At 57.9% G+C, this 57087-nt stretch carries 54 protein-coding genes and 1 pseudogene (1 of these 55 only partly in view); 25 read left to right on the top strand and 30 right to left on the bottom strand.

All coding sequences use genetic code 11. From position 1 onward, the window contains the following. Positions 1 to 16: 16 nt before the first annotated feature. Together GR212_RS25540 and GR212_RS25535 are read right to left on the bottom strand one after the other, a co-directional pair. Complete coding sequence (locus GR212_RS25540) at positions 17 to 418, bottom strand: response regulator (protein WP_163990790.1); 402 nt, start codon at positions 416 to 418, stop codon at positions 17 to 19. Positions 419 to 684: 266 nt separating this feature from the next. Beyond that, positions 685 to 1080 carry a PRC-barrel domain-containing protein gene (locus tag GR212_RS25535; protein ID WP_163990788.1) on the bottom strand — a complete coding sequence of 132 codons (396 nt, stop codon included), beginning with the start codon at positions 1078 to 1080 and terminating at the stop codon, positions 685 to 687. A 534-nt stretch (positions 1081 to 1614) separates the two neighbouring features. Between GR212_RS25535 and GR212_RS25530 the strand changes: the two genes are divergently transcribed. Then, complete coding sequence (locus GR212_RS25530) at positions 1615 to 5943, top strand: chemotaxis protein CheB (protein ID WP_246725953.1); 4329 nt, start codon at positions 1615 to 1617, stop codon at positions 5941 to 5943. 252 nt (positions 5944 to 6195) lie between these two features. Here the strand turns inward: GR212_RS25530 and GR212_RS25525 are convergent, their stop codons facing one another. Further along, on the bottom strand, positions 6196 to 7500 hold the full coding sequence (locus GR212_RS25525) for an Nramp family divalent metal transporter (protein ID WP_163990786.1): 1305 nt from the start codon (positions 7498 to 7500) through the stop codon (positions 6196 to 6198). Positions 7501 to 7977: 477 nt separating this feature from the next. On the opposite strand from GR212_RS25525, the gene GR212_RS25520 reads away from it, so the two are divergent. The 5 genes from GR212_RS25520 to GR212_RS25500 all read left to right on the top strand — a co-directional run bounded on the left by GR212_RS25520 (position 7978) and on the right by GR212_RS25500 (position 10934). Continuing rightward, entirely contained in the window at positions 7978 to 8151 is a 174-nt protein-coding gene (locus tag GR212_RS25520) for a DUF3309 family protein (protein ID WP_246725951.1), read from the top strand. Between the two features lie 185 nt (positions 8152 to 8336). Further along, positions 8337 to 8603, top strand: coding sequence for a DUF1488 domain-containing protein (locus GR212_RS25515; protein WP_163990783.1), 267 nt, complete (start codon positions 8337 to 8339; stop codon positions 8601 to 8603). A 176-nt stretch (positions 8604 to 8779) separates the two neighbouring features. Beyond that, positions 8780 to 9301: a DUF992 domain-containing protein gene (locus GR212_RS25510; RefSeq protein WP_163990781.1), complete on the top strand. Its 522-nt coding sequence runs from the start codon at positions 8780 to 8782 to the stop codon at positions 9299 to 9301. A gap of 799 nt (positions 9302 to 10100) precedes the next feature. Continuing rightward, positions 10101 to 10547 (top strand): pyridoxamine 5'-phosphate oxidase family protein, encoded by a 447-nt coding sequence (locus GR212_RS25505; protein ID WP_163990779.1) that lies wholly within the window; start codon positions 10101 to 10103, stop codon positions 10545 to 10547. 57 nt (positions 10548 to 10604) lie between these two features. Further along, entirely contained in the window at positions 10605 to 10934 is a 330-nt protein-coding gene (locus GR212_RS25500) for a hypothetical protein (protein WP_163990777.1), read from the top strand. A gap of 480 nt (positions 10935 to 11414) precedes the next feature. Here the strand turns inward: GR212_RS25500 and GR212_RS25495 are convergent, their stop codons facing one another. After that, positions 11415 to 14516 carry an efflux RND transporter permease subunit gene (locus GR212_RS25495; protein ID WP_163990776.1) on the bottom strand — a complete coding sequence of 1034 codons (3102 nt, stop codon included), beginning with the start codon at positions 14514 to 14516 and terminating at the stop codon, positions 11415 to 11417. Positions 14517 to 14518: 2 nt separating this feature from the next. Next, positions 14519 to 15643, bottom strand: a complete 1125-nt coding sequence (locus GR212_RS25490) for an efflux RND transporter periplasmic adaptor subunit (protein WP_348643533.1) — start codon at positions 15641 to 15643, stop codon at positions 14519 to 14521. Between the two features lie 500 nt (positions 15644 to 16143). Between GR212_RS25490 and GR212_RS25485 the strand changes: the two genes are divergently transcribed. Both GR212_RS25485 and GR212_RS25480 read left to right on the top strand, forming a co-directional pair. Further along, a complete protein-coding gene (locus tag GR212_RS25485) occupies positions 16144 to 16989 on the top strand; it encodes a slipin family protein (protein WP_163990774.1) in 846 nt (281 codons plus the stop codon). A gap of 377 nt (positions 16990 to 17366) precedes the next feature. Beyond that, positions 17367 to 17567 (top strand): hypothetical protein, encoded by a 201-nt coding sequence (locus GR212_RS25480; protein ID WP_163990772.1) that lies wholly within the window; start codon positions 17367 to 17369, stop codon positions 17565 to 17567. A gap of 423 nt (positions 17568 to 17990) precedes the next feature. Here the strand turns inward: GR212_RS25480 and GR212_RS25475 are convergent, their stop codons facing one another. Together GR212_RS25475 and GR212_RS25470 are read right to left on the bottom strand one after the other, a co-directional pair. Beyond that, the gene (locus tag GR212_RS25475) at positions 17991 to 18200 is read right to left on the bottom strand and encodes a DUF2934 domain-containing protein (protein WP_163990770.1); all 210 of its coding nucleotides are present in this window, start codon (positions 18198 to 18200) and stop codon (positions 17991 to 17993) included. A gap of 73 nt (positions 18201 to 18273) precedes the next feature. Then, on the bottom strand, positions 18274 to 18489 hold the full coding sequence (locus tag GR212_RS25470) for a hypothetical protein (RefSeq protein WP_163990768.1): 216 nt from the start codon (positions 18487 to 18489) through the stop codon (positions 18274 to 18276). Between the two features lie 494 nt (positions 18490 to 18983). Between GR212_RS25470 and GR212_RS25465 the strand changes: the two genes are divergently transcribed. Then, the gene (locus GR212_RS25465; RefSeq protein WP_163990766.1) at positions 18984 to 20105 is read left to right on the top strand and encodes an AI-2E family transporter; all 1122 of its coding nucleotides are present in this window, start codon (positions 18984 to 18986) and stop codon (positions 20103 to 20105) included. A gap of 15 nt (positions 20106 to 20120) precedes the next feature. Here GR212_RS25465 and GR212_RS25460 read toward each other — a convergent pair whose 3' ends face one another. The 4 genes from GR212_RS25460 to catE all read right to left on the bottom strand — a co-directional run bounded on the left by GR212_RS25460 (position 20121) and on the right by catE (position 25936). Further along, positions 20121 to 21404 (bottom strand): extracellular catalytic domain type 1 short-chain-length polyhydroxyalkanoate depolymerase, encoded by a 1284-nt coding sequence (locus tag GR212_RS25460; protein WP_163990764.1) that lies wholly within the window; start codon positions 21402 to 21404, stop codon positions 20121 to 20123. Between the two features lie 30 nt (positions 21405 to 21434). Continuing rightward, positions 21435 to 21854 carry a CopG family transcriptional regulator gene (locus GR212_RS25455; RefSeq protein ID WP_163990762.1) on the bottom strand — a complete coding sequence of 140 codons (420 nt, stop codon included), beginning with the start codon at positions 21852 to 21854 and terminating at the stop codon, positions 21435 to 21437. A 379-nt stretch (positions 21855 to 22233) separates the two neighbouring features. Beyond that, complete coding sequence (amyA, locus tag GR212_RS25450) at positions 22234 to 23718, bottom strand: alpha-amylase (protein WP_163990760.1); 1485 nt, start codon at positions 23716 to 23718, stop codon at positions 22234 to 22236. A 73-nt stretch (positions 23719 to 23791) separates the two neighbouring features. Then, positions 23792 to 25936 carry a catalase C gene (catE, locus tag GR212_RS25445; RefSeq protein WP_163990758.1) on the bottom strand — a complete coding sequence of 715 codons (2145 nt, stop codon included), beginning with the start codon at positions 25934 to 25936 and terminating at the stop codon, positions 23792 to 23794. 383 nt (positions 25937 to 26319) lie between these two features. On the opposite strand from catE, the gene GR212_RS25440 reads away from it, so the two are divergent. Both GR212_RS25440 and GR212_RS25435 read left to right on the top strand, forming a co-directional pair. Next, on the top strand, positions 26320 to 27183 hold the full coding sequence (locus tag GR212_RS25440) for an alpha/beta fold hydrolase (protein ID WP_163990756.1): 864 nt from the start codon (positions 26320 to 26322) through the stop codon (positions 27181 to 27183). 226 nt (positions 27184 to 27409) lie between these two features. Continuing rightward, entirely contained in the window at positions 27410 to 28216 is an 807-nt protein-coding gene (locus tag GR212_RS25435; protein ID WP_163990837.1) for a Ku protein, read from the top strand. Between the two features lie 38 nt (positions 28217 to 28254). Here GR212_RS25435 and ligD read toward each other — a convergent pair whose 3' ends face one another. The 5 genes from ligD to GR212_RS25410 form a co-directional block, all read right to left on the bottom strand. Continuing rightward, a complete protein-coding gene (ligD, locus tag GR212_RS25430) occupies positions 28255 to 30807 on the bottom strand; it encodes a DNA ligase D (RefSeq protein ID WP_163990754.1) in 2553 nt (850 codons plus the stop codon). A 2-nt stretch (positions 30808 to 30809) separates the two neighbouring features. Then, on the bottom strand, positions 30810 to 31691 hold the full coding sequence (locus tag GR212_RS25425) for a Ku protein (RefSeq protein WP_163990752.1): 882 nt from the start codon (positions 31689 to 31691) through the stop codon (positions 30810 to 30812). A gap of 103 nt (positions 31692 to 31794) precedes the next feature. After that, positions 31795 to 32082, bottom strand: coding sequence for a PCC domain-containing protein (locus GR212_RS25420; protein ID WP_163990750.1), 288 nt, complete (start codon positions 32080 to 32082; stop codon positions 31795 to 31797). A 114-nt stretch (positions 32083 to 32196) separates the two neighbouring features. Continuing rightward, complete coding sequence (locus tag GR212_RS25415; protein WP_163990748.1) at positions 32197 to 32454, bottom strand: hypothetical protein; 258 nt, start codon at positions 32452 to 32454, stop codon at positions 32197 to 32199. A gap of 33 nt (positions 32455 to 32487) precedes the next feature. Then, positions 32488 to 32649, bottom strand: a complete 162-nt coding sequence (locus GR212_RS25410) for a DUF1328 domain-containing protein (RefSeq protein ID WP_068396316.1) — start codon at positions 32647 to 32649, stop codon at positions 32488 to 32490. A 275-nt stretch (positions 32650 to 32924) separates the two neighbouring features. On the opposite strand from GR212_RS25410, the gene GR212_RS25405 reads away from it, so the two are divergent. Further along, the gene (locus GR212_RS25405) at positions 32925 to 33203 is read left to right on the top strand and encodes a DUF2934 domain-containing protein (protein ID WP_163990746.1); all 279 of its coding nucleotides are present in this window, start codon (positions 32925 to 32927) and stop codon (positions 33201 to 33203) included. Positions 33204 to 33277: 74 nt separating this feature from the next. On the opposite strand, the gene GR212_RS25400 is transcribed toward GR212_RS25405, so the two are convergent. After that, the gene (locus tag GR212_RS25400; RefSeq protein WP_348643532.1) at positions 33278 to 33490 is read right to left on the bottom strand and encodes a hypothetical protein; all 213 of its coding nucleotides are present in this window, start codon (positions 33488 to 33490) and stop codon (positions 33278 to 33280) included. Between the two features lie 111 nt (positions 33491 to 33601). After that, positions 33602 to 33904: a hypothetical protein gene (locus GR212_RS25395; RefSeq protein ID WP_163990744.1), complete on the bottom strand. Its 303-nt coding sequence runs from the start codon at positions 33902 to 33904 to the stop codon at positions 33602 to 33604. Positions 33905 to 34089: 185 nt separating this feature from the next. On the opposite strand from GR212_RS25395, the gene GR212_RS25390 reads away from it, so the two are divergent. Next, complete coding sequence (locus tag GR212_RS25390; protein WP_246725949.1) at positions 34090 to 35283, top strand: NAD(P)/FAD-dependent oxidoreductase; 1194 nt, start codon at positions 34090 to 34092, stop codon at positions 35281 to 35283. 110 nt (positions 35284 to 35393) lie between these two features. Continuing rightward, on the top strand, positions 35394 to 35627 hold the full coding sequence (locus GR212_RS25385) for a DUF2171 domain-containing protein (RefSeq protein WP_163990740.1): 234 nt from the start codon (positions 35394 to 35396) through the stop codon (positions 35625 to 35627). Positions 35628 to 35751: 124 nt separating this feature from the next. On the opposite strand, the gene GR212_RS25380 is transcribed toward GR212_RS25385, so the two are convergent. Continuing rightward, positions 35752 to 35970, bottom strand: a complete 219-nt coding sequence (locus GR212_RS25380; protein WP_163990738.1) for a hypothetical protein — start codon at positions 35968 to 35970, stop codon at positions 35752 to 35754. A 289-nt stretch (positions 35971 to 36259) separates the two neighbouring features. Between GR212_RS25380 and GR212_RS25375 the strand changes: the two genes are divergently transcribed. Next, positions 36260 to 36577 carry a PepSY domain-containing protein gene (locus tag GR212_RS25375; RefSeq protein ID WP_163990736.1) on the top strand — a complete coding sequence of 106 codons (318 nt, stop codon included), beginning with the start codon at positions 36260 to 36262 and terminating at the stop codon, positions 36575 to 36577. A 46-nt stretch (positions 36578 to 36623) separates the two neighbouring features. Beyond that, positions 36624 to 37235 (top strand): general stress protein, encoded by a 612-nt coding sequence (locus GR212_RS25370; RefSeq protein WP_163990734.1) that lies wholly within the window; start codon positions 36624 to 36626, stop codon positions 37233 to 37235. Positions 37236 to 37624: 389 nt separating this feature from the next. Here the strand turns inward: GR212_RS25370 and GR212_RS25365 are convergent, their stop codons facing one another. Then, the gene (locus GR212_RS25365) at positions 37625 to 38497 is read right to left on the bottom strand and encodes an NmrA family NAD(P)-binding protein (protein WP_163990732.1); all 873 of its coding nucleotides are present in this window, start codon (positions 38495 to 38497) and stop codon (positions 37625 to 37627) included. A gap of 45 nt (positions 38498 to 38542) precedes the next feature. Then, positions 38543 to 38965, bottom strand: a complete 423-nt coding sequence (locus GR212_RS25360; protein WP_163990730.1) for a DoxX family protein — start codon at positions 38963 to 38965, stop codon at positions 38543 to 38545. Between the two features lie 120 nt (positions 38966 to 39085). Between GR212_RS25360 and GR212_RS25355 the strand changes: the two genes are divergently transcribed. The 3 genes from GR212_RS25355 (at position 39086) to GR212_RS25345 (ending at position 43032) form a co-directional block, all read left to right on the top strand. After that, the gene (locus tag GR212_RS25355) at positions 39086 to 39991 is read left to right on the top strand and encodes a LysR family transcriptional regulator (protein ID WP_163990728.1); all 906 of its coding nucleotides are present in this window, start codon (positions 39086 to 39088) and stop codon (positions 39989 to 39991) included. A gap of 426 nt (positions 39992 to 40417) precedes the next feature. Beyond that, positions 40418 to 41419: an IS30 family transposase gene (locus GR212_RS25350; RefSeq protein WP_163990726.1), complete on the top strand. Its 1002-nt coding sequence runs from the start codon at positions 40418 to 40420 to the stop codon at positions 41417 to 41419. 185 nt (positions 41420 to 41604) lie between these two features. Continuing rightward, entirely contained in the window at positions 41605 to 43032 is a 1428-nt protein-coding gene (locus GR212_RS25345; RefSeq protein ID WP_163990724.1) for an ISNCY family transposase, read from the top strand. 317 nt (positions 43033 to 43349) lie between these two features. On the opposite strand, the gene GR212_RS25340 is transcribed toward GR212_RS25345, so the two are convergent. Further along, positions 43350 to 44522 (bottom strand): IS110 family transposase, encoded by a 1173-nt coding sequence (locus GR212_RS25340; protein ID WP_163990722.1) that lies wholly within the window; start codon positions 44520 to 44522, stop codon positions 43350 to 43352. A 323-nt stretch (positions 44523 to 44845) separates the two neighbouring features. Here GR212_RS25340 and GR212_RS25335 point away from each other — a divergent pair, with 323 nt between their 5' ends. The 3 genes from GR212_RS25335 to GR212_RS25325 all read left to right on the top strand — a co-directional run bounded on the left by GR212_RS25335 (position 44846) and on the right by GR212_RS25325 (position 46784). Beyond that, positions 44846 to 45430: an NUDIX hydrolase gene (locus tag GR212_RS25335; protein WP_163990720.1), complete on the top strand. Its 585-nt coding sequence runs from the start codon at positions 44846 to 44848 to the stop codon at positions 45428 to 45430. 89 nt (positions 45431 to 45519) lie between these two features. Then, the gene (locus GR212_RS25330) at positions 45520 to 46128 is read left to right on the top strand and encodes a DUF2026 domain-containing protein (protein ID WP_163990718.1); all 609 of its coding nucleotides are present in this window, start codon (positions 45520 to 45522) and stop codon (positions 46126 to 46128) included. A 173-nt stretch (positions 46129 to 46301) separates the two neighbouring features. Further along, entirely contained in the window at positions 46302 to 46784 is a 483-nt protein-coding gene (locus tag GR212_RS25325) for a hypothetical protein (protein ID WP_163990716.1), read from the top strand. Here GR212_RS25325 and GR212_RS25320 read toward each other — a convergent pair. The 8 genes and pseudogenes from GR212_RS25320 to GR212_RS25285 form a co-directional block, all read right to left on the bottom strand. Next, positions 46781 to 46937: pseudogene (locus GR212_RS25320) on the bottom strand (Lrp/AsnC family transcriptional regulator); the annotation flags it as partial. The gene GR212_RS25325 and the pseudogene GR212_RS25320 overlap by 4 nt on opposite strands. Before the next feature lie 20 nt (positions 46938 to 46957). After that, positions 46958 to 47755, bottom strand: coding sequence for an SDR family oxidoreductase (locus GR212_RS25315; RefSeq protein ID WP_163990714.1), 798 nt, complete (start codon positions 47753 to 47755; stop codon positions 46958 to 46960). Next, positions 47752 to 48363, bottom strand: a complete 612-nt coding sequence (locus tag GR212_RS25310) for a cysteine hydrolase family protein (RefSeq protein ID WP_204326748.1) — start codon at positions 48361 to 48363, stop codon at positions 47752 to 47754. Before GR212_RS25310 ends, GR212_RS25315 begins: the two co-directional genes overlap by 4 nt. Then, positions 48360 to 48893: an aromatic-ring-hydroxylating dioxygenase subunit beta gene (locus tag GR212_RS25305; RefSeq protein WP_204326747.1), complete on the bottom strand. Its 534-nt coding sequence runs from the start codon at positions 48891 to 48893 to the stop codon at positions 48360 to 48362. The genes GR212_RS25310 and GR212_RS25305 overlap by 4 nt, the downstream gene beginning before the upstream one ends. Before the next feature lie 11 nt (positions 48894 to 48904). Then, positions 48905 to 50242: an aromatic ring-hydroxylating dioxygenase subunit alpha gene (locus GR212_RS25300; RefSeq protein ID WP_163990710.1), complete on the bottom strand. Its 1338-nt coding sequence runs from the start codon at positions 50240 to 50242 to the stop codon at positions 48905 to 48907. A gap of 129 nt (positions 50243 to 50371) precedes the next feature. Next, positions 50372 to 51628, bottom strand: a complete 1257-nt coding sequence (locus tag GR212_RS25295) for an NAD(P)/FAD-dependent oxidoreductase (RefSeq protein WP_163990708.1) — start codon at positions 51626 to 51628, stop codon at positions 50372 to 50374. Between the two features lie 3 nt (positions 51629 to 51631). Next, a complete protein-coding gene (locus GR212_RS25290; RefSeq protein ID WP_163990706.1) occupies positions 51632 to 51955 on the bottom strand; it encodes a 2Fe-2S iron-sulfur cluster-binding protein in 324 nt (107 codons plus the stop codon). A gap of 201 nt (positions 51956 to 52156) precedes the next feature. Then, positions 52157 to 53611, bottom strand: coding sequence for an aldehyde dehydrogenase family protein (locus tag GR212_RS25285; protein ID WP_163990704.1), 1455 nt, complete (start codon positions 53609 to 53611; stop codon positions 52157 to 52159). A gap of 278 nt (positions 53612 to 53889) precedes the next feature. Here GR212_RS25285 and GR212_RS25280 point away from each other — a divergent pair, with 278 nt between their 5' ends. The 3 genes from GR212_RS25280 to GR212_RS25270 all read left to right on the top strand — a co-directional run. Continuing rightward, positions 53890 to 54840, top strand: coding sequence for a helix-turn-helix domain-containing protein (locus tag GR212_RS25280; RefSeq protein ID WP_163990702.1), 951 nt, complete (start codon positions 53890 to 53892; stop codon positions 54838 to 54840). 131 nt (positions 54841 to 54971) lie between these two features. Beyond that, a complete protein-coding gene (locus GR212_RS25275; protein WP_204326746.1) occupies positions 54972 to 56357 on the top strand; it encodes an aminotransferase in 1386 nt (461 codons plus the stop codon). A gap of 144 nt (positions 56358 to 56501) precedes the next feature. Beyond that, a protein-coding gene (locus GR212_RS25270) for an APC family permease (protein ID WP_163990699.1) crosses the window boundary here: on the top strand, positions 56502 to 57087 show its 5' portion. The gene runs 875 nt beyond the window's last position; the window shows 586 of its 1461 coding nt (coding positions 1–586); its start codon is at positions 56502 to 56504; its stop codon lies beyond the right edge, outside the window.

The raw sequence follows: 57087 nt of genomic DNA, 5'->3' as shown, positions 1-57087 counted from the left end.
GCGAGCTTATCCATCCTTAACTGGCGGGAGTCGCATCGAGTGCGCTCTGTATGGCCAGCGCAAGATCCGGTTCGCGAAACGGCTTCTCCAAAATCACCGCATGTGGTCGTGACATTTGCACCGCTCTGGCATCACCGGTCACAAACAAATGAGGGACAAATCCGCTCTTTAGTATTTCACTGACCGCGGAGATGCCGCTACCCTTGCGCAGACCGCCATCCACCATCATCAAATCGGGCTTGCAGCGAGCCGCAGCCGCAATCGCGTCGGGTTCTGTCGATTCGATCGCGCAGACCACATGCCCCATGTCTGCCAGAAGCTCGGCATACAGCATCGCGAGGAGGGCGTCGTCTTCGACCAGGAGGATGCGGAGCGCTTTTGTTGAGGCGGATATTCCGCGAGAGCCATCTTCTGACATTTCCGCACCCTGCTTTCGACATCGCTCTCGTGGCCTCAGTTAGCCTCTGTCAAAGGCTGTCCGAGCGTCCAACGGAGCCAGATATTCTGTTCAAAGCTCGGCATATCGCTGGAGAGTTCAAATTTTGCCGATGCCACCAAAAAGCCAAAGCAAGAAGAGGACGGCAGCGAGCAAGCTGATAACACCTCCGCCGTACTGGCGATGCCCAAGAGTCCGTCCCGGCCGGGTTTCCATTCTCTAAGCGGGAGGTCGCTTCCTGGCTCCGATCAATTGCCGGTATTGTACTTGAACTCGGGAAGCGCACCCAACGAATCCTTGGTCGCACCGGCCAGCACTATTTTCTTGTCTTGCATCTGTATCGAATTGAACGGCACCACGACGTATTTCGAGCCCACCCCTAGAAACCCTCCAACTGAGAGTACTGCGAAAGGCACCTTGTCGGTGGGGGTAACAATCAGATCGTCGATCGTGCCAACGGTTTCATCGGCGTCATTGACGACGGTGCCGCCCACCACCTTCGATGTTCGATAGCCCGTGGCCAACGATGCCGGATCGACCTTCGTCAGCGTAACCGTTTGAGGAGAGCCTTGCGAGAAGGCAGGGTTGTCAAGCGGTACCGCAAAGAGGGTCGCTGCGGCCAAAAGTGTAAATGATCGATGCATCGGACGCTCCTGCAATTGAGTGATTACCTGCCGCCTGGTCAATGGGCGGCGGCAGTGCTGCTGACGCGATTCTACTTTTTAAGAATATTCGAGCCGCTTGCGGCATTTTCTGAACCTTGCCTTCGTCCGTCGGTTTCGCTTGGTCGAGGATTTTGCCAAACCACGCACGACACGTTCCACTTTATCGCAGAGGCCGCCTGCGCGAGACGGAGAGAGCGGCATTATTGAACCTAACCAAAATTCGTCAGTACGGGGAGCGTCGGAAACTACTCAAGCATCTGCCGCAACATGATATGGTGGTAATTCACGGCGATGTATGTCATAGTGGAACGGTCGACGGGTCCTCAGGCGACGTCGTTTCACTTCCCTCAAAAGTTGTGAATTTCCATCACCCGATCCTTGGCTGGATTGAGTGTTTCGGGCGAAAGCGAAGGCGAAATGCCGCGACGGCAAACAACTCGGAATAAGCCGGCTCGCGCTCATTCACAGGCAAAGGCTGCAGTTACGCTTGTGAGCGGACCATCGCGAGAACGATTGGAGAGTTTTCCCGTCGTCGGTATTGGCGCGTCGGCCGGCGGCCTGGAGGCCTGCACCAAGCTTCTTAGCGGGCTGGCGTCGGGCGCCGGCATGGCCTTCATCCTGGTGCAGCATCTCGATCCCAAGCACGAGAGCATGATGGCCGAGTTGCTGGCCCACCACACCGCGATGACCGTGGAGCAGGCCGTTGATGGCACGCAGCTCAAGAGTAATCACCTCTACATCATTCCGCCCGGAACCTATCTCGCCGTCAGCAACGGCATCCTGCGTCTTTCCGAGCCTGAGGCTCGCCACGGCGCGCGTCTGCCCTTCGATTTCCTGCTGCGCTCGCTCGCAGAGGAATATGGGGAGCGCGCCATCTGTGTGATCCTCTCGGGAACGGGCGCCGATGGCAGCCTCGGCCTCAAGGCCGTGAAGGAAAAGGGCGGCCTCGTCATCGCACAGGATCCGAATGAGGCTGCTTTCGACGGCATGCCGAAAAACGCGATCCAGACCGGCGCGGTCGATCTTATCCTCCCACTGACGAGCATTCCGGATGCACTTGTAAAATTCCATCGCCGAATGGCGCTCACGCGCGCGGCGGCGCCCGGCCAAAGCAACGTCGCCCCGAATTGGCTATCTGAGATTGTTGACCTCCTTCGGAAAAAGACTGCTTACGATTTTAGACTCTACAAGCAAGGCACACTGCGGCGTCGGATCGAGCGACGCATGGCGATGGCCTCGATCGAGACCGATGACATAGCGCGCTATCTCGATGTCCTGAGAAACGATGAGAAGGAGTTTGATCGCCTCGCAGCCGACCTGCTCATCAACGTGACCAGCTTCTTCCGTGATCCTGCGGTGTTCGATGTCCTGAGCGAAAAGATCATCCCGGATGTGGTTCGCAACCACTCCGTCGACCAGCCGCTACGTATCTGGATTGCCGGATGCAGCACCGGTGAGGAGACCTATTCGCTGGCTATGCTCTTTCGTGAGGAAATCACGGCTGCCAAGAAGGAGATTAAGCTTCAGATATTTGCCTCTGACGTCGACTCCGAAGTAGTCGCAACAGCCAGAGAGGGGCTCTATTCGGAAGCGATCTCAGCGGAAGTATCCCCTGCCAGACTTGCCCGTTTTTTCTCAAAGGACGACCACGGCTATCGAATTCTGCCCGAGCTGCGGGCGACGATCGTCTTCGCCGTGCAGGATGTCTTGGCCGATCCGCCCTTTTCCCGGCTCGACTTCATCTCCTGCCGCAATCTGTTGATCTATCTGCGCCCGGAGGCGCAGGAGAAGGTGATCTCGTTCTTTCATTTCGCTTTGCGCGAGGGTGGTATTCTCCTGCTCGGGAGTGCCGAGGCGATCAGCGGTTCCAAAGGCCGCTTCGAGGTCATCTCGAAGGCGGAGCGGATCTTTCGACACATCGGGCGCGCGTATCCCGGTGAGGTGGGCTTTTTGTTGGGGGGCGGGGAAGGAGCGCGGCTGCCGCCACGTATACCAGAGAGCCCGATACCCTCCCGGCAAGCCGCGCTCGCCGAGGGGTGCAGGCGCCTCATCATCGAGACCTATACGCCCGCGGCGGTGCTGATCAACCGCAAGCTTGAGTGGCTTTATTCGCTGGGACCGACAGAACGCTACCTGCGCGTGCCGCGAGGTCATGCAAGCTTCGATCTGCTGGCGATGGTGCGCCCGAACGTGCGGATCAAGCTCAGGGCCGCGATCCACCAAGCCATGGTGGAGAAGGCCCGCATCGTCATCCCAGGCGGGCATATGGACCATGAAGGGAAGCCTCATTCATTCGAGATCGGCGTACAGGCGACGGTGATCGACGGCGAAGATCTTCTGCTGGTCTGTTTCATAGAGGCGCCAGCGTCGAGCCATACAGCGGGCCGGAAGACGACGCCATCCGACAATGAACACGTCGCCGAGCTTGAGCAGCAATTGGAGGCGACACAGGCGGAGCTTCACGCCGCGATCCAAAGTCTCGAGACCTCGAACGAGGAGCAGAAGGCGATCAATGAGGAGGCGCTCTCGGTCAATGAGGAATACCAGTCGACCAACGAAGAACTGCTGACCTCCAAGGAAGAGCTGCAGTCGATGAATGAGGAGCTCACGGCCCTCAACAGCCAGCTTCAGGAAACGCTGGAGCGGCAGCGGACGACGGCCAGCGACCTGCAAAACATCCTCTATAGCACCGACGTCGCAACCATCTTCCTCGACCTCGATCTCAATATCCGTTTCTTCACGCCAGCAACCAAAGCGCTGTTCAGCATCATTGCGACCGATATCGGCCGGCCGCTGGCCGACCTCAACTCGCTTGCCGATGATGGCGTCCTCCTCACCGATGCGCGCACCGTGTTGCAAGGTTTGGCGCCGATCGAGCGCGAGATTCAGGCTCGGGACGGACGATGGTATATTCGCCGGATCTTGCCCTATCGCGCCCAGAATGACGGGATTGAGGGCGTCGTCATCACCTTTGTCGATACCACCGAACGCAAACTCGCCGCCGATGCGCTGGAGGCAGCCAAGCGCGACGCACAACAAGCCAATCTTGCCAAGTCGCGCTTTCTTGCCGCCGCGAGCCACGACCTTCGCCAACCGCTGCAAGCCCTCAGCCTGATGCGGGGCGTGCTGGCCCGGAAGATCCGAGACGACAAGAAGGAAGAAGCTTTAGCGCTTGTGAACCGTCTCGATGAAACGGCCGCCGCGATGTCGAGCATGCTCAACGTATTGCTCGATATCAACCAGCTGGAAGCTGGCACGGTCCACCCCGAGTTCGTCAGCTTCCCGATTGCCGACCTCCTGGAGCGGCTGCGCGATGAGTTCAGTTATCACGCTACGGCGCAGAATCTTGCTCTGCGAGTGGTTCCGTGCAGTCTGTCGGTCTACAGCGATCCGCGCCTGCTTGAGCAGATGATCCGCAATCTGCTGTCGAACGCCTTGAAATACACCAGGCGCGGCAAAGTGCTGCTCGGCTGCCGGCGTCGCTGCGGCATGCTCAGCATCGAAGTCTGTGATACCGGCGTCGGCATCGCCGATCAGGATCTCCAGGTGATCTTCGACGAATATCACCAACTCGACAACGCCGCACGTGAACGCAGTCGTGGTCTCGGCCTTGGACTGTCCATCGTGCAGCGTTTGGCGGTCTTGCTTGGCCACCCTGTCCACGTCCGCTCGCAGCCGGGCAGGGGCTCCGTCTTTTCCATCGATGTCATGCTGCCGCCGAGCATAGACGGGCAGCACGATGCTTATGCATCCCACATGCCATCAGTCCCGACGGACGACGGTTCCCGTCATACTGGAGCAATCCTGATCATCGAAGACGAGGCGGAACTGCGAGAACTGCTCGAGGTCGTACTGAAGGAGGAAGGTCATTTCCCGGTTTCGGCGCCTGATGGCGCGGCAGCGCTCGCGCTGCTGGACCACGGCGGCGTGGCGCCCGACCTGATTTTGGCCGATTACAATCTGCCGAACGGTATGGATGGACTGACCGTGGCCGCCAAGGTCAGGGAACGCCTTCATCGTCGGATACCGGTCATCGTTTTGACGGGCGATATTTCGACAGAAACGTTGCGGCGCATCGCAAGCCAGGACTGCGTACAGCTCAACAAGCCGGTCAAGGCCACAGACGTCACTCAGGCGATCCACCGGCTGCTACCGATCTCGCAACACACGTCGCATCCTCCGTTGGCCGGCCGGACAGGACCAGTTCGCGATGCCGAGACGTCGGTGATTTTCGTCATCGATGACGACAGCTACGTGCGCGAAGGAATTCGCGAGCTGCTCGAAGCCGACGGAAGGAGTGTCGAGGATTTCGCGAATGGTGAGGATTTCCTCAAAGCTTGTCGTCCCGGCCAGGAAGGGTGTCTTCTGATTGACGCATATTTACCCGGCATATCAGGCCTTGAATTGCTGCAGCGGCTCCATGACGAAGATTGGCGCCTGCCTGCAATCATGATCACCGGCAATAGCGACGTGTCGATGGCGGTTAAGGCGATGAAGGCCGGGGCATCGGATTTCATCGAAAAGCCGATTGGCCGCGAAGATCTCCTTGCCGGCGTGGCGCGCGCGCTCGAACAGGCCCATGACGCCGCTAAGCTGTCGAGCTGGCGAAGGGTCGCGACCGAGCACATGGCGAGTCTCACGCCGAGACAGCATCAGATCATGGGCATGGTGCTGGCGGGCCACCCCAGCAAGAACATTGCCGCCGACCTCAAGATCAGCCAACGCACCGTCGAAAATCATCGCGCGTCGATCATGAGAAAAACCGGGGTGAAATCTCTGCCCGCCCTGGCACGACTGGCGCTCGCCGCCACCTCGGGGCGGGAGGAGCCAGACCGCATATAGAGTGGATTATCCAGCCGTGATCGGCATCGCACCGGCAGAGATGTGGCGACATGATGGCGATCTTCTTGTCGTCGAACCAAGCCGCGGGCCACCGAGGCGCCGGTCGTTTCTATATTGCTTCGAATCAACGAGAGCCACTGGTATGACCGGAGGGTCTATACAGCCGTCGTCTTGGCGATTTCCGTTGGTGGCATGGCGAGTGCGCTGCTGGTGCTGTTTCCGGATCTGGCCGCGACGCGCTCCGAGGGGAGTTCACAAAAAAGACGTCCAGATCATGCCTGCGACCGCGGCGGTCATGACGACCGTCGCAACCCAGCCGATCCATTGCAGCGGACCTCCAATGGTGTTCGTACCCATGATGTCGGACCGTCTGGTCATCAGCATCATCGTCACCATCACTGGGCACGAGACGACGCCGTTGACCACGGCACTCCAGTAGAGCGCCTTGATCGGATCGATCGGCGAGAACTCCACAGCCGTTCCAACGATGGTTGCAAGCGCGATGGTGGCATAGAAGGCCTTTGCCTCCATCGGCTGGCGTGCAAGCCCGATCGGCCATCTGCGCGCTTCCCCTAAGGCATAGGCGGCGGAACCTGCGAGAACCGGGATCGCCAGTAGTCCCGTGCCGATGATTCCGAGCGCGAAGATGGTGAAGGCGAAGCGTCCGGCCACGGGTTTGAGAGCTTCCGCCGCCTGGCTCGAGGTCTGGATATCGACCTTGCCGGCGGCGTGCAGCGTGGCCGCCGTGGTGACCATGATCGCCAGGGCGACGAGGCTGGAAAACCCCATGCCGACATAGGTATCGATGCGAATGCGGGCAAACGCCCGTTTGCTTTGTTCGGGCGCGTCGATGAGCGCCTTTCGCCTGGGCATCGCATTCTCGTCTTCGACTTCCTGTGACGCTTGCCAGAAGAACAGGTAGGGGCTGATCGTTGTGCCGAGAATGGCGACGACGGTCGTCCAGAACGCCGTGTCGCGCGAAAACGTCGGAATGAACAGGCCGTGGGCGAGATCGGCAAAGGGAATCTTCACGAACATGACCGTCCCGAAATAGGCAAAGAGCGAGAAGGTCAGCCATTTCAGAACCGAAACGTAGCGGGTGTATTGCAGGAATATCTGCAGGCACGCGCTCACTGCGGCAAAGAACACGACATAGATGGCTGTCTGTCCCCCAATCAGGAGGCCGACCGCGTCTCCCATGGCGCCGAGATCCGCGCCGATATTGATGATGTTGGCGATGAACAGCAACACGACGATGCACGGCAGCAGCCATGCGGGGTAGTGCTTGCGAAGATTGGTGGCTATGCCGTGCCCGGTCGTGCGGCCGATCCTCGCACTGATTTCCTGGATTGCCGCCATCAGCGGATAGCTGAAAAGCATCGTCCAGGTGATGGCGAATCCGAATTGTGCACCGGCTTGGGAATAGGTCGCGATGCCGCTTGGGTCGTCGTCGGCTGCCCCGGTGATCAGTCCAGGACCGAGCACATCCAGCAAGCGCGGCTTCGACGTGCCGACGACCGGGTCCGGGTTTTCAGAATCTTTGACCTCGGACGTCATTGGCTATCCCGCCGGCTGGCTCTTTTTGCGAATTGCGTTTGATTCCAGACTTGGAGGTCGCGACTCAATTGTAATGAAGAATAGTGGCAGGGCGCCGGCGCGATAGGTTCGGAAACTACTTATTGCGAACGGAGCTTCCAGGCCCTTCGAGATGAACTTTTCGATGACACCCATGCGATGACACCGCACCGTGGGGGATAGCAATCCCAGGTGGAACTGGCGTCCTGACCGCCGATCTCGATCGCGCTCACATGGGCGGCCAAGAATTCAGTCGGGTTCGTCTGCGGAGCTTCCTATCCGTACTCGCCCGGAAGGTCGGGGAAATCCCGGCGGGCGGTGCGCCTCAGAATAGGCATGCGGGCTTACGTCGGCCGTTGAGTAGTTTCCGAACCTGCTGCTTCCCACTCTAACCAGTTAGAATCGCCTTGATTAAAATTCGGAACGTCAGGCGAGCAACAAAAGGCCAAGCATATGGGAATGATTCTATTGATCGTGGTTCTGCTTCTCGTATTCGGCGGAGGCGGAGGCTATTACGGCTACAATCGCTACGGAAGCCGGGGGCTCGGCGGCGTGCTGGGTCTTCTGCTGATCGTCATCGTGGTCCTTTGGCTCATCGGTGGTATTGGCGGGCTGCATCTCGGCACAATGTGATCCGTGGTGCGGAGGGCTGACCGCAACCTTTGCCCCGCGGTGCAAGAAGCCACGCAGGCCCGGTCGACACCGGGTGTTACGAGATCGTACATAACGATCGCATGAGACCGCTGCTGTCCTGACGAAAGGTCATGGCGATGGCCCACGTTGGTTCCAGCAAACCAGATAAATAGAGACTCTCCGATATGGCAATTGCATTTCCCAACAGCGCCAGAAGCTATGATGAAACAGCCCAACGTGTCCGTTTTCTCGGCTATGATGGCATGTTCGAGATTCGATTTCTGCTGGATATCGATGTGCTGGCAAATGGATCGTCGTCGTCTGTGACATCGGAAAACGATTATCTAATCGCTTTTGACCGGTTTCGAACCAAGATTCTCGATGTAGCAAAGCGTGCCTATAATTCCCGGCGAACGAGCCCGATCATTCTAAGGTTGGCAGATTTCAGGTAGTTTTGTCGGCATCGCAGAATTGCCGGCCCTCTTTCTGAGCTTTTGGGTCCCTGATCGACGGAGGGTAACCGGCAAGGAACGGCCGATGAGGCTCCGACAGCTGCTATATAAAGCCGGATCTAAATCTTTCAGAATCGGCCAGATTAAAGACCGCTTTCACCCCAAAAGGAAATGTCATGAAGACCTTCATCCTCATCGTCGCGGTCTCCGTTCTCGCCATTGCCGGCGCGGAACATGCAGAAACGGCGCCGTATCCCACGAAACGTCCCCAACAGAACGAGGTGGTCCGCGACAAGAAGGAGCGGCTGGGTACTTTGTCCTGCGACGTTGCCGGGGGCGTCGGAATGCTCATCGGCTCCCGCAAGACAGTCGATTGCAAGTTTACCCGGAGTTCCGGCAGGGCGGAGCACTATGCGGGTTCGATCGGCAAGCTCGGTATCGACATCGGTATCACCAACAAGTCTTATCTGCGATGGATCGTCTACAGCGTTGCGGCTAACCGGACAGGCGAGGGTGCTCTTGACGGCAGTTATATCGGCGCTTCGGCGGGTGCCTCGGTCGGGCTGGGATTGGGTGCCAATGCTCTCGTCGGCGGCAATTCGAAGAATTTTGGCCTTCAGCCGCTGAGCGCTGAAGCCGGCACAGGACTGAATATCGCCGCAGGCATCGCTAGGCTGGAACTGCGCCGGACAAAATAAGCCAGCCCATCAGCGGTTCCGGTCTGAAAATATCAGTTATATCGCATCGAGGCGCTTGGCTCTATCGGACAGCCTACTGGGCGTAGTCAACGTCGGCCCTGGGTGCGAATACAGCACTCCTGGGAAAAAGGTGTCTCGGATCAGGAGGCAAACATACGGCTTCTAAGCGCAGGTGCCAATACGCCCGTTGCGCGCGGCGCGACCACGCCATTGAAGCTATTCGTCGGGCATTTGATCTAACTCAATGCGATGGTGCATCGCCGGGTCCATAGGTTTCCGATTAACGCACCGAAGTCTGGATCGATACTATGCTTAGAGGAAAGCGCGACAGTTTCGGCGGCTCGCCCGGTCACCCAATTCCGTCTATGGATGAGGTTGGGGGCCGAACCCTTGTTCTGCGGGTAGTAGCGATCGCCGCACTTGCGAGGCTTCTGAAACGTTATGACGAAAGAGGCAAGGCCACACTGATAGCAGCGCTTCGCCGCGCAACCAAAAGAAAGTGCGAGCAGGCAAACCTCAACGAAGCCGACATCGCTGCGGCCTCGGAATATGCTCAAGCGTTATTCGAAGAAGCATCTGCCCGTGCGGATCGAGACCATTCTTAAAGCAACCATACCTGTTTTGTTGCTATGGCATGAATTACGCTCAGCGATGAAAATTCTGGGCTGCAAGGTAGGTGCTTCTCTGCGCGATTCATTCGAGAAGCAGTCGCTCGACACGGGCAGAACTCTGTCAACATGAGCGCACAGTCAGCGAGTGCCGTGAATAAGCTCCGCCGGAACTGTTTGAGGTAGAATCAATGAATGTCCAAGAGATGTCCTACGACGAGTGTATCGCACTCATCAAAAGAGAATGGCTTGCGAGACTTGCGTGTGCGGACGGGAATGTCCCCTATATTGTTCCCGTTCAATACGCTGTTGCTGGCGACAAAGTATACGTTTTTACCTTGCCAGGCAAAAAGCTGAAAATCATGAGAAGAAACCCTCATGTCTGTCTTCAGATCGATCAACTGAAAAGCAAGCATTCTTGGAAGAGCGTGGTCGTCGATGCGCGTTTCATCGATCTCAGTGCAGAAGAGTGTCGAGAAGAAAGAGATCAAGCTTGGTCATTGCTGGCGCAACACACCGATTGGTGGGAGCCTGGCGCATTGAAACCGACCGCCAAATTGGCGGAGAATCCCTTGAGCACCCATATGTTTTTTTCGCTCGAAATTGTTGATGTGAGCGGGAGAAAAACTCAGAGCTAGTACTCCAGCTCTGCTGGCGAGCAAGTCTTTAGCAGCGTTACAACGAGGATCGCAGCCATGCCGAAAAGAAATAGCTCGAATTCGCCTAGGCCGATAGCCGCAGTCTCGCCAACAATTGGAGAAATTGAGGGGCGCCTTCTTGTTCTAGAAATGATTGCGTCGAGCTCAACAGCCAAATTGCTCCGCCTCCACGATAGCCAAGAAAAAACCGAACTTATCGCTGCAATTCTGACGGACATCGACGTGGATTGCCGCAGCAGAGGGCTTCATATTCGCGATATACGGGATGCTCAAGAATACGCAGAAGAGTTGTTGAAGGATGCTCAAGACCAGGCGGACGGTCTTGATGATATCAAGCATGCATATGTTAACCGGGAACGAGATTAGTTCTTCTTGCCGGCGTGTCTCGCGCGGTGGACCAGGCCCACTGCGCCGCCAACCTGTCGGTCTGGCGAAGGATCGCGACCGAGCACATCGCTAGTCCTACGCTGAGACAGTGTCAGATCATGGGGATGGTGCTGCAGGCCATCCCGGCAAGCGCATCGTCGAAAATCATCGTGCGTCGATCATGAGAAAAACCGGAGCAAAATCTCTCCCTGCATCGGCACGGCTGGCGCTCGTCGCCACCTCGGGGCGAGAGGAGTCTAGCCGCTTATAGAGTGCTGGTCTTGCAGCGATTGGCACGAACCCGCGTTGGATTCCGAGGTTGCCAAGGCGATGCGCGGGGGATCTAAATTCGGGATCTGGCAGATATTAGGAACATCCATAATCCCGCAAATTTTAGACCGCCCTCGACCAGGCCAACGGGCAGGTGGTTGTCGCCAAGAGGTGGAGTCTAGCTTTCTGCGCTGGCGGGGTAGGTGGAGATTACTGGGGTATCGGCGACTTGGGCTGTTTTCGCCAATGGGTTGCCCAAGTTTCGAATTGATCGAGGTAAAGGTAAATTACCGGCGTTGTGAAAAGCGTCAGCGCCTGGCTGACAATAAGGCCGCCGACCATGGCATAGCCAAGCGGCTGACGCAGTTCGGAGCCTGTGCCATGTCCGAGCATCAGCGGGATAGCTCCAAGCAAGGCCGCCATTGTCGTCATGATGATTGGACGAAATCGCAGAAGGGCTGCACGGCGGATGGCGTCATGTGGCGAAAGATGATCGTCGCGCTCGGCGGTGATAGCAAAGTCAACGAGCAGGATGCCGTTCTTCTTGACGATACCTATCAGCAGAATGATGCCGATCAGCGCGATCATGCTGAAATCGAAGCCGAATACCATCAGGATGATGAGTGCGCCGGCGCCCGCCGCTGGCAGCGTCGAAAGAATAGTGAGCGGATGAACGTAGCTCTCATAGAGAATGCCGAGGATCAGATAGACGACGACAAGGGCGCCCAATATCAGGACAGGGATGGTCGAGAGCGATTGCTGGAACGCTTGCGCCGTACCCTGGAAGCTGGTCACGATCGTCGTCGGCATCTTAATGCCGGCTTGCGCGGCAACAATTGCATCGGTTGCCGCACCCAATGAACTCCCAGGCGTCAAATTGAAGCTGAGCGTGACGGCCGGAAACTGGCTTTGATGGTTGATAGACAGCGGCTGCACCGGCCCCGTAGACCAATGGGCGAAGGCGGCCAGTGGGACTTCGGCGCCGGTGGTCGATCTCAGGAAGATCTTGTCGAGCGTCGCCACGTCGCCCCGCAGCGTTGGAAGTATCTCCATAATGACTTCATAGGTTGAGACCTGCGTGAAATATTGGGCAATCTGCCGTTGGCCAAAGGCATCGTAAAGGGTGTCGTCGATGAGTTGCGGGGTCAAGCCGAAGCGCGATGCCTGGTCGCGGTTGACCGTCAGCGTCAGCGCGGTGCCGCTTATCTGCTGATCCGAGGCGACATCCCGCAGTTCCGGTAAAGTTTGCATCCTCGCGAGCAATTTGGGCGCCCAGACATTGAGCTCGGTCAGACTCGGCGCCTGCAATGTGTACTGATACTGCGTGCGCGACGTGCGGCCGCCGACGGTGACGTCCTGCGCAGCCTGTAGGAACAACCGCGCACCGGGAACAGTGGCCAGACCCGGCGCCAGCCGCGCCACAATTTGGTCGGCGGAGGCGTCTCTGTCTGCGCGCGGCTTCAGGGTTATGTAAAAGCGTCCAATATTGCCAGCATTCCCTGTTCCGCCAGACGACATGGCGAAATGGGCAATCGCCGGATCCTTGGCGATGATGGTTCCGAGCGCCTCCATATGCTGCATCATTGTAGCTGCTGATACATCTTCGCCGGCTTCCGCGATGCCTGAGATCATGCCCGTATCCTGCTGCGGAAAGAAGCCTTTCGGAATGATCACGAAGAGATAGATCGTGAGCCCAAAGGTGCCGAGAAATAACATAAGCGTGACAAGACGGAATCTCAGCACGATGTCGAGGCCGCGTTCGTACGCCTTCAACAGATGGTCAAACCCCTGTTCGCTCCATCGATAAAGACGGCCATGCGTGGTCGAAGTCGCGGACTTCAGATAGCGCGAGGCCAACATCGGGGTCAGCGTCAGAGACACCACTACCGACATGACGATTGTCATGGCGAGCGTTCCAGCGAATTCCTGGAACAGCCGACCAATAATGCCGCCCATTAGGAACAGGGGGATGAGCACGGCAATCAGCGAAATGCTGATCGAGATGATGGTGAAGGCGATTTCGCCCGACCCTTTTATCGCCGCCGCATAAGGCTCCATTCCCTCTTCGATATAGCGCATTATGTTTTCGAGCATCACGATGGCGTCGTCGACGACAAAGCCGACGGAGATTGTCAGGGCCATCAGCGAGAGGTTGTCGAGGCTGTATGTCGCCGACCACATCAAGGCGCAGGCGCCCAGCAGCGCCAGTGGAACCGTGATGCCGGGAATGATCGTCGCCCAAAAGTTGCGAAGAAAGACAAAGATGACCGTGACGACAAGGATGATCGTAATCAGCAATGTATATTGGACATCCTTGACCGAGGCGCGGATCGTCTGCGTGCGGTCGGACAGGATGAAGACCTGCAGGGACGGTGGCAGTGTTGCCTTCAGGCCGGGCAGCGTCGCCATGATCTTGTCCACGGTTGTAATGACATTGGCGCCTGGCTGCTGGAAAATGATCAGGAAGACGCCGCGTTTGCCGTCGGCCCAAGCCGCCTGGGTCGAATCCTGCGCGGCGCTGACGGCTTGGCCAACATCGCGGACCCGCAATGGGCTGTTATCGCGGTAGCTGAGAATGACGTCGTTCCAGGCCCCTACATCGACTTGGTCGTTTGTGTAGATCGTGTAGGATTGTGCTGGCCCGTTGACCGCTCCTTTGGGCCCGTTAGCGGTTGCGACCGAGAGGGCTGCACGGGCGTCTTCGAGCGAGAACGATTTAGCGACCAGCTTTGCGGGATCAAGCTGGATCCGGACTGCTGGCTTTTGCTGACCGCCGACCGTTACCTGCGCGACACCTGAAATCTGGCTGATCTGCTGTGCGAGCTTTGTTTCGATCTCATCATCGAGTTCCGTCAGCGGCATCGTTGCCGATGTCGCGCCGAGCAAGAGAATAGGGGAATTGGCGGGATTGACCTTTCGATAGGTCGGCGGCCCTGGAAGGTCCTTCGGCAGTTGTCCACTCGCCGAGTTGATCGCAGCCTGGACATCGTTGGCGGCGCCATCGATGGCGCGGTCGAGGTCGAACTGAATGATGATCGTCGTCGAGCCGAGTGTACTCGTCGACGTCATCTGCGTCACACTGGGGATTTGGGAGAATTGCGTCTCGAGCGGTTGGGCGACAGAGGCCGCCATCGTCTCGGGATCGGCTCCCGGCAAGGATGCGCTGACCTGGATCGTCGGGAAGTCCACCTCCGGCAGCGGAGCGACCGGCAATCGCGGATAGGCAACGATCCCTCCGAAGAGAATGCCGACCATCAGGAGGGAGGTCGCGATCGGTTGACGGATGAAGGCGGCCGAGATGTTGAACGCCATGGTCACGGCACCTTGGCAGCGGGCGCAACCTGATTGGCGGGTAGCGTGCCATCGACCAGTGTCCCCGGACCCAGGCGATATTGTCCGGATGTCACGACGACCTCGCCGGAGTGAAGTCCGGTCAACACGACGGCGGTCCCGTCGCTGTCGGAGCCAATGGTGATGGCCACCATGGCGACTTTGTCGTCAGCTCCGATAACATATGCATAGAGCCCGTCCGGTCCGTTCTGTATCGCGCCATGTGGAATGACGGTCACCTGGCGCAGCGTTTCGACCAGAAGCCGTGTCGAGATCGAAAGACCGGGCGACAAGACATTGTCGGCATTGGTGAACGTCGCCTTCAGGCTGATGCTGCCGCTTGTCGCATCGACCGCGTTGTTGACGATCGCCAGCCGGCCTTTGGAGAGGGTCTTGAGACCGTCGGAACTCTCGGCGAGGACTGGGACATCGCCCGCCGCAAGTGCTGTGTAGATACGGCCTATATCTTCTTCAGGCGCGGTGAAGACGACCGAAATCGGCTGCAATTGGTCAATCGCAACCATGCTGGTTGCGTTCGCGGCGTGGACGATGTTGCCGACGTCGACAAGTCGAAACCCGGCTCTGCCGGTGATCGGGGCGCGGATCGTGGTATAATGAAGCTGGAGTTGAGAGCTGTCGATCTGGGCCTGGTCGCCCTTGATCATGGCAGCAAGTTGATCGACGGTCGCCTGCTGCGTGTCGAGCTGCTGCTTGGAATCAGCGCCCTTTCCTGAGAGATCGGTTATCCGCTTCAGGTTCAACTCGGCCTCCGTTTGGCTTGCCTGATCCTGGGCCTTCTTGGCTTCGGCGGCATCAAGGGCCGCTTGGTATGGGCGTGGATCGATGTTGAAGAGCAGATCTCCCTTGGCGACCATTTGCCCTTGTTTGAAGCCGACCTTGATTATTTCGCCGTCAACCCGGCTACTAACGACGACGGTTTGGTACGGTGCGACCGTCCCAAGTCCGTTCAGATAGATCGGGACATCAGCAGTAACGACCTTCGCAGCAGTAACGGGAACCTTGATTGGCAGAGCGTTTGTCGCTTTGGCCGCGGAAGCGGCCTGCTTTTCGACCGAGCTCCACCACCAGATAATGCTGCCAGCGATCACAAGCACTCCGACGACAGCGGCAGCTAACCAGAGACGCAGGGCTGGCAGTGATCGTGGATCGGACACGTTCGGGATCTCACAGTCTTCTACAAACGCCGACGATGGCACCCATAAAAGTATAACGCGTCAATCGGTGCGAGGCAGCTTCGGGAACTACTCATTCTGTGCAGCAGTCTGTTCGCATGCAGAAATGGTCAACATTCCACTTTAACTGGTCGTAGTTCTGGAAACTCTGTGTCGGGAGCCCTTGCGGCGATGTTGGGCGCATTCTCTGGCCCGCGGAGCCTCTTAACTCTGGGCGACGCAGCGTAGATTCCGAGGTTGGCGCCATTTGGGGATGTCGGTTAAATTGACGTCAAGCAAGTAGCATAAGTGAATGTCGCCCGGCCGCTGTCGGTTCGCGGCGAATCGCTGTTTTTCGGACATGAAAATCCCGGTTCGATTGAGCCTAGATCGCTTGTGCTATCCAGACGGCCAGAGGGCCGAAAAGGAGCAAGGTGATGCCGTTGTTCGTACTGTATGCTGTTCCTGCCGTCATAATAATTGCACTCGTCCTGGCCGCAAAGGCTGTCCGAATTTTGCGGGAGTACGAGAGAGCTGTCGTTTTCACGCTCGGGCGCTTTCAGAGCGTTAAAGGTCCAGGTCTCGTTGCGCTAATTCCTTTCATCCAGGAAATGGTTCGCGTCGATTTACGTATTCAGGTCATCGAGATCCCCAGCCAAGACGTCATTTCTCGCGACAACGTGTCGATGAAGGTCGATGCCGTACTGTATTTCAACGTCGTCAATCCCGAGCACGCCATCATCGAGGTGGAGGCTTATAAAGCCGCCACGAACATGCTGGCGCAAACCACTCTGCGCGCCGTGCTAGGACAGCATGATCTTGATGAGATGCTGTCGGAACGCAAGAAGCTGAGCGCTGACGTTCAGGCTATTCTGGATAGCCAGACCGAGACGTGGGGCATCAAGGTCAGCAATGTCGAGATCCGGACCGTAGAGCTCACGGAGAACATGGTCCGGGCGATTGCCAAGCAGGCAGAAGCTGAACGCGACAGGCGCGCCAAGGTCATTCATGCAGATGCAGAGTTTCAGGCTTCGCAGACACTCGTCAATGCCGCGAAAATTCTCTCGTCCGTTCCTGCCGCAATGCAGCTGCGGTATTTACAGACGCTGACGGAAATCGGAGCGGAGCAGAACTCCATTGTGGTCTTCCCAATGCCGATCGATATCATCAGACCGTTCCTCGACCTCTTCGATGCGGACAAGGGGGCGACCAGTTCAAATGGCTCTACTCGCCTGCCGACCAAGGGCATTCCATTGAGTGTCCATGTTCCGGACGCTACGTAGATGCTGGTAGTTGCCTGGTAGATGCCCGGCATTTCACTTTTTCGGGCTTTGCCAACTGTGGCCTATCGTCTGTTGATGCTTTTGTTAGAGGCGGCGCGGAAATCATCGCGGCACACGCCTGACAAACCACGATGTAAGAAGGATTTACACTCTGGCACCCGTAAATCAGGCGGACTTGCCACCGGCATCGCTCGAAGAGGCGCACCGGTTTTCAAGGGAGCGTGACGCCGGCGAGGCAGCTCGTTGGTTGTCGCGACAATCGGTCGCCACTTAATCGCGAATTTCAGGATATTCTAAAAAACATTGGAACGTATGGCTCTTTGAGCAGTTGGTTGATGCCGTCGGCATGACCGAAGGTAATTCCTCAGGAGGAAGAAATGGCTACTCATCCGTCCAACGAACATCATCATACAGCAGCCGGACATCATGCCGCCGCCGCCCACCACCACTATGAGGCGGCACATGCGCACACGCACGGCAAGCATGACGAGGCCAAGCATCACTCTATGGCGGCTCAGGAGCATGCCGAGAGAGCACATAAGTCCACAGCGGAAGCCCACAAACATTCCGGGAAATAGCATATGGCTTCCCGTCAGGGTTAATAAGGGTGCCTTCACTCGCGTGAAGGCACCCCCCGGCGCCCACACAAATAGGTGCCCGAGGATGATCGGCTTACCCGTACCGTTGCTTTTGCCCTCCGGGACGCGATGGACTGCAATCCGTGTTCTAATTTCGACGATGCGCAACATCCTGCGCGCGTGACCGCTCGTATCGGCATGCCGCAATGCCCTGGCCGGCTCATTGAGCCGGGACGACCCAGGGAAAATATTCTGTCTCTCGGTTGCCGGTGTTCGGGTCATCTGAAGGAGGGATGGGGTACTCGCCGCCGTCGGCTTCACGCGCTGCGTTCAAATCCCACACCGCCGAGCCGACTTTCCACTCCTATCGCTATCCGGTCAGCTAGGTCGAAGGATCGGTTTGTGAAAATACCCTGCGCAGTTTCATGGAGTTCCACCGGAGGCGTTTTTGTTGCCAGTGCCGAGCTTGGGGGCGGCCACTTCGGCGGCCTCGGATCTATCGGCCTCTTTTTCTGTTTCCTCGTGCTGATCTTCGGCGCGTTGCCAATGGTCGAGGTGGCGCCCTTCAGGTCGTCCTTCGTCCTCCCAGATCCGATAGGCTCGCTCGCGACGTTTATCTTCGTTGTCATCCATTGAAATTGCTCCTTGCTGGTTTGGCGACATGGCCGTGTTTGTGACATCTTCAAAGAGTGTCCTCCGACGACCTCTATCGGTGCGGCATGTCTTTCGTCAGTTCACTAAAGGAAGGTGCCCGACGTTTCGCCTTCATCAACAAATCAAGCTCAATCGCCGATGGGCCAAACCGAATGAAAAGATCTTCGGCCATACCATCGTCCAGGCTGTACTTTTTCTGAAACTCCGCCAGCGAGTAAGGAACGCCCCTTACTTGTCTTCGTCGCTCGAAGGCCCGTTGTGTATTCATGCCGATTTCTCCTCACTGTTTCGATGATGCAAATCGATACCGTGGCCGAAAGTTCCACCGGAGCCAAAATATCGCAAGGAAGCACGCGTAAGCAGCGAGACCGCAGCAGTTAGATTTATAAGCTGTATCGCCCTGAATACTGTTGCGGGCAGGGAACAAAAACGCGGGCAGCGCCGTTCAGTGGCACCGCGGCCGGCAAGAAGCAGTTCTTGTCATTGGCAGAGGTAGCCGGAAATGGGCTCCGAATGCCTGCTCGGAGCCGCAAGGCCATAGGGCTCTTGCCATCGAGCCAGAAGAGAGAACATATTGGCGAACTGAACAGCTCGCGCGAACAAGGCATCCAAGTCAGTGTAAGAAGCCATGAAACGCCCCGCGTGCGGAACGGGCATGCCCGCAGAAGAAGTCCTTTGAGCAGAGTTTTGTCTGCTTCAATTTGAGCGGTCGGAACTTTGCCGGTCACGCCGTCCCGCTTAGCGCGGTCGAAGGAAGTGCAGATGACGATTGATGACAAGACTGACCCGGCTATCAAAACGACGGAGCCAAAAACCGCTGCAGATGTGCAAGGAAGGTCGCTCGATCTACCCTCAAATCCGGTCGTCGTGCTGCTGGCGATACTGGTGGTGCTCGCTGTCTTGTGTCTTGCCTATGTAGCAGCCGAGATTGTGCTGCCGATCGTCTTGGCGCTCGTTCTCAAACTCCTGTTCCAGCCGGCCATGCGGTTGTTGGAGAAACTCGGTTTTCCACGAAGCCTTGCGGCACTGGCGCTGATCTTGTTGGTCTTCGGAGCCATTGTCGCGATTGGCGCAGCAATATCCGGTCCTGCGACGGAATGGGCTGCGAAGTTACCGGACGGCATTCCCAGATTGCAGCAGCGTCTCAAATTTCTCAATGAACCCGTCGATACATTGCAGACATTCTTGCATAAGGTTGACGGCTTTATGCAGCAGGGATCGGGAGCGAATGGCGGCTCTGGATCTACCATCGCTGCTACGCTTTTTGCAGGCACCACTCACTTTGCAGCCAGCTTCTTCGAGACGATCGTCATATTGTTCTTCTTGCTTGTCTCCGGAAGCACGTTCCTGAAACGGATGGTGGAGATACTACCCAATTTCAAGGAAAAACGACAGGTCGTCGAGCTGTCTCAGGATGTCGAGAGGAACATCTCCGCCTATCTGGTGACCATCACGGTCATGAATGCAGCTGTCGGCTTGGCCACCGGTATTTCCATGTGGCTGACCGGGCTTGGTGATCCGGTCCTATGGGGTGTCACAGCCTTCCTGCTCAACTTCGTCCCGATCATGGGGCCGCTTCTAGGCATCTGCATTTTCCTGCTGGCCGGTTTGCTGGTGATCGATACGCTGTGGCTGGCTCTTCTGCCGGCGGCGCTTTATCTGGCGATACATATCGCCGAGGGCGAAATCGTCACGCCTGTTCTTCTCGCCCGGCGGTTCACGCTCAATCCAGTGCTTGTGATCATAGCCTTGATCTTCTGGTTCTGGATGTGGGGAGTGCCTGGAGCGATCTTGGCGGTACCGATGCTTGCCATCACGAAAATCGTCTGCGATGGAATTCGCCCGCTTGCCGCTATCGGGCATTTCCTCAGCGGCGACGAATAGTCGAGACCATGCCGCTCAGGGACGATATTTCTCTGCGAAGCCTTGCCTGGAATTTCCAAGAAAGAAACGCACCATCTCGCTTGTTGCGTCTGGACCGTGCTGATCGGTGTACGACCCGCCGGCATTGCCTCCAGACCAGGCATGGCCGGTGCCGTCCACGAGCCAGTATTCCAGCGTAGACAATCCTTCCGGATTCATAACGATTGTCCTCGTGTAGGCTCGCCCGCCTTCGGAACGGTCGGTTTGTGTTTGGGTGGTGTAGCCGGTGCCTTGCAAGGTGGCTGATGCGGCAATCCGCTCGGCATTGGAAGGATGCACCGTGCGGTCATCGCTTCCCTGAAAGACGATCGTGCGAACCCCAAATGCAGAGCTTGCTCGTGGTTTCGACATAGCTCCTGAATCTCCGCGCATGGCGCAGAGGGCCGACATGACGTCGCTCGCTGAACCATAGGCTAGCCCTGAGTGAATGCCCACGGCACCGTACAGATCAGGATAAGTCTCGGCCATAACGGCGGCCATTGCGCCGCCAGCTGACATGCCCGCCACAAAAACCCGGCTCCCATTCAGGCCGAACCGGGACATGATCTCTGCCGTAATTCCTGCAATGATTGAGGGTTCCCCCTCGCCGCGCTTCTGATCGGTGGGTCGGAACCAGTTCCAGCAGGATGACGGGTTTGCCGTTCCAGTCTGTCGGGGATAGGCGACGAGAAGGCCATTTGCCTCGGCAACTGCATTCATGCCCGTACCTGTGGCGAAGTCATCGGGGTCCTGCTTGCAGCCATGCAGCATGATGATCAATCCTTGCGGCGGGTCCCGCTCGGCTGCCGGGATGTAGAGCTTGTAGCTTCGGGTGCCGGCCGCGCACGTGTAGGATCGCGTAAGAAACTGCGACTTGCCTTCCGCTGCGGGAGAGGGGCTATGTTTCTCCAGTCCGGACAAGCGTGTGCCCGGCACCGATCCGAATATGCCAGCGCGCGTCCTTCCCTCGCGCAGGATCCGCAATGTTTCTCCCAGGGGCTTTCGCATCCGTTGCGAGGTTGCAGCGCTGCCAAGCGGTTCGCTGGATTGGATATTTGGCGTTGCTCCCGGCTCGACGATCTCGGCGTTGGGGTCGATCGAGAACGGTTTCGAACGATGCGACGGAGGAGTGGGGTTGATCTCCGGCTTTGAAGTTGCGCGAGGCCTGGAGGTTGGACGGCCGACAAGTGCATCTTGGATCACGCGTGTCGCCTCGGCAAGGTTCAAGGCGCGCGTCGAGGACGCCGCCCGCCTCATGGCAATGAAGAAATCGTCATTCATGTCGATGTCCTTGTTGGGCGGCCTGTAGTCTTAGCGAATGCGTTTGGCTAGTGCCGCTTTTAGTTCCGGACTGGCTTGAAGGGCGCCGAGCACGGTGATGGATTCGATCGTCGCCAAGGCGAGCTCGGGGGTGACATCTGGCGCGATGCGCGCCAGTCCGACCACTTTGATATGAAGTCGCTCTCCGGCCGCCCTGATTGCTTCCAGATCGGCCTTGCTGTAGTCCCGCAGCCCCAGTTCCAGGGTTTGTCGGACGATTGATTGCTTGACGGTCTCGCCTTCGGCGGCAAGCTGGCTTCGGATCGCTGTTCGGATGAAATCGCTGCGATTGGAATAGAAGCCCTCCTGGACGAGAAGATCGATACGACCGAGATCGACATAGCCGAGATTGATCGTAATTTTCTCCGATTCGCCGCTCTTGTCGCGGAACTTGTAAACGTCGCCTGACATATTAACTCCATCCGTATGGATGTTAATTGGATGGTATATAGATGGTTTACAAGAGCGATCCTTAAAATGAATCGCTTGGACTAAAATTATGTCACCTCACCTGACGTAAATCGGGCATCTTTGGAGCAGACGCTATCGACTTTAACGGGACTCACGCCGACGGCCCGGGCCGCTCGGCGTTGTTTGCAGCCTTCACGACCTCTTCAACCGTAACAGCTTGGTCGCGGGCATATTGCCAAGATCGTTGGCGGCGATTGGGCATGCGCTATGTCGGAAACAGAAAGGCAGTGCGGCGTGAGCGCTCGCTATCGATCGACTTGAGGCTCGAACCAGAGGGCAAAATGCCGCTCTTCCGTAGCGTCAAGCAAAGTCCCTCAAGTTAAACTTGATCATTTCGTACCCAGACGCTGACGCTACCTCCGTCAACCGGAAATGCCGCCTTACCGGTTTCATCCGTCGTCACCTGATCGTCCCGATGACCGAGAAAATCGCGAAACGCGACGCCGCCCTGATCAGGACCCAGGTCAACCATCTTCTCACCTCGCTCGCCGTTCGAAATGATGACAACACATCCCGGTGCCTCGGCGCTGCCATGTCGGACGACGCCGATGCATGAGCTGTGGTCGAGGAGGTCGGTCTGAGGCCCATTCGCAAATCGCGACCGCGCCTCGATGAGCTTGGGCAGGCAGGCAATCGCCGGCATGTCGATCTGCTCGGCGCCGCCATTTGGGTTTTCGATGGTGTACTGCGCGCCGTAAAGGTCCGGATAGAAGACACACGGCACGCCCTGTTCGCGAAGAAGGATCAACGCGTAGGCCAGCGGTTTGAACCAGGGCTCGACTGCCGCCTCCAGGGATTGGCCTCGCTGCGTGTCGTGATTGTCGACCAGCGTAACGGCATGATCCGGTGAAGCCGACACCAGCGATCCATCGAGGATCGTGCGCATGTCGAAGCTCTCACCTTGAGAGGCGTCGTGGAAGCGTTGGTGGAGCGCGACATCGAACAGCGTGAGCTGCTTGTCGACCAGGTCGAGGTAGCTCTTCAAGGTCTCCATATCGGGATGCCAATATTCGGCAACGACAAAAATGTCTGGATCTACCGTGTCGCGCATATGGCCGACCCAATCGCGGAAAAACCAGGCAGGGATATGCTTGGCCGCATCGAGGCGAAATCCATTCGTGGGGATCTGTTCGGCGAGCCATCGACCCCAATATTTAAGTTCCTCATAAACTGCCTTGTTTCGGAACTCGACATCGGCTCCCATCAGATAATCGAAATTACCAAGCTCGTCGTCGACCTCGACATTCCACTCGCCATCGCCGTATTCATTGACGAGCCGGAAGATGCCCGTCTCATCCGGCTGTTCGATGTGATCGACGCCGCTGAAGCACTTCGCGTCCCAAATGAACTTGGAGTACTTTCCCTGACGACCGGGAAAGGTGAAGCGGGTGTAGGCGAGCGCTCGAAACTCCTCTTCCTCGATCTGGAGCCTGTTTTCTGCATCCACACGACGAACCCGCACGTTCTCTTCCTCGTCGGCGCCCATCTTGTGATTGAGGACGACGTCGTGGATGACGCGAAGGCCCTTGTTCTCCAGGGTTCGGCAAGCATTCTCAAGGGCAGGGCGATCGCCGTATTTGGTAGCAACCGTTCCCTTCTGATCGAATTCGCCGAGATCGAACAGGTCGTAGGTGTCATAGCCAACGGAATAACCACCCGAGGCTCCTTTGTAAGCAGGCGGCAGCCAGACATCGGTGACGCCCATGGCCGCGAGATCCTCGGCTTTTTGCGCGACCTCGTCCCAAAGGTGGCCCCCGTCCGGATAATTCCAATGAAAGAACTGCAGCAAGGTGCGTTGGGTCAATGGATTCCTCATCTTTCTATCAGGCTCCGTCTATCGGCTTGGGGTAAGAATGGTGCTGACGTGACGCCGCCGATTACCTGATCGGGACCGGCGCATTGCCGAGCTTCACCGAGGGTTCTCGATCCCAAATGCGCAGCTTCCCGAGTTCCGAGACAAAGGCAGACGGCCCATCGCCGGGCAGCGGAAGAACGCCTTCATCACGTTCGCTGTCGATGCCGGCTTTCTCCAGCAACGGTATGGCTGATTGGTCATAGCCAATGAACTTGCAATGCTGGAAGGCGTCCGCGATAAAATCACGCGCCGCTGCTTCATTAACAATGTCGGCAATCGCGTCAGCCGATATCAGTAGTGCCACCGCATCGAAAAGAACCGATGGCCCGCCGTCGATCATGTGGTGAGCCTGGATCCAGGTTCCATCGGATGCTTTCACGCCACCGACCTTCGGCGCGATCAGTTCAAAGACGGCCTTCTCTCCCGTGATGGCCGCAGTCAGCCCTTTCAACAGCTTTATATCGACGCCATCGGTGATTAGAATGCCGAGCTTGCGACCTTCGAAACGCTTCGGGCCGCGTTCCACGATACTAAGCGCCGGCGAGGGCGCCAGATCCTGACGGGTCGGAACTGCAGCGTCCGCCGGCTTTGGCATCGCCCGAAACCCTAGCTTTTGTGCAACGGTGTTGGCCAACGTCTCATCGATGTTGAGAAGATGAGACACCATGCGTTCGCGGATCGCGGGCGTTTCGACCTTGCTCAGCTCGAACGTCAGGGCGGATGCGATATGGCGTTGTTCCGGTGCGGTCTGGCTGATGTAGAATTGCCGGGCCTGGCTATAATGGTCGGCAAAGCTTTCGGGACGTAGGCGGGCCTTCGTTCCCTGTTCTTCCGCCGGGAAGTGACGATAGCCTCGTGTGGGCGACTCCCGCGGCCCTTCCCCGGAGGAGTTCGGCTCGTAGTTCACCCGGCCGGTCGGGTTTCGCATCGCCATGTGGCCGTCCTGCTGAAAATGCGCAAAGGGACACTTCGGCGCATTGATCGGCAGATGGGTGAAGTTCGGGCCGCCGAGGCGCTTCAATTGCGTGTCGAGGTAGGAGAAGTTGCGGCCCTGCAGCAGCGGATCGTTACTGAAATCGATACCGGGCGGAACGTTCTGGGTCATGAAGGCGACCTGTTCGGTTTCTGCAAAGAAATTGTCGGGCATCCGATCGAGCACCAGGCGGCCGATCGGTTGCGGCGGTAGGATCTCTTCCGGAATGATCTTGGTCGGATCGAGCACGTCAAAATCGAAATTGTCGGCGAATTTCTGATCGAAGAGCTGGACCTGCAATTCCCATTCGGGAAAATTACCCGACTGGATCGCGTGCCAGAGGTCGCGACGATGGAAATCGGGATCGGCGCCGTTGATCTTGACGGCTTCATTCCAGGCAACCGACTGAAGGCCAAGCTTCGGTTTCCAGTGAAACTTGACGAAGGTCGACTCATCCTTCGCATTGACCAGTCGGAACGTATGAACGCCGAAGCCTTCCATGAAACGCAGGGAGCGAGGGATGGTTCGGTCCGACATGATCCACATGATCATGTTCATGCTTTCAGGTGTCAGGCTGATAAAGTCCCAGAAGTTGTCATGAGCGGTCTGGGCTTGAGGGAATGCGCGATCCGGCTCCTGCTTGGCCGCATGGATAAGGTCCGGAAATTTGATGGCATCCTGGATGAAGAAGACCGGGATGTTGTTGCCGACGAGATCCCAATTTCCCTCTTGAGTATAAAGTTTGACCGCAAAGCCGCGAACGTCGCGAGCCAGATCCGCAGAACCTTTATTGCCGGCGACCGTGGAGAAGCGAACAAAAGCCGGGGTCTTCTGACCACGGCGTTGGAAGAGATCGGCCTTGGTATAGGCAGCCAGAGACTCATAGGTCTCGAAATACCCGTGGGCACCATAGCCTCGCGCATGAACGACCCGTTCCGGGATGCGTTCGTGGTCGAAATGGAAAATCTTTTCCCGAAAATGAAAGTCGTCCACGACGAGAGGCCCTCGAGGACCAACGCGGAGCGAGTTCTGATCGTCGGCGACTGGTCCACCCTGGGCCGTCGTCAGAACGGGAGCCTTGCCTTCTGCAATCTGATGAAGCTCTCCGCCGGCGCCACGCAGAAGCTTCTGGTCGTGGATGGTCGCAGTTGTGACTTTCGGCGCCTGCGATGCCGCACTGGTTTTCTTGGCCATCTGGGCCTCCTGCATGTTTTGAGTTTGAAGGACACCAGCGAAACAAAAGGCCGTCAGAAATCCGATCAGAGTTTCGAGGACTATACCTATCAAACCGTCGATCGCTTCTAAAGTTCCGGCATCTTTTGAGAATTGTGCGCCCTTCGATGTCGGCAACCGGGTATTCCCATGATCGCGCTGAGGCATTTCGACGTCATCGTGCCGTGGCCAAGGCGTCGGGACGAGGAGACGTCGAAGAGGAGCGCCCCAAATCAGTTGGAACATCGGCGGTTACGCGCCGTTACCGGATATGCCCCGAACGAGGCTATCCCAATGACAGCCCGTCCTTTCGGACATCTCAATGCCATTGACGCAAGCGTGTTCGTTAGATCAGGGAGGCAGATGTGTTCAAAGGATTCGAGCTTGCCATGGTCGATGTGGGGGCGGGGACCTTGCGTGTTCGATATGGAGGCTCGGGACCGCCGCTGCTATTGCTCCATGGGCATCCTCGTACGCACATGACATGGGGCAGCGTCGCCGATCTACTTTCGCCGCACTTCACCGTGGTCTGTCCTGATCTAAGAGGCTTTGGCAGGTCGTTTCAGCCTGGGGATGAAAAAGACAGTAATGGGTCGTCAAAACGCGCCAAGGCGGGTGATTGTCTCAATCTCATGAAGACGCTCGGGCATGAGAAGTTCGCGGTTGCGGGGCATGACCGCGGCAGCTACGTGGCGTTTCGGCTAGCGATGGATTTCCCCGACATCATCGAGAAGGTCGCCGTTATAGACAGCATTCCCATCATCGAACATCTCGACAGGATGGACTGGCAGTTTGCCCGCGATTGGTATCACTGGTTCTTCTTCGCGCAGCCGGAAAAGCCTGAGCGCGCGATCAATATCAAACCCTTGGCGTGGTACGACAAGATTGCTCCCGACATGATGGGACATGACGCCTATGCCGATCTTCTCGCTGTGATTCATGATCCCGCTGTTGTTCACGGCATGATCGAGGATTATCGGGCCGGACTTACCGTGGATCGGGAGCAAGAACTGGAGGACCGGGCGGCTGGAAGAAAGATCGCCTGCCCCTTGCTTTGTCTATGGTCGAGCCGCGACGATCTGGAGATGCATTTCGGCGACCCTTTGGCGATATGGCACTCCTGGGCCAACAATGTTCGCGGCCACGCTATCGACAGCGGCCACCATGTTGCGGAGGAGAATCCGACCGCTCTTTCGGACGCGCTGCTGCATTTCTTTCGAGAGCGCTGAGCGGTGGCATTGGTTCGCCTGGTATCGAGTGGCTCGGCTTGAATAGGTCGATAGGGAACCCGCGGGTCGATCGGCGTATGCATCGCCACCGCTTGCCCTCATCCTCAGCAATCGTGATCTGAACGAGGGCGGCGGCGGCGCGCACCGAGTCGGGTCCGTGATTGCATTGTCAATCGGGGAACTAAGCCCAGGTGAGCCCGTTCACTTCCGGTATAGGAGGAAACTCATGGCTCCCCGTTCATTTTGGAAAGGTTATTTGAAACTCTCGCTCGTGACGTGCCCGGTTGCGATGGCGCCGGCAACGACCGAAAACGAAAAGGTTCGCTTTCACACCCTTAACAGAACCACCGGCAACCGGATCGTCAGCCGCTACATCGATAACGTTACGGGTAAAGCCGTGGACGAAGATGATGAGGTCAAAGGATATGAGCGGGGCGAGGGCGATTATGTCATGCTGGAGGACGACGAACTCGATGCGGTGGCGCTTGAGAGCACGCGCACGATCGACATTGAGCTGTTCGTGCCGCGCGACAGTATCGAATGGATCTGGCTCGACACGCCGCACTATCTGACGCCGGATGATGCCGTCGGTGAGGAAGCCTATTGTGTCATCCGCGATGCCATGGCGGCCACGCAAATGATCGGAATCTCGCGGCTGGTCATGTACCGCCGCGAGCGGGCGGTCATGCTGGAACCACTAGACAAGGGTATCATATTATGGACATTGCGATTTGGCGATGAAGTGCGCGGCGAGGGGGACTATTTCGGCGATATCGAGGCGAAATCAGTGGATTCGAAGCTGCTGGCTATGATGCGAAAACTGATCGTGGAACGCACCAAGCCGTGGGATCCCGGCATGGTTGCCGATCCCGTGCAGCAAAAACTGCTCGACATCATCGCATCCAGAAAGAAGGGCCGCAAACGCCCCGCAAAGGCTCGAGCCGATCAAGAGGCGGCGCCCGGCAATGTCATCAGCATCATGGACGCGCTTCGAAAGAGCCTTTCGCAGGAAGCCGGCGCAAAGAAACGGTAGGGGTCGAGGTTGCGTTAATCCCGTGAGAATGGCCGGCCTCAGACGCTGCGCTTCCGTCTTTTCTCGGCACGTAGCGGCACGGCCGATGTCTTGAATTCGGCCCATGGGTCTGAACGAAGTGCGCCAAGCCTTGCCGGCGCGTTGAGCACGGTGAAATAGTCAGGCCCGATGGCGGCGCTAAGTTCATCCCATGACAGAGGCATGGAAACCGCGGCACCCGAACGGGCGCGCGTCGAATATGGCGCCACCGCCGTGGCACCTCGCTGGTTGCGAAGGTAGTCAATCAGGATCTTTCCCTTCCGTTTCGATTTGGCGATGGTCGAGACGCAACGTCCGGGGCTGTCAGATGCCATCGCATCGGCGATACCCTTCGTAAAGGCTTTGATCTCTGGCCATTCAGCTTTCGGCACGAGCGGGCAGACAATGTGCAGACCCTTGCCGCCCGATGTCTTGACGAAGGGGGTAAGCCCTGCCTGAATCAGCCGCTCTCGCGTTTCCTCCGCCGCAGCAATCACCTCGCTCCAATTGACACCAGGCCCCGGATCGAGGTCCATGACGATGGTGTCCGGCTTCTCCCAATTGCCGATCATCGATCCCCATGGATGAATCTCAAGGACCGCTGCCTGCACCAGGCCAATCAGCCCATCGAGACCGTTGATGCTGACATAGGGCTCTTCGTCTTTAGGATCCTTGGCAAGGGCAATATTCCGGTTCATGCCATTCCACGCGTGCTTCTGGAAGAAGTGCTGGCCATTGATCCCGTTCGGGCAACGGACCAGCGCTAAGGGTCGACTGACGATGAACGGCCCCATATGGCTCCAGACTTCAGCATAATAATCGGCAAGCCCAGCCTTGGTCACACCCTCGTCCGGCCAATAGAGGCGGTCGCCATGGGTCAGGGTCACGTTGGGTCGGACAGGTGTTGCCCGTGCCTTCGCCGCAGCTTTCGGCACCTCGCGCACGATTTCCAAGGGATCCTTGTCTTCGCGCAGACCGCGGAAAGAGGCGTGGCGCAAATGCCCGTCGGCTGTCCATGTGCGGAATTCGACCTCTGCCACCAAATCGGGCTGCACGAAGCGGACGCCTCGACTTTCCTCGGCGGTCAGTGTCGCCGCAAAGGGGCTTTGGTCGGCCTTCAGGCGGCTCAGTCTTTTGAAGAGCTGCTCGGCAACGACATTGCTGAAACCCGTGCCGACGCGGCCGACGTGCTCGAGCTTGCCCTTGTCATAGACGCCAAGGACCAGCGATCCGATAGCCTTTCTGGAGGTGCTGGAGGCGACCCAGCCGGCAATGACGAACTCCTGGCGCGACGAGCATTTCGATTTGACCCATGTCTTTCCGCGCCCAGATCGATAAGGGTCACTCGCCACCTTGGAAACAATGCCCTCCAGGCTGAGCCGACAGGCATGCTTCAACAACAGATCACCATTCGCATCGAAGTGGCTGCTGAAACGCAGGGTCCCGGTCTCCGCGGGTATGATCTCCTGCAGTAGTTCCTTACGCTGGACCAGCGGGCAAGCCCGGAGATCATAGCCGTCGAGAAAGATGAGATCGAACGCGTAGAAGACGAAGCGATCGCTGCGGCCCTCGCTGAGATCCGATTGCAAGGCGGAGAAATCCGAAGCGCCGGCTGCCTGCTCCACCACCAGCTCTCCATCGATGATGGCCGCTCCGACTGGCAGGCTTTTGAAGGCGCCGACAATGTCCTTGCCGAACTTTGCCGTCCAGTCGAGGCCGCTGCGGGTCAGCAACTTGATGCGGCCGGCCTCGATGCGAACCTCGAGCCGATAGCCGTCGAATTTGATTTCATGAAGCCAGCGTGCTCCGAGCGGCGGCTTTGACACCAGAGTTGCCAAAGCAGGCTTGACGAAGGTCGGGAGTGCCGCTTTTTTTGCACCTTTCACGGTAGACGGTTCGGCGAGGGCGGGCGCTGCATCGGGGGGAGTGGGTTCGGGCTTGTTCTTCGGCTTGGGTTTCCTGCGATCGATCCTGCCCGTCCTGGAGGACCAACCTGGCTCTTCTCCCTTGACCTCGTCAATCTCTCTGCCCGTTTTGGCCGATTCCGGTCGCTCATCGAGTATGTCGGGCGCGCCTTCCGGTCGGGCCGCATCGTCCTCTCCTTTGATCAGCAGCCAGTTTTCTCTCTTGTCCCGTGGCTTTCCGGCCATACGGATCAGATGCCAATGACCTCCCAGTTTTTCTCCATGCAGCTCGAATTCGAGATGGCCCTTGGCGTAACCCTTATGGGGATCGCCGAGCGGCGTCCAGGAACCGCGATCCCAGACGATGACGGTGCCTCCGCCATATTCACCCTTCGGGATGGTGCCTTCGAAGTCGCCATATTCCAGAGGATGATCCTCCGTTTGTACGGCGAGCCGCTTCTCGCCGACGACCAGGCTCGGTCCCCTGGTGACGGCCCAGCTTTTCAACACGCCATCCATTTCAAGGCGAAAATCATAATGAAGCCGGCGCGCCGCATGCTTTTGAATGACGAAGCTGCTGCCGGCAGGCTTTCGCTTTCTGGCCGCCCGGCCCTTCGGCTCTGCTGTTCTGCCGAAATCGCGTTTACGGTTGTAATCCTCTAGCGCCATTGTCAACTCGCCTTGCGCTCACGCCGTGACGGTGTCCGCGGGTTCGATTTCGCTGTCTTTCCACGCGCAGAACCCGACTTCGTCGTTGCCCGTTTCGATTTGCCGCCATTGCGCAAGCCGGCACTCTCTCGCAGAGCCTCCATGAGATCGGTGACATCGGTCACTTTGGTGGGCTTGCGTACCGGGATCGGCTTGCCTTCGACTTTGGCCTTGACGAGCTCGGTGAGCGCCGCCTCGTAGCGATCGTCGAACGCGCTCGCGTCGAATGCACCTTTCTTCGTGGCAATGATGTGTTTGGCGAGATCGAGCATCTCGCCCTTGATTTTGATATCCGGCACATCTTCGAAGGCCTCGTCCACCGGGCGAACCTCGTAGTCGAAGTTCAAGGTCGTGGCGATCAAGCCCTTTCCATGCGCGCGGATCATGAACGTCCGCAGGCGCCGGAAAATAACTGTCTGGGCGATCGCGGCGACCTTCTGCTTGCGCATTCCTTCGCGGATCAGCGCAAAGGCCTCTTCGCCGGCGGCGGCTGAAGGAGCGAGATAATAAGGCCGATCAAAATAAACGTCATCGATATCGGAGCACGCAAGAAACGCCGTCACGTGGAGGATCTTGTCGCTTTCCGGAACGGCAGCGGCGACCTCGTCGGGTTCAAGAATGATGTAGTCGTCCTTGTTGATCTCATAGCCCTTGACCTGATCGTCGCGCTCCACCGGTTTTCCGGTCTCGCTGTCGACGAACTCCCGCCTCACGCGATTGCCGGTTTCCCGGTTGAGGGTATGGAAGGAGATCCGCTCCGACGTCGAAACGGCGGTGTAGAGGGCGACCGCGCAGCTCACCTCACCAAATTTCAGAAATCCCTTCCATTGCGCGCGCGGGGCCATATGACAACTCCAGATCGACACTCGGAATCAAACGAGACACGCCGAGCATTGTTCCTCGGGCGGCAGAGGGCGCCTGCCTTGGCGGCATCGGCGCGAAAGGAAATCAAATATCGATCAGGGCAATCCCAAGATCCTTTTGATGGCTGCGTCGAAGATGGCTCGGCGCTTCGACAATAGTTGCCTCTAATGTCGAATGAACGGTTCCGTCGAGAAAATGGCCTCTGCGGGTCGAGCCATCCTTCAGGCCAAGGACAGCATGGAGATGCAGGCTCGCCTTGCCGTCATCACCCGTCGCAAATGTTGCGAGCGCGGAATAGGCTTCTTCGTTGGTGTCGAGTACGATGACGTAGGTCTTTTGGCCGTCTACCTCGCTGATTTTTCTGAAGTTCATGAGGAATTCCTTGCCATATTGGCGTCACGGGATTGGGCAATCGGCAAATCCGCTTGGACTGGCCTCGAAAAGCAATTCGCACCTATCACCATCGGCATGATGCCGCCAATCTGCTCATGAGGCTCGTCCGCCTTCGTCATCAATAACGCTGGTATCGGGGCGGTCTCCGCCAGCGGCATGTTGCGTATGCCAGCCGCCATCGGGAAGCTGATAGGCAATCTCGGCATCGCGACCTTCGAGATGTTGGCGTTCGGCCGCCGCCTTGGCCGCGGCAAGCGCGGTGTCGTGGTCCGGGAAGGTCTCAGACCAAACGTCTCCAAGGCGGTAGCCATATCCGCCATCGTGCTTTCCAACATGGTAGGTAACAGTCATCCCCTTACCCTCCATTCCGGCGCCTCCTGGCGCTTACCGTCTTGCCAGGCGCATGACGAGCGATACGACGAACAATATGAGGAAGATGAAGAAAAGGATTTGAGCGATTGACGCCGATGCACCCGCAATGCCACCGAACCCGAGCGCGCCTGCTATCAGGGCCACGACTAGAAATACCAGCGCGTAATAGAGCATCTTTGCCTCCACAGTTGTTACGATGGGAAAACGACGCAAACCACGCTTGGTTCCTCGCCATGAACAGGAGGTCGATTAATTTATTGAATCACAACGATATTGAGGCGCGTATTCATGCTTGGTGACGCGTTCAAACAGACCCGCTGGCGACCGCCGCCGACGTCGGATTTGAAGGCTTCGTTATTGGCGATGATACTCGGAACAAAGGCCGGAAGGCCGAGTTACTACCAAGCCAGAATAGATTGGCAGATAACCCGCTTGGGTGAGGAGGAACGATGGCCACTGACAAGCACGAACAGATCCGCCGCCGCGCTTACGAACTATGGGAGGAGGAAGGCCGCCCGGAGGGAGCGGCAATGCGCCATTGGCTGCAAGCCGCCGATGAACTAGAGGAAGACAATGAGCATGAGACGCTGACGGATCTGATTGATGAGGACGACCGTGATGACGAAGCCATGCTTCATGCCGCTGGCGAAAGCGGAGATTTTGGCCGGTCGCCACCAAACGGAAGAACGGTGACACCGCTGGACGTTGATCACTATACGAAATCCTGAATGTCCAATTCAGGAGGATGGCGCCGCTCGGCGGCGTCGAAGATGATAGGCCTGAAGCCTGGCCACCTGCCGCTCTAGGTGACATTGATTGAGGGCAAAAAGGACATGACTTCGTTGCGGCGCCTGGGAGCGAGCCCCTCTATTTCCTGTTTCCAAAAAGTCTCGGCTTCCGGCGGATCACCTTCCCAGCTTTTGGTCGATAGAATGTTATCGTCCATCACCAGAAGTCTGCGTCCACCCAGACGCAGATATTCGTTCGCAAGGTCCTGAGCGCTGTTGTTCATCATTCTAGTCCTCGAAAAGGATCGATGACGTCTGCAACCCACCGCCTGTTTGCTGACACGAAATGGCTTGCAACGGCGAGGAGAAGGGCTCTCGCGGCCCTTCCATGGGTTTCGTCACTGGCATTTTTTGGTGGAGGTCTTGTCGTTCGTCTGGCTATCCTGCGCGCTATTGCTCTGAGTGGTGTTCTTACCGGTCTTCACCGCGTTGCAGTCCTGGGATTGGCCATTGGAATTGGCATGGCTGCCGGACGTGTCGCCGCCGTTCGTACCCGCGTTTCCATTGGACGTATCGCCGCTCTGCGAGCCGGTGCCTGCGCCATTGCCGCTGCCCGAGCCGCTGGAGCTGGACTGCTGCGCCATGGCGGCGGTGGCCATGCCAATTGAAAGGACACACACAGCGATCATCTTCGTAGACATTGGATATTTCCTCTCTTCTGTTGTCATGTTCAAACTCGCCGGCCTTGAAGTTGTTTCGAAATATTCAGATTTTATTTCTCGGGAACCTCAGCAACTTTGGGCCGTTAACGGCAGTAGTTTGATACGGTCTTCCACTAACAGGGCTTGCTTTGGACAATTCCGCACCATTGACGCAAAGATATGCCTTGCGCCGCGACCAGCCACTATGGGCCGCCATCCGCGGCGGATCGATCAAAACGGGCCAAACTATTGCTCACAACGCCTATGACGTGATCATTGTCGGTGCCGGCATAAGCGGTGCCCTTATGGCGCATGCACTGAGCGGGAAAAATCTGCGCGTCCTCGTGGTCGATCGCCGGTCACCCGTGCAGGGGAGCAGCCTAGCAAGCACGGCGATGATCCAGCATGAAATCGATGTTCCTCTGCATGTGCTTCAGAAATCGATGGGGGTCAGGAACGCTCAGCGCGTTTGGCAGCGTTCGGCAGGCGCGGTGGAGCAACTCGCGGGAATTGTACAAGATCTCAATATCAAATGCTCGTTCCAGCGAAAAAGGAGCCTGTTTCTGGCAGGGGAGGAATACGGCGCGCGTGCATTGAAGGCGGAATGGGAGGCGAGGAGCGAAGCGGGCATCGGGGCAGAGCTTCTAGGTGCTTCAGTGCTACGAGAACAGTTCCAGATCGTTCGCACGGCCGCGATCGACAGCACGATCTCTGCCTCTGCGAATCCAGCGCAACTGACAGCGGGAATTCTCCGGCGCGCCGCGATGCATGGCACGGAAATCGCTTCCAGCGTCGAGATCAAGGATGTCAGGGCATTTGACGAGGATGTGGTGCTCTCGACGTCGGAAGGAACCATGCTGTCGGCGCGACAGGTCGTGTTCTGCACGGGTTACGAATTCTTGGAATCGCTTGCGAACAAAAGCCAGAAGGTGATTTCCACTTGGGCTCTCGCCAGCCGGCCCAAGCTCAAACGGCCGGAGTGGCTGGATCAGTATCTCGTCTGGGAAGGATCCGATCCGTATCTCTATTTTCGATCCACACCTGACGGCAGGGTCATTCTTGGGGGAGAAGATGAAAATGGTGAAGACGCTTACAAGGACCAGACGAAGCGCGCGCGCAAGACGAAGGCGCTGGTCGAAAAGCTAGCGGACCTCACAGGCATAGCGATTGGGAAGCCGGAATTCAAATGGTCAGCGGCCTTTGCCGTTACACCTGATGGCCTGCCTATGATTGGACGTGTCCCTCACATGAAGAACGTGTTCGTGACAATGGGTTTCGGGGGAAATGGCATCACATTCAGTCAGATCGCAGCCGAGCTGATCGCGGGCGAGATCCTTGGGCATCATGATACCGATTGGGATCTGTTTCCTATTTCCTGAGGCGATCAAGAGTTCAGCGGCCGTCATTGTGCGGATGAGACGCTTGCCAACGTTGGGAACTATAGGCTGTTGCGGGCGTTCGGGTAAGGCCAACACAAGAGGAGGCCATAATGATTTCCGCAGACAAGATTGCCGAACATATGGAAGTGATCGCGGCAGATGGCATCCATGTCGGGACCGTCGACCACATGGATGGAGAAAGCCGCATCAAGCTTACCAAAAACGGCTTCGACGACGGTCGGCACCATCTGATCCCGATCGATTGGGTCGATCACGTCGACGCCCACGTCCATCTGACGAAAAATTCGGACTATGTCCGTAGCCAATGGTCTTCGATCAACTGACAGATCGTGAAGGGGCCATGGTCATTGCTCTGTGGCCCCATTCCTGTGCATCATCGCACGGCATTCGAGCTATATCGAGGCGATAGCGCACTCTGCTCTTGCGTTGGTTTGATATCCTCAACCACTATCGCTTCGCGGAGGGATCCCAATTCTTCTTTACGCGATCGGCTTCATCCGCATCGGCGCGTCCCGATGGGATTCCCGGGGAAGCTGTCGATACAGGGTCCGATGCTGGAAAGGTGTCTTCCAGGCCTTTCTCGAGTGAGCCCTTGGCGTTCTTTTTGCGCTGCTCGGCCTGTTCCTGTTTCATCGATTCGACCGCTGGCGACTTGTCATTGGACATTGATGTTCCTCCGGTGTCTAGGGTAATCCGCCTAGCTCCAAGAAGTTCCGTCTTGGCCGGTCCATCGGCAGTTTGGACGGCGCTCGGCAAAGTCAAATTAGCTTCGCATCGCTTTGGCGAGAGGTTCAGCGTGCTCGTCGATAGCGCCGACTATTGCTCGGAAGGGATGCTTGAGTTCGTGTGGCCTTCATTGACGGACATAACGCCGTTTGCAGTCGATGGAACAATCTAGGGTCTGACGTGTTTCCTCCAAGTATCCGCAACTGGATGCAAAATTCGGAGGAACTCCATGAAAAAGTTGGCTTTTAGCCTTGCTGCCATATGTCTGGCGGCCCCGGTCGCGTTCGCCCAGAGCGAGACGCCGAAGACATCGCAGACCACTCCTGCAATGCCCACTTCCGGCGAAACCAATCCCGGCGCACCGGTGGCTGGCAAAAACAGTTTTACCGAGGCCCAAGCAAAATCGCGGATCGAAAACGCAGGCTACACCGACGTGTCGGGTCTCAAACTCGATGACCAGGGCGTATGGCGGGCGATGGCCAGCAAGGATGGAAAGCAGGGAAGCGTCTCTGTCGACTTCCAAGGCAATGTCGTGATGGCAAAGTGATCGCTTTCAACGATCAAACCACAATAACAATGAAGAGGAAATGCCGATGACCATCGTTAGTGGACTTTATGACAATTACGACGACGCGCAAACGGCCGTGAAGGCCTTGGAAGATGCAGGCGTGCCTTCCGATCAGATCAGTATCGTCTCGCGCAAAGACGGTAAGGAAAAGGTCGAAGGGCAGGGCAACAATGCCGCCGAAGGTGCGGGAACAGGCGCTGGAATTGGTGTTGTCGCTGGTGGCGCTGGCGGCTTGCTGGCAGGGCTTGGCATGCTGGCTATCCCTGGCGTTGGCCCCGTGGTTGCAGCCGGTTGGCTTGCAGCGACAGCGGCTGGCGCCGTTGCAGGCGCCGTGGTCGGTGGCGCTGCAGGCGGGATCGTCGGCGCAATGATCTCATCCGGCGTTCCTGAAAAGGACGCCCACTTATATGCTGAAGCCTTGCGTCGTGGTGGCTCCGTCGTCATTGCAAAAGTGGCAGACGACAAGGTTGCGGCATCGCAGACGATCCTTAACGACGCACGAGCGGTCGATCTTGATGACCTTCGGGCCAAGTATAGTGCCGATGGATGGTTGCACTTCGACGATGCGGCCGATCCGTACACGTCCGATCAGATTGCCGCAGAGCGTGGGCGCGATCGGATAGATCCGCGCGCTTAAGCGACTTTAGAGGGCGGCTGCGAAGCTGCCCTCCGCTCAATCGATGGAAGCAGTTCATATTCGGTCGGCTCGCAAGGCTACAGAAGATCCATGTCCGTTTGTGGCGCCACCCGTCCGAACAAGCGATATTATGCCGAGCTTCGCAGCAGAATTCACCGAAACATAGGAATTTCCATTGAACGGTTGCTGCTTTCGGCCCAGAGCGATCAGACCCTTATGATAAGACGCAAATAGCGGACTTTCATCAAGCCAGAAAGTCCGCCATTCTAAGATTCAGAAGATTGGGCCAGAGCAGACGTGAGTCGGATTGACATGAACTGTTGAGTGTTTGCCAGAACGCGTCCGACGCAGAAGCAGATAGTCTCTGTCGTGCCTGATCCGTCCAGGGCTTATCCCTTGGCGGCTTTCTGCGCCGCCTCGAAGACTTCGCGTGCGGACGTCGTACCCGCGATGTGCTCCGTTTTCTCGGCTCCGAGATCCATCCATCCCGCATTTACGGCCTCATACATTTCTTCCGCAGGTCCCGTGTGGCCTTTGGGGATACCGAGCTGCTCGAACGCTTCCGCCCACCCCGCACGCGGGACTGCAAAGGCTTTCACGTCGAGCTTCAGGACTTCGCCCAATTGCTCGGCGACTTCATCCGCGCTGATCATCGAACCAAGCTCGATGACGCGCTGTCCTGACCAGGCTGCCCCGGTCAAAAGCGTTGCCACCTCCGCGCCGATGTCGCTCGTCGCGACCATGGTCGATTTCCGGTTTGTCGGATTATAGTAGACCGGTAGCATCCCACCTTGAGCGACCTGCAAGCCGTATAGGAAGTTTTCGAAGAAACCGCCCGCGCGCAGAAAGGTGACCGGAGATGTCAGATTGCGAAAACCTTGCTCCAGAAGCGAGAGCGCCGTGATCATCCCGAGCCCGCTGGTTCTGTTCGCACCCATCGACGAGAGCGCTATCACGCGCGGCGGCGCTGCCTCGGTGAGCGCTGCGACATAGTTCGCAATCACGCCCTTCGCTTCTTTATAGTCAGGCGAAGGTGCCCATACAGAAGGCAACATGACAAACGCACCTTCAACGCCTTTGAGCGCCTGCTCGATGGCTGCCGCGTCATTCCAATCGCCGTCCACCAATTCCACGCCCTGGTCCGCCCAGATAACCGCCTTTTCGCGACTACGGACCAATGCGCGGACTTTATTGCCTTGTGCCAACAGATGTTGTGCCGTTGCACCACCGACTTTTCCGGTAATTCCCATTACTAAAAACATGCGTTTTCTCCTGATTTTGAGGGACAGAACAATGCCGCTGTTCGTTCAATGGACGAGCGGCAAAATGGCCCGGATACGAGGATCGCGCAGATAGAGGCCGCCCCATGTCGTCGCGCCTAGAAGCAGGGAAATAAGTTCGGGCGGCGACCCCAGCTCACCGATGCGAATATGGGCGCAGATCGCGCCTCCCAGAAAGCCCGTCACCAGGATCGCCCCGAGGACGGCGGTCGCCGGAATGGCGTAAAGTATGGCACAGGCGAGTATGATTGGACCAACGACACGGGTCAGGCCCATCGCGAATCCGGCTTCCTGCAATATGCTGGCGATCTGTTCCGGCGCGAGAAGCTGAATAGCGCCGTCTGCCACCAGAGCGATAACGACGAATGCACTCATTATCCGGCCGGTCCACAGGGCGCGACGCAAGGGAATGGTTGCAGGCACCTGATTTAGATTCATAGTTTCGGACACTTGCTGTTCTCCGAAGGGTGGATCCCAATATTTGGAACTTACTGTGCCTCTCATGTGTGATAAATATCAAAGAAAAGAACTCATTGTTCTCCTAGGTGATAACAATATAGAGGCACGAAAATGCAGAATCTCGAGCCCGTCCTTATATTCGTGACGGTAGCGGAAATGGGGAGCTTCACCCGCGCAGCCGATAGCCTCGGCATACAAAAAGGGAGGGCCTCGATGGCGGTCCGGAAACTGGAAGAAGATGTCGGTGTCAGGCTCCTGCATCGGACGACGCGAAGTGTGCAGTTGACGGAGGACGGACGCGCATTTCACGCCCGTGCCCGCGATCTTCTTGCTGAAGTTGATGACCTGCACACGATGTTCGCAGACGACCGCGTGGCACTTCGCGGACGTCTACGAGTCGATCTTCCGACCGAGGTGGCGCGCACAACGATCGTGCCGGCATTGCCGGATTTCATGGCGGCTCACCCCGAGTTGGAGCTGGAGGTATCGAGTACGGATCGGCAAGTTGATCTGGTCCAAGAGGGGTTCGACTGTGTATTGCGGCTTGGCCCCATCAGGGACGAGACGCTGATTGCCCGCCCACTGGGTCTCTTACGCATGGTCAACGCTGCCAGTCCCGCCTATCTGGCGTGCTATGGCGTCCCTCGATCGCTGGAAGATCTCCAACGTCAGAAGCATAGGACAATTCATTTTTCGACGGCGCTGGGTGCAAGACCCTACGGATGGGAATATCCGGACGACGACCGCTATGCGACGCTTCAGTTGCCGGGTGCGCTACACGTTAACAGCGCGCAAACCTACGATGCCGCTGCCCTCGCTGGCCTTGGCCTGATTCAGGCGCCGCTCTTGGGAATTGGCCAATACTTGGAGAGTGGAGCGCTAGTGGAAGTTCTCCCCGGTTTTCGTCGCCGGGCGGTCGCCGTATCCCTCGTCGTAGCACATCGGAGCAATCTGTCGCGCCGTGTCCGGGCATTCATGAAATGGATCGAAGATGTGCTGACGCCGTATATGGAATAGATAGGCGCTTTCGAATCGAAGATCGGTATCCACGGCTATGGCTTCGTGCCGATGCGGGTCCCGGCGGATTTCGACTATTGGGGCCTATTTCATGCGGTCGATGAGCGCATACCTGTCGATTCCCTGGCTTTCGGGGCGCGCGTCTTCAAGCAGTGTAGCGGCGTCTTCCCTGGCTGGCCAATCCATATCACATGGGCGGCGATGGCGCTTTCGCTTATGGCCTGGGGGCCGGGAAAAGCGTCTGTCGATCATCTTCTGACAAAGTTTCTCACGGTATAGAATGGATCAACATCTCTCAGCACCTAATCGCTTCGACGCAAGAGTTCCATAATATACCTTATCTGATTTTGTCTTGTAGGGGGGTACATTCTATTTCCAAGTGCGACATGCCAGTAAATTCAATGGCTTCACTTTGGAGATTTTGGCATGTCGCTTTGCTATCAGCAGTTCACCCTCGCCGATCGTCGCCGTCTTTATCATCTCAGAGAGCGAAAGGTGCCAGTTGGCGAGATCGCCCGCCAGCTCGGACGTCATCGCTCAACGATCTATCGTGAGCTCAAGCGCAACACTTTCCACGATCGCGAGTTTCCCGAGTACACCGGCTACTTTGATACGATCGCCGATGACATCGCCAAGGAGCGGCGCCGAAGGCTGCGCAAGCTCAGGCGGCATCCAAGACTGCGCGAGCTGGTCATTGACCGCCTGAAGGCCTATTGGTCACCGGAACAGATTGCCGGTCGCCTTGCCGAAGACAGCGCAAACCCCGTTCGCATTTGCCCGGAGACCATCTATCGCTTTGTCTACTGCAAGGAGGATTATGGTCTGGGCCTCTATCGCTACCTGCCGGAGGCACGTCGCAAGCGTCGCCCTCGGGGCTCTCGCCGACCGCGCGGGAACGTCTTCCCGGCCGATTGCAGGATATCCCAAAGACCTGATTTTATTGGCAATCGGACCGAGTTCGGACATTGGGAAGGCGATCTGCTGATCTTCAAGCGGGAGCTTGGGCCGACCAATATCACCTCACTGGTTGAACGCAAGAGCCGCTATACGGTCATGCTCAAGAACAACAGTCGTCATTCGCGACCGATCATGGATAAGATCGTTCATGCTTTCTCGCTGTTGCCAGCGTTGGCGCGGCGGAGCTTTACCTTCGATCGCGGCACGGAGTTCAGCGGCTTCAGGGCTTTGGAGGAAGGCATCGGCGCCAGGAGCTGGTTCTGCGATCCAAGCGCGCCATGGCAAAAAGGCGCCGTTGAGAACACCAACAAACGCATCCGCCGCTTCATGCCTGGTGACACGGATCTTGCCAATGTCACCCAACAGCAACTGACCGACTTGGCGCATCATCTAAACTCACAGCCGCGCAAATGCCTCGGATATCGGACCCCCGCCGAAGCCTTTGCTGCCCATTTGCGCGAAGGTGGCTGATGCCCTACCCTCCAAGGCGGCCATGATGCACTTGGGTTAGCTTCTCCAGGGCTATTTAGTAATGCGACAGTTGGGCCAGTTAGAGATGCGACAGTCTCGCCTCTCGATGCGCTGGTCAATGCCAACGTCGGGAGCAAGGATGACGATCTTCAGCCTGGTCGAGACCAGGAGCGGTCGGAGTCGTCATGTCCTTTACGATCACCATGTCGCAGAAAGAATTGCATCGCCTCGAAGTCATTCAGAAGATCCGTGATCAGCGCCTGAGCGTCGTCCAGGCTGCCGAACTGCTTGGGCTCAGCCGAAGTCAGGTGCACAGACTGCTGCAGGCCTATGACCGGGATGGTCCGGCCGGTCTCGTTTCGAAGAAGCGATTGCGACCTAGCAATCGGCGCCACAGCGAGGAGTTTCGCAATACGGCGCTGGATCTCATCCGCGAGCGCTATCTGGATTTCGGTCCGACATTGGCGCGCGAGAAGCTGATCGAGTTGCACCGGATCTCGATGGCCAAAGAGACGCTGCGTCAATGGATGACGGAGGCCGGCATATGGGTTTCGCGACGCGAGCGTAAGAAGCGGGTTTTCCAGCCGCGTGGCCGGCGCGACTGCTTTGGTGAGCTCGTGCAGATCGATGGCTCGCATCACTGGTGGTTCGAGAACCGTGGGCCCAAATGCGCCCTGCTCGTCTATATCGATGACGCCACCGGCAAGCTCTTGCATCTACGGTTTGCCGGATCGGAGAACACATTCGACTATCTGCACGCGACCAAGGCCTATCTGCAACAATGGGGCAAGCCGCTGGCGTTCTACAGCGACAAGCATGGCGTTTTCCGCAGTACGCATGCGTCTGAGAAAGATCGGACGAGCGGCCTGACACAGTTCGGTCGGGCGCTTTATGAGCTGAACATCGACATTATCTGCGCCAACACCCCGCAGGCCAAAGGCCGTGTGGAGCGCGCCAATCAGACGCTGCAGGATCGCCTTGTGAAGGAATTACGGCTTCGCGGTATCGATACGATCGAGGCAGCCAATGTCTATGCGTCAGAATTTATTGCGGATTTCAACACTCGGTTCGGCAAGCCACCACGCAATCCGAAAGATATGCATCGGCCGCTGGCCGATCATGAGAACCTTGACGGCGCCATGTGCCGCAAGGAAGTCCGCACGCTGTCGCAGGCTCTGACGCTGCGTTACGACAAGGTTTTGTTCATTCTCGATCCGACTGACCTTTCCAGGTCCCTGGCGGGTAAGAAGGTCGTCGTCTGCGACTATCCGGATGGCCGTCTGGAGATCATGCACGAGAGCTTTGCCATGCTCTACAGAACCTTCGACAAGTTGCGATCGGTGCATCGGTCCGAAGTCGTTGAGAACAAGCGTTTGGACGACGTGTTGTCTGCTGTCGCCGAGTTGCAGGTTGGGCGCCAACAGCACCGTAGCAAGAGCGGCCCTCGCCGCACTGGCCAGACGGATCATATGTTTGGGATACCGGATGGCAGCACGAGCAATGGCTATCAGAAGCGCGGTCGCAAGCCCGGTCGGCAGACGGATTACATGAACGATCCGGAAGTCATTGCAAAAAGGCAGAAGGCCCTGGCACGGATGGAAGCAGCGGAATGAAGGGGGGGTGGCCATAGTCTCAAAGCTCACATGAGGAGATTGGCGTCAAGTCATAAGAAGCCTCCTGTCCTTGCCGTCGGATTCCATGGTCTGAGCCTTTTCGCGTGACGCGGCATTCCTTGCCGGTTCAAACTCACATACGGTCGCCGCACTCGCGGCCGCACCATCATTCCGCTTGCGTTGCGGTAAGGCTCAGGAGGACGGGACCATTCTAAAGCGCGGCGTTTGAAGCCATACTTTGAGCCGGTTCGCCCACCTGGATCCGCCAGGATTGATCAGTCCTGGAAGATTTCGAGATTGCTCAGATGGTGCGTTGCTTACGCCGCCTTCATCGCGGCTCCGTCGATTACCATGCCGAACTTGACGTACTTCCAGAGTGCGACGAGCAATTTCCTGGCGAGCGCGACAATGGTACTCTTCTTGTGACGTCCACCGTTAGACTGAACACGGTGAAAGAACCATTCGCTCAGCGCCGAGGATGGTTGATTGCGCAGCCACAGCCAGGCGAGCTGGATCATGGTAGTTCGCAGTCGTGGATTGCCTGCTTTCGACACCCCTTGTTCTCGGTCGATTGTCCCGCTTTGCCAGGGCGTCGGCGCCAAGCCTGCGTAGGCGGCGACCTGTCTACGATTGTCAAAATGCCGAGATAAACCCTCGGTCCAAAGTACAGCCGCAATCTCCGCTCCTACCCCCTTGATGGCGCATAGCATCGCGGCAGGCCGGGTGATTGTGGTGTTCTCAGCGGCTGCATTCACCAGTAGGTCACGCTCGCGCTCAACGACCGCTATATGATCGAGCAGAAGCTCCAAGCGGTCGAGTTCGCGGACAATCTGTGCCTTGAGATGAAGCGGCAAAGCCCGACCGTCGCCGGTTCGGAGTTCATCGAGTCGCATGCGCCTGTCCTTTCGCAGCGGTTGATATCCGCCAATGCCTTGCGCAAAGAGCAGACCCTTGATGCGGTTGACGTGCTCAACCCGCTCAGCAATCAGAACCCGCCGTTCACGACAAATGCGACGACGGTCTTCTTCTTGCGGGCTCGGGACCCTGATCATCGCGCAGACACGAGGCTCGCCACGCTTAAAGGCGAGCAGAGCACGTACCAGCGTCTCGCCATCGATCCTGTCGGTCTTGGCACGCCGACCGCGCCGTGATGCGGCAATTGACGCTGCGTCGACAATATGACTTTCGACGCCATGCTCCTGCAGAACCCGGTGAATCCAGAACCCATCGAGCCCTGCCTCCTGGATCGTAATGATTGGAACGACCCGGCCAATACGGCAGCGCACCTTCTCCTGAAGGTAGGCGAAGCGGGACAGCAGTTCGCCGACATCACCGCCCTGAACCGTATGCTTCGACATCCTCTCACCGCCGCCTGGCGACAATGACGTGACCAGCCACGTGGCCCGGCTCAACTCAAGGGACACAAATATTGCACCCAGATCCGTGCGGATCGCGGTCGTATTGTCGTAGTGGCTGTGGGAAGCTTGCATGGTCGTCTCCTAGAGGTTGATTGCATCTGTACAACCACACTCTCGCAGAGCGCTGGGCGCGGTTCACGCCTCATGGAATCTAAAGCCGAAGGGGTGCCCCTCACCCCCCCCCGCTCCGCCCTTTCAACCCAGCCCAGCCGGCCGGATCGGGGGCTGATCATCAGAGCCAGTGTCGCGTTTCTAACCGGCTGACAATGTCGCAGCACTAATCAGCTTTGACATTCTATTGCAGGGGGTGGGTTCAAGGATGAAGTGCGACTTATGAATGATTTCAATGGCTTAGATGACGAAAGCAGTGATGAAGCGGAAGAGGCTTAAGCATCATGAAGAATGCGATTGATGTATTGGACGAGTCGGGGTTGAGGACCGGTGAGGTGCTTTCTCGGTCGGACATCCATCGGCTGGGGAAGTTACATAGGGTTGTGCACCTATATTTATTCGACACGAAAGGTCGGTTACTTCTCCAGCGCCGCGCATCGACGGTGGATCACTTTCCGGATGCACTAACAATTTCCGTGCTGGGCCATGTGGATGCGGGAGAAAGCAGCATGGACACGGTCGAAAGAGAGCTGGAAGAGGAGCTTGGTCTTTCGCGCGAGAGAGTATCGACCCGCTTCTTATTCTCATACCGACGCGACGCGGTCCTGAGCGAAGAATACATTGATCGACAGTTTAACGATGTGTATGCGGCATGGGGAGATTTCGCGCTTTCGGATGTGGCGGTCGACACTGCGGAAGTGGCGGGCGTGTGCCTGGTCGAGTTTGCTGAATTCGTGGCGATGGCATCGGATCCGAGCAGCGCTCTTGCCGATGTCTATCGGGATGAAGCCAGGGATCTCGTATATTTCTTGGCAAAGCGGTTCGGAACAACGCCGCAATCGATTTGCGAAACGCACCTCCCCTCGTAAGCGGCCGCAAATAGTCACATGTGCGGTTTACATGGCCGCCGCAGTCGCTTACGGGAATGTCGATATTGTGGGTTCAGGGGCGAAGGATCATGTTGATCACGCAAAGCGACTACCATCGAATCTACCGGGTCATCAACAGCCTGCTGATCAACGAAAACGCCAATCCCGCTACGGCGTCGATGTATTTTAGCACCTTTGGTGCCTTCATCCTCGAACATCATTTCAAGGTGAATGCAAAGCCGAAAGGCGGTCTCGCCGCCTATAATCTTGAAGGAAAGCACATCCTTTTCGCAGACCAGCGCGACGATGGCTACGTCTCCGGCGCCGGTGAGAATTTCCACTGCTGGGTCGAAGCGGACGGTTGGGCAATCGACTTCATGACCCCCGCCTTCCCGGAGCGCGCGCCGGATCTGGTGATACCTTCAAGGATGTTTCAGCGTCCGCTTTCGTCCATGGCCCCGTCCATCAACGATCTCGGCCAATCCGGAGATTTCTTCTATCGTTCCGAGCCTGAGGCAACGAACCGTCGCTTTGCAGACTGGCGCAAGCATCCGATGATCGGAGATCTCGCCACCGTCGCCACGAACTGGTTTCGGAAGTCTCCCAAGAAAATGCAGGCATCAATTACCGTTCGGGACCAGGGCGGCAAAACCAACGTTGTGCCGCTTGTCGGCAATTCCCTCGTCGGCGCATGGTGATCTTCGAAAGCCCGTTTAAACCGAGGTGTAAGCCCGCGAAAGATCTCCTCGATACCGTATGAAGGCCTTGGGCGACGTCAGCGGTGCCCGTGGGGCAACGATTGCATTCAATTCCAGACCCATGACATCCAGGCAACAGTCGGTCATGTGATAGCAATTTGAGGCATTCAGAGATGGTCATCAAACACCGAAGCCGGTCTGCCTGGCAAATCCTTCTGCTACCCTTGCAGCTCGTCATAGCCGTGTTCGTGATTATCAGCGAGGTCGCCCGGCCGCTGTACCGGCCGTTCGTGACGTGGTTCTCCTCACTCTCCATCGTGCAGCACTTCGGCGAGTTTGTTGGTTCGTTGCCACGAGCTGTCATCCTCATATTGTTCGTCGTGCCGCTTGCGATTGCCGAGCCGCTGAAGATTTATGCCTTGTTCGTTATCGCCAGGGGCCACGTAATCTCCGGGCTCGTGATAATCGCATTGGCCTATCTGATGAGCTTCCTCTTGGTTGAACGCCTCTTCCACGCGGGTCGCGAGAAGCTGCTCACTTACGGCTGGCTCAAATGGATCATGGATCGCGTCGAGATTGTGCGAAGCTGGGTCTCCGAGATGAGACAAAGCCTCATCGCCTCGGTGCGCGGTTGGCTTGGGTACCCCGGAAACTAAGACGCCAAGGATAACTCAAAGCTTCGCTTCGATGCTTCCATCGGCACCTCGGTCTTCACGTTCAACACGCTCGCGATACCGGTCAGATGGTCGGCCGTGACGATGCGCAGCATCACACTCTCCCGTCGTCGGATGACATTCCATGACCTCGGGGGGCGCCGGACGGCCCTCCCCTATTCACGGCCGGCCGTTCCACTCATCCAAGGCCGGGGGCCGAGACCCTGATCGGGCCCAAGACTCGTATAGCCGCCATCGACGGCAATGTCGCAACCGGTGATGAAGCTTGCAAGGTCGGAGCACGCGAAGATGACAGCGTTGGCGACCTCCCGCCCTCGCCCGACGCGGCCGAGTGGATGCAGAACGGCCGCCCGCCGATCCGCGACCTCTATCGAGCCGGTCGAGGATTCGACGCTGGGCGACCAGGTCACGGCCGGCGAAACGGACAGGACGCGGATCTTCCGCCCGGCCAGCGTCACGGCCAGGTTCTTCGTAATCTGCAGCAAGGCTGCTTTCGAGGCCGGATAGAGCATCCGGTTGACCGCGCCCGACTTGCCTCCGATGCTGCCGATATTGACGATCACCCCTCCTTCGTCCGGCATGCAATCGGAAACTTTGGCGCTGATGATCGCGGCCCCGATCAGGTTCACGTTGAGGAGCCGGATCCAGTCCTGCCGCGTCGCCTGCAAGCCCGGATCGTCATACATGCAGGCGTTGTTGACCAGGCCATCGATCCTGCCGAACAGCCGGACTACCTCGCTTACGCATCGGTCGATCGCGTCGTCGTCCGACAGGTCGGCCTCGACAAAATGCGCGTCCGGCCCCAGGCGGCGCGCGAGTTCCTCGCCCTTTGGCCGCCCCCGCCCCACCAGAGCCACTTTCGCTCCCGCTTCCAGCAGGCATTCGGCAATATCCGCACCCAGCCCTTGAGTGGCACCCGTTACTATGAAACTGCGTCCATCGAGCCGGATCATTGGAAACCAGCCTTGATCAGATCGTCGACATCGGCCACCGCGCCGATCAGCCCGATATTGAACAGAGCCGCTTCGTGCACGTCGGCGTTGGCGGCCGAACAGGCATCCTGGGCAACCGTCACCACATATCCCATGTCGGCTGCGTGCCGGGCGGTGTGCTCGACACATGAGTTGGTTGCCACGCCCGCCAGGACGAGATGCGTCGCGCCAAGCTCGCGAAGGCGCATCTCAAGCGCAGAATCATAAAAGCCGTTGACGCGGTTATGGACCACGACAGCCTCGCGGCCGACGGGGCCGAGGCCCTTGAAAAATTCGGAGCCCCATTCACCCTCTATGACAGCGCCCTTGGCGACCACATTGCGGAATATAGGCGCGTTCTCCAAGAAGGATTTCGAGGTGGGTGGACGGGCGGTGCGGACGTGAACGACGGGAATGGATGCCGCCCGCGCGCCACCGAGCAACCGCTCCGCGGCCATAAGCACCTTGTCTCTGTTGGTCCCGCCTTCGCCAAAGCCAAGCCTTATCCTGCCATCGGGATGAAGGACATCGTTTTGATAGTGAAGAACGACCAGTACCGTGGCCTGAAGGAGTGGTGTCCGGTCGATCAAATGAAAACCTCCAGGGCGTTGTGAACGCCGTCGCAATTGATGAGGTCCACACGCTTCTGCATGATGCGCCATTCGTCTTCGATGAGAACGAGCGAATGTGTGTAGTGCCCGGCAAGCTGGCGCTGATCACGCCGCGCGCGCCATTCCGTCAGCTGGAAGGTCGAGCGGACGATCAGTTCGCCGGCGCTGCGCGATCCACGGACGATCATCACGTTTCCGACGATACGGGCGGTCCGGGTCACGGGCGATTGCGACCACGCGCGCACATGGTTCAGCCGCCGGCGCCTGACTTCACGCATCACGGCATCCTCGTAGAAGAGCGAGGCGTGGTTGAGCGCATCCGTCTGGTCATGAGCGAGTGGCACCCAATAGGTGCCGCCATCGGCAAAGAGGGCTTCCCACCTGTCCCATTCGCGATCGTCCAGAAGTGCGGCCTCGTGATAGAGATACTGCTCGATCTCGTGATGGAAGTCCGGCGTGGTGGACATGTCCACCGCCACTCCGGTTTTCTGGGTATTGGACGTTGTCATCCCCGGCTCCCCTATTCTGCTGCGGTTGCGGCGCGGCCATCACCGCCGCCCGGTGCTTGCATGTATTCGCGCCATGCGCGGAACTGGTTGCGCATCGGAAGCTCGGTCACGCCTTTACCGATGATCTCGTGATCGCCTTTAATGTCTCTGCCGTAGTTGCGGTGGTGGCTGATCCACTTGCCGCCATCGGAATGCATCCCTTCCTGGCAGCGGCGATAGAGATCGACGTCGTCCACCATGACCAATGAGGAGGGCGAGTTGACGATATTGGTGTAGCTGATGGTTCTCTGGAAGAACTCGTCATTGGTGCCCATCAGGCGGAATGTGAAGAACTCGATCATTGTGCGACCGACCGAGATCGGGCGAATGACGCGCATCTGCTGAAAGCCGACATGAGGCGAACAGCTTGGATAGAACACCGTATTGTGACGGTTCAGCTTGAGGATTTCTCCCGCGCGTTCCTTGCCATAGGCAGCGTCCAGTTGCTGGCGATACTCAAGCGAAATGCGGTCGCCCGGCGCATTGAAGATCGCGTCGAAGTAGCTGTGGCCATAGTCATAGCAGCGGAAATCGAGCGATTCCCAGAAGGCATTCGGCTCGCCGTTGCCCTCGATGATGTGCAGCTGGAACGGCGACTTTCCGCCGAAACGGCTCTGCGCCGTCTGCTTGGCGGCGGCCCATGACGACTCGTGCGTTGCGGGAGCGTGCGCGGTGTCATTCATGTTTTCCAGAAACAGTTTCCAGTTGTTTTCCTGCCAGACGCGCTGAACCCCGCCCGCAACCTGGACCTTTCCTTCCGGAGCGCGGTCGGCAAAGTTGTCGAGCGTGCTGATCGCGCCGCCGAGGAAGGTCTTCAGGTCCGGCCCTTCCCTGCTCAGACTGGCAAAGACGAAACCGCGATGAGATGCGACGCGAGCAACCGAAGACATCGAGAAGCTTTCGCCCTTCGGATCGAAACCGGTGCCCTCGTACCAGCTGCGGTGCGGGACGCCCAGCAGCGAACCATCCAGCTTGAAGGTCCAGGCATGATAGGGGCAGCGGAAGAGCGGCCCGGCGTTGCCGCAGCCTTCGGAAACGACTTTGGCGCCTTTATGCGGGCAGCGGTTGTGCAGGACATTGACCGCGCCCGACTTGTCACGGACCATGAGGACCGGATCCCGGCCGATCAGCGTGGTCCAGTAGTCGCCTGCGTTCGGAACCTGGCTTTCATGGCCGACATAGACCCATGCCCGCCCGAAAATCCGATCCATTTCGAGCTCGAAAATCTCCGGATCGGTATAGACGTCCTGATGAACGTGGTCTGGATGGACCAGGTCATTCAATCGTGCTTCGAATGGCTCTGTATGCATGGAATCCTCCTTTGTAGGACAGACGGGAAGAGCGACCGTGGAACTCCCCTCCCCGGAACTGGATTGCTGCGGATGCCGATTCATGCCGTCGCAAACGCAAGATCGGCTCACGCTTTTGCGGGAATTGCTCTAGGCGATATCCCGCAAGGCATTGGCGGGATCCGACACTGCCCGCGCGCTTACACGGACACCCGCTTCGATCAGCCGTTTGCCCTGCACGTAATCCTTCGCTGCATTGACGCAGTCCAAGGCGATGATCCTTCCCTGTTTCAGGTATGCCACGGAGAAGGAACGGGACGAGACATCGCCGCGCACGACCTCCTCGTCGTAGCCCCGCGACAAGCCGACCGTCTGAAGCCGAAGATCGTATTGGTTCGACCAGAACCACGGCACGGAACGGTAAGCCTCGGGCATACCGACGATCGCCTTGGCAGCGGTCATAGCCATGTCACTGGCGTTTTGAACCGATTCCAGGCGGATCTGCGCACCGTCGGCAAACGGATTGTTGTGAAGGGCGCAGTCGCCGACAGCATAGATGTCCGGCATGGTAGTCCGACAGAACTCATCGACGACAACGCCATTGCCATAGGCGTAGCTCGCACCGGCGGAAATCAATGCGTCGATGGATGGGGCGATGCCGATGCCGACGATCACCATCTGGCACGGGATTGTTTCTCCCGTACTGAGCCGTACGCCACACGCCCTGCCGCCGCTTTCCTCGATCGCTTCCACCGTTGCGCCGAAACGGATATCCACACCATGAGCGCGGTGCTGTGCTTCGTAGAAGCGCGAAATCACGGGACCGGCGACACGGGCCAGAACCCTGTCCTGCGCCTCGAGAACCGTCACTTTCTTGCCGAGTCCGGTTAGGACCGCGGCAGTTTCCAGGCCGATATAACCGCCGCCGACAACGGCCACATCTTCGACATCGCCAAGTTCCGCCTGGATCCTGTCGACATCGGCACGCGTGCGCACGCTGTGTACGCCTTCAAGGTCGCCGCCGGCACATCTGAGGCGGCGGGGCCGGCCGCCAGCCGCCCATATCAACGTGCCGTAGACGATCACGCTGCCGTCGTCGGCAATGATCTTCATGTCCGATGGATCGACCATGTCGACCTCGCGGCCCGTCAGCAGCGTGACATTCCGCTCCTCCCAGAAGCTCGCCGGGCGCAGCAGGATACGGTCGAAGGTCTTTTCCCGCGAAAGGTAATCCTTGGAAAGGGGCGGCCGTTCGTAGGGCAATTCCGGCTCGTCACCGATAATCGCGATCGATCCGTGGAACTTGAGCTGCCGCAGAGAAATCGCCGCCTGCGCCCCGGCATGGCCGCCGCCCACGATCAGAACGTCATAGCGCGTCTTTACATAGCCAAAAGTGTCGTCCGGCATGGTCTAGTCCTCTGGCGCCACGGCGATCTTCAGGCCGTTCAGTTCGTCGCTGAAGCGTATCTGGCACGCCAACCGGGAAGACAGGGTTCGATGATCGGAGGCATCGAGCAAAGCGTCTTCATCGACACCCATCGCAGGCAAGCGTCCCCAATCCGCATCGTCGACATAGATGTGACAGGTCGAACAGGAACAGCATCCGCCGCAAACAGCGAGTATTTCCTCGACGCCACTATCCCTCACGATCTCCATCAGGCTGCGGTTCGCGAAATTTTCTCTTGCGATTTCATGTTCCTGTCCCGCTCGATCCTTGACTATGAGTTTCAGCATGATCCGCCATCTTCGTTACGTTCATCGCTTTCATTCGATACGGCCTCTGCGCGGCATTCGTCGCAACCGACCCGAATGAAGGAAATGTCTGGTACTTCGTCAAAAACAGCGCGATAGCGACGGCATGGCCGACGCCGATGGCGCGGTGGCGACGCGCCGTCCGGTCGCCACCGTTCACCAGCCCCTGCTTATGCGCTGGGTTCAATTGCGTCCGTTTGGAAAGGTGACCCACTTCCATTCGGTGAGAGTGTCGACATCGACATCGGTTCCCTCGCGGCCGAAACCGCTGTCGCCGACGCCGCCGAACGGCACATGCGGCTCGTCGGCGATCGTGGGCGCATTGATATGAACCATGCCCGCGTTGACTTCCTGCATATAGCGGAAGGCCTTGTTGAGGTCCTTCGTATAGATCGCGGCGCTCAGTCCGTAGTTGGTGTCGTTCGCACGCTCGATCGCCTCGTCCAGGTCTGCGACGGGATAGATCGATGTAACGGGGCCGAAGGTTTCTTCACGGCAAACCGTCATCGTTTCATCCACCCCTGAAAGGATGGTCGGGCGGCAGCGGTTGCCGACCCATTCGCCACCGGTCAGCACCTTGGCGCCTTTGGCACGGGCGTCCTCGATATGTGTTCGCACGCGCTCGCGCTGACGGCCAGAGATGATCGGGCCCAGCCATGTGTCCAGGTCGCGGAGGTCTCCCATGCCCAGGGTCTCGGCTCTGGCAATGAAACGGCGCGTGAACTCCTCTTCGATGCTCTTTTCCACGTAGATCCGGCTTGAAGCCATGCAGGCCTGACCCTGATAGAAGAATTGCCCGATACAGGCTCCCTCGACCGCGGCATCGAGATCGGCATCGGCCAGTACGACCAGCGGGTTCTTGCCTCCGAGTTCAAGCAGCACGCGCCGCATCATCGATCCGCAAAGCGCACTAATATGCTTGCCGACGCGGCTCGACCCGGTGAACATGACGGCCTTGACCAGCGGATGGGTCGTCAGCGCATCGCCGATATCGGCGCCGAGCCCGGTCACCATATTGACCGCTCCGGCCGGTATCCCCGCCTCCTTGTAGATATCGACGAGACGGCTCGTGACCATCGAGGCTTCCTCGGAGGGCAGCATTACCACCGTGTTGCCGGTCGCAAGCGGTGAGGCGCTAAGCTTCGACGCCTTCAAAAGCGGCACGTTGAACGGCGAGATGGTCGCCACGACGCCGAGCGGCTGACGGATGGTCATGGCAAACCGGCCCGGGGTGTCCGAAGGGATCGTCTGGCCCGCGATACGACGCGCCACACCGGCGGCAGAGCGTAGGCAGCCGGCCGCATACCCGACTTCGAAATGCGCCTTGCCGATGGGCGAGCCCACCTCCTTGACGAGAATGTCAAGAAAGTCGTCACGGTATTTTTCGACCAATGCCGCCGCCTTCGACAGCCACGCCTCGCGGTCCAGCGCCATGCTCTTTCCGTAGGTCTTGAACGCGTCGTGGGCGCTTTGGACCGCGCGGTCGATGTCTTTCGTGTCGCCTTCGGCAACCCGCGCATAGGGCGTGTCGTCGTCCGGATTGTTGTCGGTGAAATAGCGACCACTCGATGGTGCGATACGCTCGCCCCCGATCCAATGGTCGATCGACTGAACGGTGGTCCCGCTGCTTATGTTCATGGTCCTCTTCTCCTCCCAAACCAGTTGCCGGCATGGGAGGATGATATGAAGACGCCGGGAAGATCTCCTGCCTGTCCGTGCAGGATTTCTTGCCTATCCGTGCAAATCTCAAAAATCGCCGTCCGGGTCCGGCGGCATCCGGCGCAAGGCGGCGGCCGCGGGACGTTCGAACGCAGCATTCGGGGATGTTCTCTGCGATCGAGAGCACGGAACTCGACAAGAGCCGGCCAGTGTACGATAGTTCATGGGTTGCTTTGAACAAATCGGCGAGAGCCAAGATGGGAACCATCTCCACAGATCAGATTCATATCGGCCGCCGAGGCCGCTTCTGGGAGGAAGCGATCTCCGACCTCTATACCAAAACGACGGTGGCGATTGAAAATCCGGTCCAGTTCTATGGGCGGATCAATTGGCACAAGATCGGAGATGTCGTTCTGTCGGACATTCGTTCCACCTGCTCGGTTGTCGCTCGTGAAAGCAGGCATATCCGGCCCAGCGGAGACAACCCCATCCAAATCAATTTCCAGCTCGAGGGCACGGGAACGGTTCTGCAAGACGGCCGGGAGGCCGTGACGCGACCCGGCGAAGTGACGATGTACGATAGCGCTCGTCCCTATGAGATGCGGTTCGATGGGCCTTTTCGACAGCTGTCCGTCGATTTTCCGCGCGCGATGCTGCAGGATCGGTTGAAATGCAGCGAGCGTGTGACTGCCCGCGGCTTTTCCGGAACGAGCGGGCCAGGACGGTTCCTGTATTCCTACGTCCAGTCGCTTGTCATGGAAAAGAACGATGATGACCTGCTGATTGCCAATTATCTGCAGGATAACCTGATGGAACTGCTGGGCATCGCCCTCTTTTCGCTCAGTCAGACCGGCCCGCTTCAGGATTCCGACACGAAAGCGAGCACATTGTCGCGGGTTAAGGCCCATATCAGGGCCCACCTTTCCGATGCGACGCTGTCGCCTGCCACCACGGCGAAAGCCCAGGGATTGTCGCTGCGCAATCTTTACTACCTGTTTGAAAGCGAGGGGACGACCGTGTGGCGCTTCATCCAGGATACCCGGCTGGATCAGTGCCGGAAGGAAATCGAGGATACCCGCATGTTCGGGCGATCGATCAGCGATATTGCACTAGCCTGGGGCTTTAAAGATTCCGCGCATTTCAGCCGTGCCTTCCGCAGCCGGTTCGGATTGACGCCACGGGAATGTCGAGCGGTGCGTCGGACGTAGCCAAACTCGCAAGGCAATCCCGGAGAATTGCACGGATAGGCAAGAAACCCTGCACGGACAGGCAGGAGATCTTCCCGGCGACTTCATATCATCCTCCCATGCCAAGACTGGCCAGGCAGGAGATCCCGCATATGAACGAAATTTCGACCATAAACTCGCCGATAACCGCGCTGCAGCTCCGTGACAATTTACACTATCTGCACCCTTTCACCGATTACGCGGAGTTGCACGCCGAAGGCTCGCGCATTCAAGATCATGCGGAGGGAGTCTACATCTGGGATACCGACGGCCGCCGCATAATTGACGGACTGGCGGGGCTGGGATGTGTCACCCTGGGATATGGCCGCAAAGAGCTGGCCGAGGTTGCAGCCAGGCAAATGCAAAAGCTGTCCTACAGCCAGTCTTTCTTCAAGACGTCAAATGAACCCGCGATCCAGCTGGCTGAAAAGCTGGTGGAACTGACCCCAAAAGGGCTCAACCACGTATTCTTTACGAATTCGGGCTCGGAAGCCAACGAAACCTGCCTTAAACTGGTCCATCGCTACTGGAACCTCGCCGGCAAGCCGGACAAGCGGGTAATCATCGCGCGGGCGCAGGCCTACCATGGAAGCACGATCGCAACCACCAGCCTCTCCGGCAACCCGGTCTTCTATACGTCCGGAGGCGGAATGCCGATCTCCGGGATAGAGCGTATCGAAGCGCCTTACTGGTATTTGAACGGAGCGGGCGAAACTCCGGAAGAGTTTGGCTTGACGGCGGCGCGCTGGCTTGAAGACAAGATACTGGAGCTGGGCGCCGAGAACGTCGCGGCCTTCTTCGCAGAGCCGTTCCAGGGCGCCGGTGGCGCCATCTTGCCGCCGGATACCTATTGGCCGGAAATCCAGCGAATCTGCAGGAAATACGATGTTCTCCTGGTCATCGACGAGGTCGTCTCCGGCTTCGGGCGAACCGGCAAGTGGTTCGGTTGCGAAACCTTCGGCATCGAAGCCCCGGACCTCATGGCAATAGCAAAGGGCATCACATCCTCGTATTTCCCGATGTCGGCAACGATGGTGAGCGACCGCATCGCATCGCTGCTGATTGAAAAGGGCGGTGAATTCTACCACGGCTTCACCAACTCCGGTCATCCGGTCGGCGCTGCGGTTGCTCTGGAAAACATCCGCATCATGGAGCGCGAACAGGTCGTTGAAAACGCCGCCGAGCTCGGAAAACACTTCGGCGAGCATGTCGCAAGCCTTGCCGACCATCCGCTTGTCGGCAATGTCCGCAGCTGCGGCCTGTTCGCAGGCATCCAGCTCGTTGCAGACAAGGATAAGCGTGTCCTTTTCGACGAGGCGCTGCGCGTGGGCGATCATTGCAGCACGGAGGCTCTTCACCGCGGTCTGGCGTTGCGCGCCATTGGCGATACCATGACCTTGATGCCGCCGCTGATCATCACCCGCGGTCAGATCGACGAGGTTTTCGCAATGACGCGCGATGCCTTGGATGCGACCGCCCGCGCCTTCAAGGCGCGCTAATCCCGGATGATCGGGGAAGCCGGCGGAACCGCGATGAAATGAACGGCTGCAGGCATCTCCATCTCCTCGCCAAATGGCGCCTTCCCCAGACGAAGACGCCGTTGCTTTCCTACCATAAGCTCAAAAACAAGAGGGGAATATTCGATGAGCAATGTCGGATTGAAAGAAGCGCCAAGTGGAAGATTGGACAAGAATTCCATAGGCGTTACCCATATCGTCTTTTTCGTCGTTGCAGCTGCTGCGCCAATGTCGGCTCTTGTCGGCGCAACGCCACCTGCCTTTGCCTTCGGCAATATCGGAGTGCCGGCCGCCTTCGTCACGCTGGGGATCGTCTATCTGCTCTTTGCGATAGGTTTCACGGCGATGACACCGTTCGTGAAAAGCGCAGGCGGCTTTTACTCCTATGTCACCAAGGGGCTGGGCGGGCCTTGGGGAATGGCTGCGGCAATGCTGGCCTTTCTTGCCTATTTCACCATCCAGATCGGCATATACGCGATCTTCGGTGTGTTCGTGAACGCAACCGTCGGACCGCTGGGCTATTCTTTGCCGTGGTGGGTCTGGTCCTTGGCGCTGCTTGTGGTGGTTTTCCTTTGCGGAAGACAGCATGTGGTCTTTTCGGGACGTCTGCTCGGCCTGTGCATGATCGGCGAAATCACATTGCTGACGCTCTTCGCGATTGGCGTTCTAATCAGGGGCGGAGGGCCTGACGGCTTGACGAGCGCGGGTCTGC

This window comes from Martinezella lusitana, from assembly GCF_010668395.1.
GTDB classification, from domain to species: domain Bacteria; phylum Pseudomonadota; class Alphaproteobacteria; order Rhizobiales; family Rhizobiaceae; genus Rhizobium; species Rhizobium lusitanum_A.
This window is presented reverse-complemented; position numbering and strand designations above follow the sequence as displayed.

Excerpts from the sequence above, each read along its gene's own strand:
- GR212_RS25540 (WP_163990790.1), bottom strand. The coding sequence starts at position 418 with ATGTCAGAAGATGGCTCTCGCGGAATATCCGCCTCAACAAAAGCGCTC.
- GR212_RS25535 (WP_163990788.1), bottom strand. The coding sequence starts at position 1,080 with ATGCATCGATCATTTACACTTTTGGCCGCAGCGACCCTCTTTGCGGTA.
- GR212_RS25525 (WP_163990786.1), bottom strand. The coding sequence starts at position 7,500 with ATGACGTCCGAGGTCAAAGATTCTGAAAACCCGGACCCGGTCGTCGGC.
- GR212_RS25520 (WP_246725951.1), top strand. The coding sequence starts at position 7,978 with ATGATTCTATTGATCGTGGTTCTGCTTCTCGTATTCGGCGGAGGCGGA.
- GR212_RS25515 (WP_163990783.1), top strand. The coding sequence starts at position 8,337 with ATGGCAATTGCATTTCCCAACAGCGCCAGAAGCTATGATGAAACAGCC.
- GR212_RS25510 (WP_163990781.1), top strand. The coding sequence starts at position 8,780 with ATGAAGACCTTCATCCTCATCGTCGCGGTCTCCGTTCTCGCCATTGCC.
- GR212_RS25505 (WP_163990779.1), top strand. The coding sequence starts at position 10,101 with ATGAATGTCCAAGAGATGTCCTACGACGAGTGTATCGCACTCATCAAA.
- GR212_RS25500 (WP_163990777.1), top strand. The coding sequence starts at position 10,605 with ATGCCGAAAAGAAATAGCTCGAATTCGCCTAGGCCGATAGCCGCAGTC.
- GR212_RS25495 (WP_163990776.1), bottom strand. The coding sequence starts at position 14,516 with ATGGCGTTCAACATCTCGGCCGCCTTCATCCGTCAACCGATCGCGACC.
- GR212_RS25485 (WP_163990774.1), top strand. The coding sequence starts at position 16,144 with ATGCCGTTGTTCGTACTGTATGCTGTTCCTGCCGTCATAATAATTGCA.
- GR212_RS25480 (WP_163990772.1), top strand. The coding sequence starts at position 17,367 with ATGGCTACTCATCCGTCCAACGAACATCATCATACAGCAGCCGGACAT.
- GR212_RS25475 (WP_163990770.1), bottom strand. The coding sequence starts at position 18,200 with ATGGATGACAACGAAGATAAACGTCGCGAGCGAGCCTATCGGATCTGG.
- GR212_RS25470 (WP_163990768.1), bottom strand. The coding sequence starts at position 18,489 with ATGAATACACAACGGGCCTTCGAGCGACGAAGACAAGTAAGGGGCGTT.
- GR212_RS25465 (WP_163990766.1), top strand. The coding sequence starts at position 18,984 with ATGACGATTGATGACAAGACTGACCCGGCTATCAAAACGACGGAGCCA.
- GR212_RS25460 (WP_163990764.1), bottom strand. The coding sequence starts at position 21,404 with ATGAATGACGATTTCTTCATTGCCATGAGGCGGGCGGCGTCCTCGACG.
- GR212_RS25455 (WP_163990762.1), bottom strand. The coding sequence starts at position 21,854 with ATGTCAGGCGACGTTTACAAGTTCCGCGACAAGAGCGGCGAATCGGAG.
- catE (WP_163990758.1), bottom strand. The coding sequence starts at position 25,936 with ATGGCCAAGAAAACCAGTGCGGCATCGCAGGCGCCGAAAGTCACAACT.
- GR212_RS25435 (WP_163990837.1), top strand. The coding sequence starts at position 27,410 with ATGGCTCCCCGTTCATTTTGGAAAGGTTATTTGAAACTCTCGCTCGTG.
- ligD (WP_163990754.1), bottom strand. The coding sequence starts at position 30,807 with ATGGCGCTAGAGGATTACAACCGTAAACGCGATTTCGGCAGAACAGCA.
- GR212_RS25425 (WP_163990752.1), bottom strand. The coding sequence starts at position 31,691 with ATGGCCCCGCGCGCGCAATGGAAGGGATTTCTGAAATTTGGTGAGGTG.
- GR212_RS25420 (WP_163990750.1), bottom strand. The coding sequence starts at position 32,082 with ATGAACTTCAGAAAAATCAGCGAGGTAGACGGCCAAAAGACCTACGTC.
- GR212_RS25415 (WP_163990748.1), bottom strand. The coding sequence starts at position 32,454 with ATGACTGTTACCTACCATGTTGGAAAGCACGATGGCGGATATGGCTAC.
- GR212_RS25410 (WP_068396316.1), bottom strand. The coding sequence starts at position 32,649 with ATGCTCTATTACGCGCTGGTATTTCTAGTCGTGGCCCTGATAGCAGGC.
- GR212_RS25405 (WP_163990746.1), top strand. The coding sequence starts at position 32,925 with ATGGCCACTGACAAGCACGAACAGATCCGCCGCCGCGCTTACGAACTA.
- GR212_RS25400 (WP_348643532.1), bottom strand. The coding sequence starts at position 33,490 with ATGATGAACAACAGCGCTCAGGACCTTGCGAACGAATATCTGCGTCTG.
- GR212_RS25395 (WP_163990744.1), bottom strand. The coding sequence starts at position 33,904 with ATGTCTACGAAGATGATCGCTGTGTGTGTCCTTTCAATTGGCATGGCC.
- GR212_RS25385 (WP_163990740.1), top strand. The coding sequence starts at position 35,394 with ATGATTTCCGCAGACAAGATTGCCGAACATATGGAAGTGATCGCGGCA.
- GR212_RS25380 (WP_163990738.1), bottom strand. The coding sequence starts at position 35,970 with ATGTCCAATGACAAGTCGCCAGCGGTCGAATCGATGAAACAGGAACAG.
- GR212_RS25375 (WP_163990736.1), top strand. The coding sequence starts at position 36,260 with ATGAAAAAGTTGGCTTTTAGCCTTGCTGCCATATGTCTGGCGGCCCCG.
- GR212_RS25370 (WP_163990734.1), top strand. The coding sequence starts at position 36,624 with ATGACCATCGTTAGTGGACTTTATGACAATTACGACGACGCGCAAACG.
- GR212_RS25365 (WP_163990732.1), bottom strand. The coding sequence starts at position 38,497 with ATGTTTTTAGTAATGGGAATTACCGGAAAAGTCGGTGGTGCAACGGCA.
- GR212_RS25355 (WP_163990728.1), top strand. The coding sequence starts at position 39,086 with ATGCAGAATCTCGAGCCCGTCCTTATATTCGTGACGGTAGCGGAAATG.
- GR212_RS25350 (WP_163990726.1), top strand. The coding sequence starts at position 40,418 with ATGTCGCTTTGCTATCAGCAGTTCACCCTCGCCGATCGTCGCCGTCTT.
- GR212_RS25345 (WP_163990724.1), top strand. The coding sequence starts at position 41,605 with ATGTCCTTTACGATCACCATGTCGCAGAAAGAATTGCATCGCCTCGAA.
- GR212_RS25340 (WP_163990722.1), bottom strand. The coding sequence starts at position 44,522 with ATGCAAGCTTCCCACAGCCACTACGACAATACGACCGCGATCCGCACG.
- GR212_RS25335 (WP_163990720.1), top strand. The coding sequence starts at position 44,846 with ATGAAGAATGCGATTGATGTATTGGACGAGTCGGGGTTGAGGACCGGT.
- GR212_RS25330 (WP_163990718.1), top strand. The coding sequence starts at position 45,520 with ATGTTGATCACGCAAAGCGACTACCATCGAATCTACCGGGTCATCAAC.
- GR212_RS25325 (WP_163990716.1), top strand. The coding sequence starts at position 46,302 with ATGGTCATCAAACACCGAAGCCGGTCTGCCTGGCAAATCCTTCTGCTA.
- GR212_RS25315 (WP_163990714.1), bottom strand. The coding sequence starts at position 47,755 with ATGATCCGGCTCGATGGACGCAGTTTCATAGTAACGGGTGCCACTCAA.
- GR212_RS25305 (WP_204326747.1), bottom strand. The coding sequence starts at position 48,893 with ATGACAACGTCCAATACCCAGAAAACCGGAGTGGCGGTGGACATGTCC.
- GR212_RS25300 (WP_163990710.1), bottom strand. The coding sequence starts at position 50,242 with ATGCATACAGAGCCATTCGAAGCACGATTGAATGACCTGGTCCATCCA.
- GR212_RS25295 (WP_163990708.1), bottom strand. The coding sequence starts at position 51,628 with ATGCCGGACGACACTTTTGGCTATGTAAAGACGCGCTATGACGTTCTG.
- GR212_RS25290 (WP_163990706.1), bottom strand. The coding sequence starts at position 51,955 with ATGCTGAAACTCATAGTCAAGGATCGAGCGGGACAGGAACATGAAATC.
- GR212_RS25285 (WP_163990704.1), bottom strand. The coding sequence starts at position 53,611 with ATGAACATAAGCAGCGGGACCACCGTTCAGTCGATCGACCATTGGATC.
- GR212_RS25280 (WP_163990702.1), top strand. The coding sequence starts at position 53,890 with ATGGGAACCATCTCCACAGATCAGATTCATATCGGCCGCCGAGGCCGC.
- GR212_RS25275 (WP_204326746.1), top strand. The coding sequence starts at position 54,972 with ATGAACGAAATTTCGACCATAAACTCGCCGATAACCGCGCTGCAGCTC.